Annotated in this window: 37 protein-coding genes (1 of these 37 running past the window's edge); 16 read left to right on the top strand and 21 right to left on the bottom strand. The window is 71.9% G+C overall.

The annotated features are described in order from the left end of the window. From prfB to IA22_RS0100175, 3 genes are all read right to left on the bottom strand, one after another. On the bottom strand, nt 1–92 hold the start of the coding sequence (gene prfB, locus IA22_RS0100185) for a peptide chain release factor 2 (protein WP_014155957.1). The gene continues 1015 nt to the left of window position 1, outside the view; 92 of the gene's 1107 nt are visible here — the first part of the coding sequence; it begins with the start codon at nt 90–92; its stop codon lies beyond the left edge, outside the window. Nucleotides 93–162: 70 nt separating this feature from the next. Further along, on the bottom strand, nt 163–1401 hold the full coding sequence (locus tag IA22_RS0100180) for a serine/threonine-protein kinase (RefSeq protein ID WP_030122363.1): 1239 nt from the start codon (nt 1399–1401) through the stop codon (nt 163–165). Between the two features lie 147 nt (nt 1402–1548). Beyond that, the gene (locus tag IA22_RS0100175; protein ID WP_030122362.1) at nt 1549–3171 is read right to left on the bottom strand and encodes a serine/threonine-protein kinase; all 1623 of its coding nucleotides are present in this window, start codon (nt 3169–3171) and stop codon (nt 1549–1551) included. A 421-nt stretch (nt 3172–3592) separates the two neighbouring features. Here IA22_RS0100175 and IA22_RS0100170 point away from each other — a divergent pair, with 421 nt between their 5' ends. The 5 genes from IA22_RS0100170 to IA22_RS0100150 all read left to right on the top strand — a co-directional run bounded on the left by IA22_RS0100170 (nt 3593) and on the right by IA22_RS0100150 (nt 13291). Continuing rightward, nucleotides 3593–6931: an FHA domain-containing protein gene (locus IA22_RS0100170; RefSeq protein ID WP_030122361.1), complete on the top strand. Its 3339-nt coding sequence runs from the start codon at nt 3593–3595 to the stop codon at nt 6929–6931. Nucleotides 6932–7230: 299 nt separating this feature from the next. Further along, nucleotides 7231–8562, top strand: coding sequence for an ABC transporter substrate-binding protein (locus tag IA22_RS0100165; protein WP_014155953.1), 1332 nt, complete (start codon nt 7231–7233; stop codon nt 8560–8562). Nucleotides 8563–8566: 4 nt separating this feature from the next. After that, complete coding sequence (locus IA22_RS0100160; RefSeq protein ID WP_081889723.1) at nt 8567–9952, top strand: carbohydrate ABC transporter permease; 1386 nt, start codon at nt 8567–8569, stop codon at nt 9950–9952. Continuing rightward, nucleotides 9949–10863, top strand: a complete 915-nt coding sequence (locus IA22_RS0100155; protein WP_014155951.1) for a carbohydrate ABC transporter permease — start codon at nt 9949–9951, stop codon at nt 10861–10863. The genes IA22_RS0100160 and IA22_RS0100155 overlap by 4 nt, the downstream gene beginning before the upstream one ends. 193 nt (nt 10864–11056) lie before the next feature. Further along, nucleotides 11057–13291, top strand: coding sequence for a bifunctional glycosyltransferase/CDP-glycerol:glycerophosphate glycerophosphotransferase (locus tag IA22_RS0100150; RefSeq protein ID WP_030122358.1), 2235 nt, complete (start codon nt 11057–11059; stop codon nt 13289–13291). A gap of 52 nt (nt 13292–13343) precedes the next feature. Here the strand turns inward: IA22_RS0100150 and IA22_RS0100145 are convergent, their stop codons facing one another. The 6 genes from IA22_RS0100145 to IA22_RS0100120 all read right to left on the bottom strand — a co-directional run bounded on the left by IA22_RS0100145 (nt 13344) and on the right by IA22_RS0100120 (nt 24672). After that, nucleotides 13344–14492, bottom strand: a complete 1149-nt coding sequence (locus IA22_RS0100145; RefSeq protein ID WP_030122357.1) for a glycosyltransferase — start codon at nt 14490–14492, stop codon at nt 13344–13346. Beyond that, nucleotides 14489–17335 carry a bifunctional glycosyltransferase/CDP-glycerol:glycerophosphate glycerophosphotransferase gene (locus IA22_RS0100140; protein WP_030122356.1) on the bottom strand — a complete coding sequence of 949 codons (2847 nt, stop codon included), beginning with the start codon at nt 17333–17335 and terminating at the stop codon, nt 14489–14491. The genes IA22_RS0100145 and IA22_RS0100140 overlap by 4 nt, the downstream gene beginning before the upstream one ends. Beyond that, nucleotides 17332–20784: a bifunctional glycosyltransferase/CDP-glycerol:glycerophosphate glycerophosphotransferase gene (locus IA22_RS0100135; RefSeq protein ID WP_030122355.1), complete on the bottom strand. Its 3453-nt coding sequence runs from the start codon at nt 20782–20784 to the stop codon at nt 17332–17334. The genes IA22_RS0100140 and IA22_RS0100135 overlap by 4 nt, the downstream gene beginning before the upstream one ends. A 100-nt stretch (nt 20785–20884) precedes the next feature. After that, nucleotides 20885–21751, bottom strand: a complete 867-nt coding sequence (locus IA22_RS0100130) for a TylF/MycF/NovP-related O-methyltransferase (protein WP_030122354.1) — start codon at nt 21749–21751, stop codon at nt 20885–20887. Between the two features lie 11 nt (nt 21752–21762). Then, nucleotides 21763–22497 (bottom strand): methyltransferase domain-containing protein, encoded by a 735-nt coding sequence (locus IA22_RS0100125; protein WP_030122353.1) that lies wholly within the window; start codon nt 22495–22497, stop codon nt 21763–21765. A 90-nt stretch (nt 22498–22587) separates the two neighbouring features. Next, nucleotides 22588–24672: a bifunctional glycosyltransferase/CDP-glycerol:glycerophosphate glycerophosphotransferase gene (locus IA22_RS0100120; protein WP_030122352.1), complete on the bottom strand. Its 2085-nt coding sequence runs from the start codon at nt 24670–24672 to the stop codon at nt 22588–22590. A gap of 100 nt (nt 24673–24772) precedes the next feature. Between IA22_RS0100120 and IA22_RS0100115 the strand changes: the two genes are divergently transcribed. After that, nucleotides 24773–28198 carry a bifunctional glycosyltransferase/CDP-glycerol:glycerophosphate glycerophosphotransferase gene (locus IA22_RS0100115; RefSeq protein WP_030122351.1) on the top strand — a complete coding sequence of 1142 codons (3426 nt, stop codon included), beginning with the start codon at nt 24773–24775 and terminating at the stop codon, nt 28196–28198. 37 nt (nt 28199–28235) lie between these two features. On the opposite strand, the gene IA22_RS0100110 is transcribed toward IA22_RS0100115, so the two are convergent. After that, a complete protein-coding gene (locus tag IA22_RS0100110; protein ID WP_030122350.1) occupies nt 28236–28841 on the bottom strand; it encodes a TetR/AcrR family transcriptional regulator in 606 nt (201 codons plus the stop codon). A 144-nt stretch (nt 28842–28985) separates the two neighbouring features. Between IA22_RS0100110 and IA22_RS0100105 the strand changes: the two genes are divergently transcribed. Continuing rightward, nucleotides 28986–29927: an ABC transporter permease gene (locus IA22_RS0100105; RefSeq protein WP_014155941.1), complete on the top strand. Its 942-nt coding sequence runs from the start codon at nt 28986–28988 to the stop codon at nt 29925–29927. Then, nucleotides 29920–30714, top strand: coding sequence for an ABC transporter ATP-binding protein (locus IA22_RS0100100; protein WP_014155940.1), 795 nt, complete (start codon nt 29920–29922; stop codon nt 30712–30714). The genes IA22_RS0100105 and IA22_RS0100100 overlap by 8 nt, the downstream gene beginning before the upstream one ends. A gap of 88 nt (nt 30715–30802) precedes the next feature. Here the strand turns inward: IA22_RS0100100 and IA22_RS0100095 are convergent, their stop codons facing one another. The 3 genes from IA22_RS0100095 to IA22_RS0100085 all read right to left on the bottom strand — a co-directional run bounded on the left by IA22_RS0100095 (nt 30803) and on the right by IA22_RS0100085 (nt 37496). Beyond that, nucleotides 30803–35824: an NAD-glutamate dehydrogenase gene (locus IA22_RS0100095; RefSeq protein WP_030122349.1), complete on the bottom strand. Its 5022-nt coding sequence runs from the start codon at nt 35822–35824 to the stop codon at nt 30803–30805. Between the two features lie 436 nt (nt 35825–36260). Further along, a complete protein-coding gene (locus tag IA22_RS0100090; RefSeq protein ID WP_014155938.1) occupies nt 36261–36932 on the bottom strand; it encodes an HAD family hydrolase in 672 nt (223 codons plus the stop codon). A 54-nt stretch (nt 36933–36986) separates the two neighbouring features. Continuing rightward, nucleotides 36987–37496 carry a DUF6912 family protein gene (locus IA22_RS0100085; protein ID WP_015577413.1) on the bottom strand — a complete coding sequence of 170 codons (510 nt, stop codon included), beginning with the start codon at nt 37494–37496 and terminating at the stop codon, nt 36987–36989. Between the two features lie 279 nt (nt 37497–37775). Between IA22_RS0100085 and IA22_RS0100080 the strand changes: the two genes are divergently transcribed. Then, nucleotides 37776–38192 carry an Rv3235 family protein gene (locus tag IA22_RS0100080; RefSeq protein ID WP_030122348.1) on the top strand — a complete coding sequence of 139 codons (417 nt, stop codon included), beginning with the start codon at nt 37776–37778 and terminating at the stop codon, nt 38190–38192. A 234-nt stretch (nt 38193–38426) separates the two neighbouring features. Here the strand turns inward: IA22_RS0100080 and secA are convergent, their stop codons facing one another. Then, a complete protein-coding gene (gene secA, locus IA22_RS0100075) occupies nt 38427–41252 on the bottom strand; it encodes a preprotein translocase subunit SecA (protein ID WP_014155935.1) in 2826 nt (941 codons plus the stop codon). Between the two features lie 240 nt (nt 41253–41492). Between secA and IA22_RS0100070 the strand changes: the two genes are divergently transcribed. Further along, a complete protein-coding gene (locus IA22_RS0100070) occupies nt 41493–42083 on the top strand; it encodes a GNAT family N-acetyltransferase (RefSeq protein WP_030122347.1) in 591 nt (196 codons plus the stop codon). 9 nt (nt 42084–42092) lie between these two features. Then, complete coding sequence (locus IA22_RS0100065; RefSeq protein ID WP_030122346.1) at nt 42093–43268, top strand: winged helix-turn-helix domain-containing protein; 1176 nt, start codon at nt 42093–42095, stop codon at nt 43266–43268. Between the two features lie 37 nt (nt 43269–43305). Here IA22_RS0100065 and IA22_RS0100060 read toward each other — a convergent pair whose 3' ends face one another. The 7 genes from IA22_RS0100060 to mtnA all read right to left on the bottom strand — a co-directional run bounded on the left by IA22_RS0100060 (nt 43306) and on the right by mtnA (nt 51849). Continuing rightward, complete coding sequence (locus tag IA22_RS0100060) at nt 43306–44058, bottom strand: response regulator (RefSeq protein ID WP_014155932.1); 753 nt, start codon at nt 44056–44058, stop codon at nt 43306–43308. A 173-nt stretch (nt 44059–44231) separates the two neighbouring features. After that, a complete protein-coding gene (hpf, locus tag IA22_RS0100055) occupies nt 44232–44921 on the bottom strand; it encodes a ribosome hibernation-promoting factor, HPF/YfiA family (RefSeq protein WP_015577417.1) in 690 nt (229 codons plus the stop codon). A gap of 266 nt (nt 44922–45187) precedes the next feature. Further along, entirely contained in the window at nt 45188–45970 is a 783-nt protein-coding gene (locus tag IA22_RS0100050) for a ComF family protein (protein WP_030638783.1), read from the bottom strand. Nucleotides 45971–46116: 146 nt separating this feature from the next. Then, on the bottom strand, nt 46117–47982 hold the full coding sequence (locus IA22_RS0100045) for an LpqB family beta-propeller domain-containing protein (protein WP_245229533.1): 1866 nt from the start codon (nt 47980–47982) through the stop codon (nt 46117–46119). After that, complete coding sequence (gene mtrB, locus IA22_RS0100040; RefSeq protein ID WP_030122343.1) at nt 47972–50005, bottom strand: MtrAB system histidine kinase MtrB; 2034 nt, start codon at nt 50003–50005, stop codon at nt 47972–47974. The genes IA22_RS0100045 and mtrB overlap by 11 nt, the downstream gene beginning before the upstream one ends. Before the next feature lies 1 nt (nt 50006). Next, nucleotides 50007–50696, bottom strand: coding sequence for a two-component system response regulator MtrA (gene mtrA, locus IA22_RS0100035; protein ID WP_187282414.1), 690 nt, complete (start codon nt 50694–50696; stop codon nt 50007–50009). Nucleotides 50697–50700: 4 nt separating this feature from the next. After that, nucleotides 50701–51849: an S-methyl-5-thioribose-1-phosphate isomerase gene (gene mtnA / locus IA22_RS0100030; protein ID WP_081889721.1), complete on the bottom strand. Its 1149-nt coding sequence runs from the start codon at nt 51847–51849 to the stop codon at nt 50701–50703. A 140-nt stretch (nt 51850–51989) separates the two neighbouring features. Here mtnA and IA22_RS0100025 point away from each other — a divergent pair, with 140 nt between their 5' ends. The 5 genes from IA22_RS0100025 to IA22_RS0100005 are packed head-to-tail and all read left to right on the top strand — an operon-like array spanning nt 51990 to nt 57458. Continuing rightward, on the top strand, nt 51990–53189 hold the full coding sequence (locus tag IA22_RS0100025) for a DUF7847 domain-containing protein (protein ID WP_030122341.1): 1200 nt from the start codon (nt 51990–51992) through the stop codon (nt 53187–53189). Nucleotides 53190–53193: 4 nt separating this feature from the next. Then, on the top strand, nt 53194–53883 hold the full coding sequence (locus IA22_RS0100020) for a DUF4129 domain-containing protein (protein WP_014155926.1): 690 nt from the start codon (nt 53194–53196) through the stop codon (nt 53881–53883). Beyond that, nucleotides 53880–55118 carry a DUF4350 domain-containing protein gene (locus tag IA22_RS0100015; RefSeq protein ID WP_030122340.1) on the top strand — a complete coding sequence of 413 codons (1239 nt, stop codon included), beginning with the start codon at nt 53880–53882 and terminating at the stop codon, nt 55116–55118. The genes IA22_RS0100020 and IA22_RS0100015 overlap by 4 nt, the downstream gene beginning before the upstream one ends. After that, a complete protein-coding gene (locus IA22_RS0100010) occupies nt 55115–56134 on the top strand; it encodes an AAA family ATPase (RefSeq protein ID WP_030122339.1) in 1020 nt (339 codons plus the stop codon). Before IA22_RS0100015 ends, IA22_RS0100010 begins: the two co-directional genes overlap by 4 nt. Nucleotides 56135–56144: 10 nt before the next feature. Beyond that, nucleotides 56145–57458: a DUF58 domain-containing protein gene (locus IA22_RS0100005; RefSeq protein ID WP_030122338.1), complete on the top strand. Its 1314-nt coding sequence runs from the start codon at nt 56145–56147 to the stop codon at nt 57456–57458. The last annotated feature ends 213 nt before the right edge of the window (nt 57459–57671 follow it).

Raw genomic sequence — 57671 nt, 5'->3', positions numbered from 1 at the left:
ACCCTCAGCGCATCCAGGTCCAGGACGGCCTCGATCGACCCCATGGTCGAGGAGAGGGACTTCAGCTCTTCGGAAATATCGACGACTGCCACGGGTCCAGCGTAACGGCTGGACGGGTGAACCTGTCCCTCCCCCGGATCCCCGACCCCTCGGGCCCGCCTCTCAGGGGGCCGTGGGGGCCGAGTTCCGCGTGTCCTCGGGGGCCGAGCCGGGGTCGTCCCCGCTCGTGGCGAACCATCCGCCGACCCCTATGGCGGCACACAGGGCGACAGCCGCCGCACCGAGGGTGATCCTGCGCTTGCGGACCGCCGCCGACCTGTTGCGGGCCGAGCCGGGGCGCGGCCTGCCGGGCGCGCGCGGGGCGCGGGCCGTGCCGAGGGGGCCGCCGGAGAGTTCGTCGGGGGCGGGTACACGCATGCTCGTGTGCGTGTCGCGGTTGGAGTCCGGGGAGGACCCGGGCACCAGCGGGACCGCTCCGCGGCGGCGGGGCTCCTCCCGCGCCGGGGTGTACTGCTGCTCGTCGTAGGCCTGCGGTTCGGCCTCGTTGTCCGGCTCGTCGACGTCGAGCGGGGGTATCCCGGACAGGAGCGGGATCAGTTCCCGCAGCCGGGTCGCGAGCTCGGAGGCGCGCAGCCGGGAGGCCGGCGCCTTGGCCAGGCACTGGACCAGCAGCTGCCAGAGTTCCTCGGGGATGCCCGGGAGCGGGACGACCCTCTCGGTCACATGACGGCGCAGGACGGCGCCGGGGTGGCCGCCGCCGAAGGGGGTGAAACCGGCGAGGAGCTCGTAGAACACGGTCGCGAGGGCGTAGATGTCCACGGCGGCGCGGGGCGGGAGACCTTCGACGATCTCGGGGGCCAGGTAGTCCGGCGTACCGATGATCTTGGTGGCCTTGGTGCGGCGAGGGGTGTCGATGAGCTTGGCGACGCCGAAGTCGGTGAGCAGCGCGGGGTGTGATCCGCCGGGGCCGAGCGGGCCCTCCATGTCGAGCAGGATGTTCTCCGGCTTGACGTCGCGGTGGACCACCCCGGCGCGGTGGGCGGCGGCCAGACCGTCCGCGACGTCGGCGACGATCGCCGCGGCCGCCTCGGGCGCGAGGCGGCGCTCCCGGTCCAGGCGGGTACGCAGGTCGGTGCCCCGCACGAGGTCCATCACGAGCGCCAGGTCGGTGCCGTCCACGACGAGGTCGCGGACGGCGACGACGTGCGGATGGCTGAGCCCGAGCAGCGCGGTGCGTTCCTGTACGAAGCGGCCCACGAGCTCCTGGTCGGACGCGAGGTCCTCGCGGAGCAGCTTGATGGCGACCGGGCCCTCGGGCCCTTCGCCGAGCCACACCGTGCCGGCGCTGCCGCGCCCCAGGATCTGGTGGGCGGTGTACCGGCTGCCGATATTCCGTGCCAAGACTGCTCCCTCAGCGGCTGGCGTTGACCCCCCGGTCGACAAAGTTACGCGGCGAACGGGGGGTCGCGTGCCCGGGATGGCGCCAACCTTCACTTCTGCGGGCGAATTGGGCCCGCAGAAGTCGACAAAGAAACGAGGTGGGGGCTGTTACTGACCGGGCGTACCGCCGGAGTCGCTCCCGCCGAGGTCCTCGAACCACTTGGTGACGTTGTCGATGCCGTCCCCTATGGCGTCCCAGAAGCTCTGCCCCTGGGCGACCCAGTCCTGAAGCGGCGTGAGCTCCCAGATGAGCCAGGCGGCGACGACCAGCAGCACCACCGAGAACAGGCAGCCCTTGAGGCAGCCGAGGCCGGGGATGCGCATCGGGTTGGCGCTGCGCTGCCTCGGCTGTCGCGGGGCGGGCGGCTGGGGCGCGGGCTGCTGCGGGGGCGCGTACTGCTGCCGCTGCTGCTGCTGTGGCTGGTGCGGCTGCTGGTAGCGCTGGGGCTGCTGCTGGGCGCGCTGGGGCAGCCGGCGCTGCTGGGCCTGGGGCGGCTGCTGCGCCTGCGGCGGCTGCTGGCGCTGGGGGCGACGGCGCAGCGGGTCCTGGCTCGGATCGAGGTACTGGACCTGCGTCTGCTCGTTGCGGTCCCTGGCGGCCCGGAGCTGGGACTGCCAGGGGTGCGGCTCGTCGGGCCGCGGGGGGCCGTCGGGGCGCGGCGGTACGGGCGGCAGCATCGCGGTCGGATCGGCCTGGCCGCCTCCGCCGGGAGTCTGCCGCATCACGCTGGTCGGAGCGGCGGGGTCGTACGAACCGGCGTTGCTCGGCAGCACCTGGGTCGCGTCCGCGGCGCCGGGGGTGTCCGGGACGGCGGCGGGCGCCGGGTCGGGGGCGAGCAGGGCGCCCACGCCCTCGGCGGCGGCGATCTGCGCCGAGTTCGCGTGCACCCCGACGCCCTCGCCGACGGTACGCAGCGCGCGGGCGAGGTTCACGGCGCTGGGCCGCTGGTCCGGGTCCTTGCGCAGGCAGCGTTCGATCACCGTCCACAGCGGCTCGGGGACGTTGCCGGGGCGGCGGGGCTCCTCGCTGAGGTGCCGGTGCAGGACCTCCAGCGCGGTGCCCCCGGCGAACGGCGGGCGGCCGGTGACCAGTTCGTAGAGCAGGATGCCGGCGCCGTAGATGTCCACGGCGGAGGTCTGCGGACGGCCTTCGGCCGACTCGGGCGCCACATAGGCGGGCGTGCCGACGAACTCATGGGTCCGGGTCAGGCCCGGGGAGTCCGCGAGGCGCGCGATGCCGAAGTCGGTGAGCATCGGGTGCATCTCGCCGTCGCGCTCGTCGAGCAGCACGTTGGCGGGCTTCAGGTCGCGGTGCACGACACCGTCCGCGTGGCTCGCGGCCAGCGCGTCCGCGATCTGCGCGGTGAGCAGCGCGGCGGCGACCGGGGTGAGCGGGCCGTTCTCGCGGAGGTAGCGGTGCAGGTCGGGGCCGTCGACCAGGTCCATCACCAGGGCGAGGAGATCGCCCTCGACGACGAGGTCGCGGGTGCGCACGATGTTCGCGTGGGTGAGCCGCAGCAGCACCGAGCGCTCACGCAGGAACCGCATGACGACATCCGCGTCGTTGGCGAGCTCCTCCTTGAGCACCTTGATCGCAACGGTCTCGCCGGGCTGCCCGGCGACGGCCGCCTCGGCGCCCGCGGTCTCCCGCTGGCGGGCTCGCCAGACGGTGCCCGTGGCGCCGCGTCCGAGCGGCTCCTCGAGCAGGTACTTGCTGCCTACCGGCCGCACGTCATGCGCTCCCTGCTGGTCGTTGTGCTTGCGGTCCCCCGGGCCCGCCCGGATGTGTTCCGGCCCACTCTAATGCCGCCGTACGGGGCAACGGCCGGTCGCCCTCCGGTCGTGTTGCCGCTGTGTCAGCGGGAAGACGCACACTCGGAAGAGTTGGTTGCCGAACGAGTGTGCAACACGTCCCCGGCAGGACCAAGCAGGCACTTTTGCACGCACACTCGGCGATTCAAGATCACTAAGCGGTCACCCCCGGGCGTGTTGTCAGTGGCAGGTGCGAGGATGCCTGCAGCACAGAACCGTGGGGTACGGAGCCTCACGTTCCGTGACGACCTGAACCGGACGACGCGTCCGTGCCGGGTGGGGGGAATCACAGGGCTTCTCCCCTGCCGGGCACCCCGCGCAGAAGGGACCGCTGACGGCGATGCAGATCCGGCTGACCGTCCTCGCGCCGCCCAGCGGCCAGAACCCGGCGCGCGCCTGCGACGTGCTCGTGACCGCCCCGGCCGGCACGGCCCTCGCCGCCGTCGCCTCCGGCCTGGCCACGGCGGTCTGCGGCCCCGAGGGCTCGCAGGGCGGCGGCGCGACCGTGCTGTACGCCGGGCGCGAGCGGCTCGACCCCCAGCGCTGCGCCCTCGGCGAGCCGCCCCTGACCGACGGCGCGGTGCTCTCGCTCCAGGTGCCCGGGGCCGACGAGGCGGCCGACGACGCCGTTCCCGCGCAGCTTCACGTGATCGCGGGACCGGACGCCGGCGGGGTCCATCTGCTGCACGGCGGACAGATCCGCATCGGCCGCTCCGCCGAGGCGGACGTCCCGCTCGACGACCCGGACGTGTCCCGGCTGCACTGCGCCGTGACCGTCTCGGAGGACGGCCGGGTGTCCGTCGCCGACCTCGGGTCCACCAACGGCACCTCCCTGGACGGCGCGGACGTGCACGACCGTCCGGTGCGACTGGCCCCCGGCGCGCTGCTGCGGCTCGGGGAGTCCACGCTCCGGCTGACGTCCGGCACCCGTACGCCCACGCTGACGACCACACCCGATGGCGAGGGCCACCTCAGAGTGGCTCTCGCCGAGGCGGCCGCCCCCGGGGCGGAGCGCGCGCCCGCCGCGGGGGGTCCGCACGGCACGGGAGGACACGGCCAGGCATACGGCACCGCATCCGCCGCACACCCCACGCACCGGACCTACGACGACGAACCGGCCGGTCACGACACCCCTCAGGGCCACACCTCCCCGCAGGTCACGCACGGCCGCGGCGCGCCGCTGGCCGACCCGGAGCCCCCCAGACGGGGCATAGGCGCCTGGGCGCGGCGGCTCACCGGCGGCAAGGGAGACCCGGCGCACGAGGCGATGCCCGGTGAACCGCCGGCTGCCGGACAGGATCCCGCCTCGGCCACGCACGCCCCCTCCGCTCCACCTCACTCCTCCTCCGCGCCCGCGGGGACCTGGCCGGATCCCGCGACCGTGCTCCTCACGGCGCTCGGCCCCGGCCCCCGCCTGTGGGAGCGCGGCACCACGCACCCCGAGGCCCTGGTCGTCCGGCTGGGGACGACGGAGCGCGCCGATCTGCCCGCCGTCCCGGTCACCGTGGGGCTGCGGGAGGCCGGGTCGCTCGGCCTCGCGGGCCCGCGGGCCCGGCTGTCCGGGCTGGCCCGCTCGACGGTGGCGCAGCTCGCCGCCCTGCACTCCCCGTTCGACCTGGAGATCGTGCTGATCAGCACGGACCGGTCCCGGAGCCTGGAGGAGCGGCGGCGCGAGTGGTCGTGGCTCGGCTGGCTGCCCCATCTGCGCCCGATGCACGGCCAAGACTGCCGCCTGCTCCTCGCGTACGACCGCGAGCAGGCCGCCGCCCGCGCCGCGGAACTGGAGCGGCGCGTGCAGGAGGGCCCGCTGGGGCCCGGCTGGGCGAGCGCCGACCGGTCCACCGTCGCCGACGCGGCCCGCCGGCACACCGGGCCCTACACCGTGGTGATCGTGGACGGCGATCCCGGCTCCGCGGCCCTGCGCGAGACGACGGCCGGGCTGGCCGGTGCCGGCGCGGCCTCCGGGATCCACCTGATCTGCCTGGCCGAGACCCCGGCCGCCTCCCCGACCTCCCCGGTCGCCGCGACCTACGACACCGCGTGCCGGGCCTCGATCGCCTTCCGGGAGTGCGGTGCGGTCGCCATGCTCAGCGGCGACGTGGCGACTGCGCTGCGGCTGCTGCGCACGGCGGGCGGCCAGGCGGCGGGCCACGGCACCGTTGCCGCGGTGGACGCCGTGTCGGTCGCCTGGGCCGAGCGGTTCGGGCGTGCCCTCGCCCCGCTGCGCGACGAGGGCTCGACCGCGCTGCCCGGCCGTCCCACGGCGGCGGCCCTGCCCCCGTCCGCCCGTCTGCTGGACGAGCTGGGCCTCGCCCGAGCCACACCGGCCTCCCTGATGGCCCGTTGGGCATCCACGGCCGAGGAGCAGCCGGGCGCGACGGTCCGCCCGGCCGCGTCCGGCGCGGCGGACCTGGACACCACCGGCTCCGGCCGCACCGTGAGCACCGGGCCCCGGGTGGCCGCCCAGCGCGAGTCCCCCGACTCCGGCCGCACCCCGTTCCGGGGCAGCGGGCCGACCAGCGCGGGCTCCGGCCGCTCCGCCTGGACCGCCGCGCCCTCCGACGGCGGCGCCCCCCGGATCGGCGCGCAGCGCCGTGACAGCGGGGCCGCGGAGACCGTGCCCCCGGGAACGCCCGCCGACGGCGCGGGACGCCCGGTGATCGTGCTGGGCGCCGGCCCCAGGGGGCCGCTCTCGGTCGACCTGGCCGACGAGGGCCCCCATCTGCTGATCGAGGGCCCCGCGGGAAGCGGCCGTACGGAGCTGCTGCGCGCCGTCGCCGCCTCCCTGGCCTCCGCCGCACGGCCCGACCGGCTCGGCATACTCCTCATCGACGGGGCGGGCGGCGAGCACGGGGAGCGCGGCGAGGGGCTGCGCCCCTGCACGGAGCTGCCGCACGCCTACACGCACCTGGTGGCCTCCGACCCCGTCCGCATGAGGGAGTTCGCGCAGGCGCTGGGCGGTGAGCTCAAACGCCGGGCGGAGCTGCTCGGCACCCTGGACTTCACCGAGTGGCACACCCGGTACGAGGAGCCGCAGACGCTCAGCGGACGCCGCCCCGCGAGCGCCGCCGAACAGCGCGGGGATCTCGAATCGCCCGCGAGCGGCACCCTGCGGCTGAGACCCACCGCGGCGCGGCCGGCGGACCCCGGGCCCTCGCCGCTTCCCCGGCTGGTCGTCCTGGCCGACGACTTCGACGCCCTGGTCGCCCCGGCGCTCGGCAGCCCCGGACGCCCGTCCGCCGGGTCCGTGGTCCGTGTGCTGGAGGCGGTGGCCAGGGACGGTGGGCGTCTCGGCGTCCATCTGGTCGCCACGTCCGCCCGCCCGGACCGCACCGAGGACACGGAGCTGGCCCGGGGCGCGCGGCTGCGCATCGTGCTCGACCCGCCCGTCGTCCCCCCGTCCCCGGACGAGGCCGCCCCGGGGCGTGGGCGGTTGGGGCATCCGGACGGCCGGGTGACACCGTTCCAGGGCGGCCGGGTGACCGGCCGCATCCCCCGCACGGCGACCCTCCGCCCCACCGTCGTACCGCTGGAGTGGGAGCGGATGGGCGATCCGCCGGCCCGCCGGCCGGTCCGCGAGCTGGGCAACGGCCCCACCGACCTGGCCCTGCTGGCCAGCGCCCTGGACAGGGCCGCCCGTTCGGTGAACGCGGAGCCGCTCCCGCCGCTGATCCCCTGAGCGCCCGTGACGGTGCGCGCGGCACCGGGCGGCCGGTGTCGCCGGCTGCCGCCTTGGGCATCACCCGAACCCTTCCTGACGTGACGTCACGAGCCGATCACGATGCCGGAGTTGGCGCGACCGGCGGTATTGCGGCCCCGGTGTCGCGGGCATAGGACTGTGCGCACGGACGATGTGAACCGCACGATGTGAGACGTGAACGGCACCGCGGGGTCCCACCGTGGGTGTCGGACCGCTCATGCGCGCGCAGGAGAGACGGGGCAGGGATGCGCAGAACCCTTCGAATGCGTAGGGCCGCAATGGTGTTCACCGCGATCGGGGCGCTGGCCCTCACCGGATGCGGTGACGACGGCGGCAGCAAGGACAAGACCGGCGACGGCGCCGCCACGGGCGGGAGCAGCAAGCCGAGCGTCACTCTGCCGAAGCTCGACGGCGAGAAGATCTCGGTCGCCGCGGTGTGGACCGGGCCCGAGCAGGCCAACTTCACCAAGGTCCTGGACGAGTTCGAGGCGAGGACGGGCGCGACGGTCACCTTCGTCCCGGCGCAGGACCCGATCGTCAACTTCCTCGGTACGAAGATCGCGGGCGGCCAGCCCCCGGACGTCGCGATGATCCCGCAGGTGGGCGCGATCCAGCAGGCCGTGGCCAAGAAGTGGGCCAAGCCGGTGGGCGCGGAGGCGAAGGCGCAGCTGAGCAAGAACTACGCGAAGGTCTGGCAGGACCTCGGCGCGGTCGACGGCACCCAGTACGGCGTCTACTTCAAGGCCGCCAACAAGTCCCTGGTCTGGTACAACGCCAAGGCGTTCGAGAACGCGGGCGCGAGCGAGCCGAAGACCTGGAAGGACTTCATCGCCACGGCCGAGACGGTCTCCGCCTCCGGCGTCACCCCGGTCTCGGTCGGCGGCGCGGACGGCTGGACCCTCACCGACTGGTTCGAGAACATCTACCTCTCCCAGGCCGGACCGGAGAAGTACGACCAGCTGGCCGCGCACGAGATCAAGTGGACGGACCCGTCCGTCAAGGACGCCCTGACCACGCTCGCCGAACTCTTCGGCAAGCCGGCTCTGATCTCCGGTGGCGCCGACGGGGCGCTGCAGACCGAGTTCCCGGTATCGGTCACCCAGACGTTCACCGGTGGCGACCAGCCCAAGGGCGCGATGGTCTTCGAGGGTGACTTCGTCTCCGTCAACATCGCGCAGACCGAGGCGAAGATCGGTACGGACGCCAAGGTGTTCCCGTTCCCCGCGGTCGGCGCGGACTCCCCCGTGGTGACGGGTGGCGACGCGGCCGTGGCGCTCAAGGACGGCAAGGGCGCGCAGGCGCTGCTGACCTGGCTCGCCTCGACCGACGCCGCGAAGATCTGGGCCGAGGCCGGCGGGTTCATCTCGCCCAACAAGGCTCTGGACGCGGCCGCCTACCCGAACGACGTGCAGCGCAAGATCGCCGAGGCGCTGATCGCCGCCGGTGACGACGTCCGGTTCGACATGTCCGACCAGGCCCCGCAGTCGTTCGGCGGGACGCCCGGCAAGGGTGAGTGGAAGACGCTCCAGGACTTCCTGAAGAACCCGAAGGACATCGCGGGGACCCAGGCGAAGCTGGAGTCCGACGCGGCCAAGGCCTGGACGAGCTGACAGGATGACCACAGCGACAGCGGGGGGCGGCGGGAGCGCGCCCCCCGCCGACAAACGTCCTGACACGGGTACGGGCAAGGGCACGGGCGGGCGGTCGCGCGGAGGGGTGACCGGGACGAGGAGAACCGTCGCCGCGGCGTTCCTGCTGCCGGCCCTGGTGCTGCTCGGCGCGCTCGTCGTCTATCCGATCGTGTACTCCGTCTACCGCTCGTTCCTCGACCAGTCCGGTACCGGTTTCGCCGGACTCGACAACTACGAGGCGCTGTTCACCGACGCCACCATCCGGACCGCGGTGAAGAACAACGCGATCTGGGTGGTGTTCGCACCGACGGTCGCCACCGTCCTGGGGCTGATCTTCGCGGTCCTCACCGAACGGATCCGGTGGGGTACGGCGTTCAAGCTGATCGTCTTCATGCCGATGGCCATCTCCATGCTGGCCGCCGGCATCATCTTCCGGCTGGTCTACGAGCAGGCGCCGGAGCGCGGTGTCGCCAACGCCGTGGCGGTCGGGGTGCACGACACGTTCGCCGAGTCCTCCGGCTTCCCGAAGGCGCATCCGCTGCCCGTCCATCCGCTGAAGGCCGGCGGCGGCGGTTCCTTCGTGACGAAGGAGACGGTGCGCGCCGGACAGCCGGTGAGCCTGCCGCTGGTCGGCGTGGTGCCCGCGAAGATGCCGGGCGACGCGGAGCCCGCGAAGGCGGCCACCGCGTCGGGCGACGGCATCACCGGGACGGCCTGGCTGGACTTCACCAAGGGCGGTGGCGGGAAGCCCAACGTGGTCGATCCGAAGGAGCTCGGCCTCAAGGGCCTCACCGTCGAGGCGGTGAAGGACGGCAAGGTCGTCGCCACGGCCACGGCGGGCGCGGACGGTGTGTTCACCCTGCCGGCCTCGGCCGACGGGTCACTGCTCCGGCTGCCGGCGGACAACTTCCGGGAGCCGTACAACGGCGTCGACTGGCTGGGGCCGTCCCTCGTGACACCGGGGATCATCGGCAGTTACGTCTGGATGTGGGCCGGATTCGCCATGGTGCTGATCGCCGCCGGTCTCGCGGGCCTGCCGCGCGAACTCCTCGAGGCGGCGCGTGTGGACGGGGCCAACGAGTGGCAGGTGTTCCGCCGGATCACGGTCCCGATGCTGGCGCCCGTACTCGCGGTGGTGCTGGTCACCCTCATGATCAACGTACTGAAGATCTTCGACCTGGTCTTCATCATCGCGCCGGGTTCCTCCCAGGACGACGCGAACGTCCTGGCCCTCCAGCTGTACCGCACCTCGTTCGGCACGGACGCGGATCTCGGGGTCGGCAGCGCCATCGCCGTACTGCTGTTGCTGCTGGTGATCCCGGTGATGCTCTTCAATGTTCGCCGGATCCGGAAGGAGGGGCGCCGGTGACGACGACCGAGACCTCACAGGCCGAGCAGGTCCGGCGGGCGGGCGGGCCCGCCACGAGCACGCAGTCCCTCGGCGCGCGGATGGCCGCCCGGGCCGGTGGCGGAGTCATGCGGGTCTTCCTCGTCCTGGTGGGTCTGTTCTGGCTCATGCCCACCATCGGACTGCTGCTCTCCTCGCTGCGCGGCCCGGAGGACATCGCGGCGAGCGGCTGGTGGAAGGTGTTCACCGCCCCCTCCGAGCTGACCTTCTCCAACTACCAGCGTCTGCTGGACAATTCGACGATCACGGATTCCCTGCTCAGCACGGTCCTGATCACCGTTCCGGCCACGTTCCTGGTGGTCGTCATCGGCTCGCTCGCCGGTTACGCCTTCGCCTGGATGGAGTTCCCCGGCCGCGACTGGTGGTTCCTGGTGGTCGTGGGGCTGCTGGTGGTCCCGGTGCAGGTCGCACTGATCCCGGTGTCCGAGCTCTTCGGCACCATCGGGATCTTCGAGACGACCTTCGGCGTGATCATGTTCCACACGGCGTTCGGCCTGCCGTTCGCCATCTTCCTGCTCAGGAACTTCTTCGCCGAGATCCCGCGCGAACTGCTGGAGGCCGCACGGCTGGACGGCGCGGGCGAGATCCGCCTGTTCACCCGGGTCGTGATGCCGCTCGGCGGCCCCGCGATCGCCTCACTCGGGATCTTCCAGTTCCTCTGGGTGTGGAACGACATGCTGGTGGCGCTGATCTTCGCGGACTCGGACTCCCCTCCGATCACCGTGGCGCTCCAGCAGCAGGTACGGCAGTTCGGCAACAACATCGACGTGCTGGCGCCCGGCGCCTTCGTGTCCATGGTGATCCCGCTGGCGGTGTTCTTCGCCTTCCAGCGCCAGTTCGTCTCCGGGGTGATGGCCGGAGCGGTCAAGTAGCGGGAGCCGCCACCGGCACGGGGCGGAAACCGCGAGCAGCACATCCGTTCGTCAACATCGGGGCGGTCCGTTCACTCGCGAACGGGCCGCCCTACCTCGCACTTCCCCCGGATGCCACATCCGCCGTAACCATGTCACTCCTTCGGCCGTTTGCGGGCCACCTGCCCGCCCGCGAGCGACCCCTGGATGTGTTGTGCCCCGGTTCAGTGTCATCGTGCCCGCGTACCGGGTCCAGGCGTATCTGCACGCGTGTCTCGACTCCGTGCTGGACCAGTCCTTCAAGGACTACGAGATCATCGTGGTCGACGACTGTTCACCGGACGCCTGCGGCCCGATCGCCGACGAGTACGCCGTACGCGACCCCCGGGTCAGCGCCGTCCACCTGCCGCGCAACTCCGGCCTCGGCCCCGCCCGCAACGCCGGGGTGGCCAGGGCGACCGGGGACTACCTGCTCTTCCTCGACGCCGACGACACCTTCACCCCCGAGGCGCTCCAGGCCATCGCCGACCGTCTGGAGGCCACCGGCGGCCCCGACGTCCTGGTCTACGACTACGCGCGGACCTACTGGTCGGGCGAGAGTGTGCGCAACACCTTCGCCGAGCACCTGTCCGAGGCCGGACCGGCCTCCTTCAGGCTCGCCGACCGGCCCGAACTGCTCAAGGTCCTGATGGTCGTCTGGAACAAGGCGTACCGGCGCGAGTTCATCGAGGCGGGCGGGTTCACCTTCCCGCCGGGCTACTACGAGGACACCCCCTGGACCTACCCGGTGCTGATGGCCGCCGGGTCGATCGCCGTGCTGGACACCGTCTGCGTCGGCTACCGGCAGCGGCGCCGCGGCAACATCCTCTCCACCACGACCCGGCGGCACTTCGACGTCTTCGACCAGTACGACAGGGTCTTCGCCTTCATCGACGCGCGCCCCGAACTCGCCGTCTGGCGACCGGTGATGTTCCGCAGGATGCTCGACCACTTCTCGACCCTCTTCACCTCCAGGGACCGGCTGCCGCGCGGGACCCGGGTCGAGTTCTTCCGGCGGGCCCGCGCGCACTGCCGCCGCTACCGCACGCCGGGCGCCCCCGTGCCCCGGCGGGCACGGCTGCGGCACGCGCTGTTCCGGCTGGGCGCCCACCGCACCTACCGCGCCCTGTGGACCGCTCAGCGGCTGCGCGGCCGGCTCGGGCGCACCGCCGCGTCCGTGAACCGGGCGGTACGCGCGGCGGCGCTCCAGCTGCACTACCGCGTCCAGCTGCTGCTGCCCGTACGGAGCGGGGACGCGGTGTTCGCCGCCTACTGGCACCGGGGCTACACCTGTAGCCCGGCGGCCCTGGAGGCCACGGCCAGGGCCCTCGTGCCCGGCCTGCGCACCTCCTGGATCTGCCGCCCGGAGGACGCCCACACCGTGCCGGACACGACCCGAGTGCTGCATCCGGGAACAGCCGCGTACTGGACGGCCCTGGCGCGTTCCAGGTACCTCGTGAACAACGTCAACTTCGATCGCAGGCTGGTGAAGAGACGGGGTCAGGTCCTCCTGCAGACCCATCACGGCACACCTCTGAAGACCATGGGCACCGACCTCGTGCACCGGCCCGCGGCGGCCGGCGGCATGGACTTCGGGCAGCTGCTGCGCAACGTCGACAAGTGGGACTTCTCTCTCTCGGCCAACCAGCACTCCACGCTGGTGTGGGAGCGCACCTACCCGTCGGGCTACACCACGCTGGAGTACGGCAGCCCGCGCAACGACGTCTTCCACCGCGCGGACCCCGGCAGGACGGCGCGGCTGCGCGAACGCCTGGGCGTCCCGGAGGGGAGCACCGCCCTGCTGTACGCACCGACCCACCGCGACTACCGCCGTGCCCAGCAGCACACCCTGGACCTCGACCGGCTGGTCCGCGTCCTGGGCCCGCGCTTCGTGATCCTGGCCCGCTCCCACTACCTGGACGCGACGTCCCGGGCCACCGCCGGGCACACCCGGCACCCCCGGATCATCGACGTCAGCGCCCACCCGTCCGTCGAGGAGCTCTGTCTCGCCTCCGACGGGCTGATCACGGACTACTCGTCCCTGATGTTCGACTACGTCAACCTGGACCGGCCGGTCGTCCTGCACCTGGAGGACGCGCAGGCCTACGAGGCGTCCCGGGGCACGTACTTCGACCCGGCGGCCTTCCCTCCCGGTGCGGTGGCCCGGGACCAGGAGGAGCTGCACGAGATCTTCGCCACCGACCACTGGCGGGGGCCCCGGTCCGCGCAGCGCCGGGCGGCGTTCCGGGCCCGGTTCTGCCCGTACGACGACGGGCACGCGGCGGAGCGGGTGGTGCGGCGGGTCTTCCTGGACGAGACGTCGGAGATGCCGCCGCCCGCCCAGCCGGCGGGCCGCGGGCCCACCGGGGTACCGCGCCAGGTACCGGTGCGGGAGTACACCAACGGGTGACGCCCGGGCCCCGCGGTCCCGGTGGGCCCGGGGAGCCGCGGCGGCGGCCCGGTCAGCGCTCCAGGAGGGCGAACAGCTCTTCCCAGCGGCCCATGGTCTCCGCCTCGGAGAACCGCTGGACGTTGGCCCGCGCCCGGTCGCCCATCGCGTCCCGCATCCGGGGGTTCCCGGTGAGCCGGAGCAGCCGGTCCGCGAGGGCCCCGATGTCACCGGCCGGCGCGAGCAGGCCGTCCTCACCGTCGCGGATGATCTCCCGTACGCCCGGCGCGCAGTCGAACGCCGCACACGGGACGCCGCTCGCCATGGCCTCCAGCAGCGCGAGCGGGAAGCCCTCGCCGCGTGAGGACTGGACGAACACGGACGAGTCCGCGAGAGCTCCGGGGACGTCGTCCGTACGCCCCCGCCAGTCCACGGAGCCGTCGAGGCCCAGAGCGGTGCACAGGGTCCTCAGCTCCGCCTCGTCCTCCCCGGTGCCGTACACGTCCAGCCGCCAGTCGGGCCGCTGCGGGGCCACGAGCGCCCAGGCGTCCAGGAGCATGTCGATGCCCTTCTGGTCGGTCAGCCGGCCGATGCTCGCCACGGACTTCTCGCGGCGCGGGGACGGCACGTCGGGCAGTCCGGCCAGGGCGTTGGGCATGAAACCGACGTTGTTCATCCCGTCGCCCGCCCACTTGTCGGCGTCCTCGGCCGTCAGGACGAGCCAGTGGTCGAGCGCCGGATAGTGGTTCCTGATCCAGCGGTAGCGGTGGCTCGCCCGGGAGTAGTCGTAGGACTCGTGGCTCATCCCGATGACCCGGAGCCCGGCGGTGTCCGCCTCGCCGACCCATTCCATCGCCCAGACCTGGGTGACGATCACCACCCCGCCGGGCCGGGCCGCCCGGAAGATCTCCGAGAGCCGGTCGACGGCCCGGCGCTTGCGGACGACGCGGCGGGCCTCGGCCCGCCGGGCGGGAATCCGGAAGCGGTCCCGCAGGCCCCTGGGAGCCCAGGGGGTGGGAGGGTGCGCCGGATAGAGGGCCGTCACCGGGTATCCGGGCGGATCGGGCAGGGCCATCTTCCGCTCGGCGGCGTGGACGCCGACGGTGTGCACCCGGTGGCCCGCCTCCTGGAACAGCTGGGCGGTCCGGTGCATCCAGCCCGTCACACCACCGAGCTCGTCGGTGCTGTTGGACACGATGAAGATGTCGCGGCTGCCGCTCATCGGCCGGCCTCCCCGGTAGGGACGGTACGGGAGGGGGCGAGGTGCCGGGCGAACACGGTGTCGACCACCGCGCGGGCCGCGTCCCCCCGGTCGTAGGCGCCGAACTCCTCGGCGAACGCGGTGCGCCGCTCCTGGAAGCCCGTCTCGGCGGTCTTCAGCCGGGCCAGCACGGCGAACAGTTCCTCCTCGGTCGCGGTCACCGGTCCCGGCGCCTTCTCCCGGAGGTCGAAGTAGCTGCCCCGCTCGGCCGCGTAGGCGTCGAGATCAGGGGCGAAGAGGACGATCGGACGGTCCAGGAGGGCGTAGTCGAACATGATCGACGAGTAGTCCGTGACCAGGACGTCGGTGAGCGCGAGGATCTCACTGACGTCGTGGTGGCGCGAGACGTCCACGACGGTCCCCGGCGGGCACGCGGGCAGACTCGCCGCCTCCAGGTAGTGCGCCCGCACCAGCAGTGTGTACGTGTCGCCGAAGCGTTCCGCGAAGCGCGCCGCGTCCAGCAGCAGCCGTTGCCGTTTGCGCGTGCCCGGCCTGCCCCGGAAGGTCGGCGCGTACAGCACGACCTTGCGGTGGTCGGGCAGGCCGAGTTCGGCCGCGAGCGCCGGACGGGGCAGCCGGCCCTCGGCCTCGTCCCGCGCGCGCGCGGCGAGCAGGACGTCGTTGCGGGGGTAACCGGTGCGCAGCAGCGTCCGTTCCGGCAGCCGGTAGGCGCGGGCCAGCGTGCGCTCGTCGTGCTCGGACCGTACGAGGAAGTGGTCGAAGCGGTGCACGGCCTGCTGGAGCCGTTCGCGCTGCGGGGTGTTCTGCAGGCGCACCCGGGTCTCGTCGAAGCCCATGCGCTTGTACGCCGATCCGTGCCAGGTCTGGAGGTAGGTCGTGCCGGACGGCTTGTCGAGGTTCTGCGGGAACCCCTGGTTGTCGACCCAGTACTCCGCCCGGGCCAGGGCCCACAGATAGCGCCAGGACCAGCGGCGCACGAGCCGGACGTCGGTGGGGAAGCCCTCCGTGGAGTCGGCGTGGACCCAGACGGGGCGGAGCCGGAGCCCTCGGGCGCGTACCTCCTCGTGGACGGCGCGGGGGCTGTCGCCGTAGCAGGTGCCCATGTGGCTCTCGAAGACCACCGACCCCCGGCGCTTGGGCAGTCGCAGCAGCCAGGAGCGGTACACCGCGACCTTGAAACCCCTGGCGTGCAACCGGTCCCGGCGCCTGCCCAGGGCACGCAGCGCCAGCCTCACCCTGCGTGCGGGACGGAAGTGGGTGGCGTAGTGGACCAGCCCGCGGGCCGTACGGGCGGGACGGTGACGGGCTTCGAGCCTGAGTGCCAGATGGTCCCGGAGGGTGACGTAGGGCTGCCAGGTGTCCCCGGTCGTCCTCCCGAGCCGCGGCCGGGCGGGCGAACGCTCCCCGGGCCCGACGAGGTCGTGCGCCGCGAAGAGCTCGCTCACCGAGCGGGTCCGGCCGTCCTCCACCACCATCCGCGCGTCCCACACGGTGTCGCGCGGTCCGAAGGGGCGCAGCAGGCGTGTCACGTCGAGACCCGTGGACCAGCTGATCCCGGTGGCGTCGGGCCGCAGCGAGTCGACCGGGGCGTGGAAGGCGCGCGAGCCGTCGCGTACGCGGAACTCCAGACGGGCGGTGAGCCGGCCGTCCGGGGCGGGTCCGGTGTGCGAGGGCAGGACGAGCCGGCCCGCGAGCAGGACCCGGCTGCCGTGCGCCTCGTAGCGGGTGACCCGGTTCATCAGCTTCAGCTCGTCGAACGGCCGGTACTGGTGGCCGAGTTCGGTGACGTCGAGCACGGGGTCGGGGCCGCCCTGCCAGTACACCCGTCCGTCGTCCTGCACGGAGAGGGGCGCGGCCACGACACCCCGCCTGCGCAGCGCGTACGCCGCCGTGAGCACCCCGTCCGCGTCGCCCCGCTCCAGCAGCCGGACGCCGACGCGCTCGACGGCGGGCAGGGTCAGCAGGACCCGCTCGGGGACGACGTCGGGCAGCACCCGGGCCGCCGTCGCCGCGACGCGTTCGCGCGCGGCGACGGGCCGTTCGGGGAACGTCCGCACGAGGGGCACGAGATGGTCCAGCAGGAAGGACCGGTCCCGCTCCTCGCGCAGTTCCGCCAGCCCCTGTGCCGCCAGCACATGGCACACGCGCCGGTGCGCCTCGACGAGCCCGGCGAGGTCCCGGCCGGCGTCGGGCGCGGCCCGCCCGGAGACGATCCGGCGGCGTACGAGTGCGATCCGGCCGACCACGGCCGCCACCAGGGGGCCGAAGAGGACCTCGCTGTGGGTGAGGTCCTCGTCGTAACGCAGCGCGTGGCGTTCCAGGGCCGCCCGGCGTACGCAGAATCCGGTCACCAGGGCGTCGTGCACGGCCAGTTCGGGGGCCTCGGTGAACCGGGCGACGGTGCGGGAACGGGCGAACAGCGGGTGCTGCCAGGAGGGTTCCCGTTCCTTCGACCCCTCTCCGGTGGAACGGCTCCAACGCCCGGCGACGAGGTCGGCACGGGTGCGCGTCCCGGCCTCCCAGAGGTTGCGGCAGGCGTGCCGCTGGAGGCGTTCGCCGGCGTCGAGCACGAGGACGTACGTGCCGAGTGCCGCGTCCAGACCGGCGTTGCGCAGGGAGGCGACACCGTCGGTGCCGGGGTCGAGCACCCGTACCCGGTCCGGGGAGCGCACGGCCGCCGATCCGGCCGCCGTGCGCAGCCCCGCGGGGGCGCCGGCGGGCAGCACGACGAGGGCCTCGACGGCGCGCAGGCTCTGGTCCAGCACGGATTCCAGGGACGCGGCCAGGGCGTCCTCCCCGCCCTCACCCGCGGTGATCACACAGCTGACGTCGGGCGTGCTCATCCCTGTGCCCCCTTCAGCATCAGGTCCACGACCCGGGCGGCGGCGGTCCCGTCGTCGAAGTCGCAGAAGGCCTCACGGAAGCGGGCGTACGCCTCACGGTGGCCGGCGGTCGCGGCGTCCGGGTCGCGCAGTGCCTCGACGACCGCCGCCGAGTCGGTGATCAGCGGGCCGGGCGCCCGGGTCTCGAAGTCGAAGCAGAAACCGCGCAGGGTGTCGCGGTAGTGCTCCAGGTCGTAGGTGTGGAACAGCATCGGCCGGCCCGTCTGGGCGAAGTCGAACATCAGGGACGAGTAGTCCGTGACCAGCACGTCGCTGATCAGCATCAGCTCGGTGACGTCGGGGTGGCGCGACACGTCGCGGACGAAGTCGTTCTCGGGGACGCTCCCGCCGACCAGGTAGTGGCGGCGCACCAGCAGGACGTGGTCCTCGCCGAGCGCCTTCCGTGCCTGCTCCAGGTCCAGCTGGAGGTCGAGTCCGTACCGGCCGCCGTGCTTGGGCCGGTCCTCGCGCCAGGTCGGGGCGTACAGGACGACCCTCCTGCCGTCGGGCACGGCGAGCGACCGCCGGACCGCGTCGGCCGTCTTCGCCCGGTCGGGGGCGTACAGCAGGTCGTTGCGCGGGTAGCCGCATTCGAGCACCTCGCCCGTGTGGCCGAAGGCGCGGCGCAGGACGGGCGTGGAGAAGCTGTTCGGGGACACGAGCACGCTCCACTGGGCGGCCCGCCGCGGCATGGACTCCATGTACGCGGTGTCCGCGAAGGCGGTGCCGGCGAGGTCCCGGCCGATGCGCTTGAGCGGGGTGCCGTGCCAGGTCTGGACGACGTACTGGCCCTCCGCGCGTTCGAACCACTCGGGCAGCTGGGTGTTGGTGACGATCCACCGGCTCCTGGCCAGCGCCTCGTGCCACTCGGCGCTGTGCAGGGCGACGGCGCGCACCCCGGCGGGCACGGCGGCCTGCTGGTCCCGGACCACCCAGAGGTGTTCGACGCCGGTGCCGCGCCGGGCCAGCTCCTCGTGGACGGCGCGGGGCGAGTCGGAGTACTGCCGCCCGTCGAAGCTGGAGTACAGCACGGCGTCGCGGAGCTCCTCCCCGTGTGCGCCCGCCCAGCGCTCACGGAGCAGCCGCTGCCCGTACGCGCCCCGCTCCGCCGGCGGCAGGGCGCTGCCGGACCGCAGGGAGAGCCGGTCGTGGAAGCGCCTCTCCAGGGTGAAGCGGCGTCCTCCCGTCTCCCGCCACCGCGGCAGGCCCGCGTGCAGCTGGTGCACCACGCGCAGCGGGAGATAGCGCTCGGGGTCGGTCTCGCCCACTTTCCGGAGGAAGGGGTACCACCGGCCCTCGGCGAGCGGCAGCGCGCCTCCGGGGCCGTCGACGGCACCGGGCGACAGCGCCGCACGGAACCCGCCGCCCGTGCGTTCCACCGCGAAGGAGCGCTCCTCCTGGTGGCCGCTGTGCCGCAGGACCAGTTCGTCGGTGTGGTACCGCGCCGCCGGGAAGGTCCCTTCGAGGACCAGGCCGGTGTCGTCGTCCCAGGACATGCCGGTGACGACGGGCCGCACGACCCGGTCGGTGAGCACCAGGTCCCCGGACGGATTCGCGGCGGCGTAGACCTCACGGCCGCCGGGCAGCGGGTACCGCGCGGCGTCGGTCTCCGGGCGGGCGGCGACCGGGAGCCCGCGGGTTCCGCCGGTGAGCTGGACGCCCCAGTCGCCGTCGGACCCCCGAAACGTCATCAGCGGCACCTCGGCGACGACGGTCCTGCCGTCCGATCCCTCGTCCGCCGCCAGGGGGAACTCCCGGACCTCCTTCGTCCGCCACTCCTGGATCCGCAGGGCCGTCGGTGTCTCGCCGCCCAGCAGCCGCACCGCGATCCGGATCCCGTCGCCGGCGTCCGTCGGCCCGTGGCCGGCGAGCACGGCTTCGACCCGCTCGGCTCGCAGCTCCAGCTTGTTCCCGGAGAGCAGCGGCACGACCCGGGTGCGCTCGTCGACGTACCGCACGGCGGGCGCGGCGGGGTTGCCGAGCAGCCGCATCGGCCCACGGCGCGGCCGTCCGGCGGCGAGGACGACGGCTTCCAGCTTCCACAGGGTGCGGGTGCCCCGGGCGGTCGCCCCGGTGACGATCCGGCGCGGGTCGACGACCGTCTCGAAACCGGAGCGTTCGTAACCGTGCAGCGAGCGGCCCGATCCGGCCGCCGCGTCGTCCGTCGTCCCTCTCCGCAGCCGGAGCGGGACCAGCCGGCGGCCCGACCTCAGCCAGCCCGTGGCCACCGGCCCGCCCGGGGCGTTGCGCACGTACGCATAGCCCTTGAGGTGCAGCTGCCCGTCCCGCCACACCGCCTCGGTGAGGTGCGCGTGCACGGGGAGGTCCTGGGCGGACAGTGCGGTGACCTTGCCGGGCAGGGGCGCGACGACGCCCGGGTACGCGGCCCGCGGCCGCAGCCACCCCCGGACGTGGAAGGTGTCGCGGTCCGTGGACTCGTGGGCCAGGAGCGCGAGCAGCTCCGCCGTCCTGCGTTCCCGGATCAGCTGCCACTTGACCCGCAGGTGCAGGGGCAGTCCGTCGAGGACCTCGGGGCCGACCGTGTCGGCGAAGGCGTTGGCGTGGGTGAGGAAGGCCTCGTGGAAGTCCTCGTCGCCCTCGGGGAGCGCCTCCATGAACAGCCAGAGGTCTCCCGAGAGCGCGTGCTCGTCGTAGCGCCGCTTCGCCTCGGGCATGTCGCGGTCGGCGAGGAAACGGCTCACCGTGGAGACCGCCGTGACCCGGTCGCGGATGCCCCGGGCCACCGCGCGCCGGGTGGTGATCGAGCCGTCGCGGTCCCTCCAGTGGTAGACCGGCTCCTCCACGACGTCGACGCTCCGCGCCAGGAAGTGGGCCGGCAGGACCACCGCGATGTCCTCGTACAGGACACCCGTCGGGAAGGCGAAGGCGTGCCGGTCCCAGAAGGACCTGCGGAACACCTTGTTGCACGCGATGCGGTCGCCGAGCAGGATCCAGTCCCGGGTGACGTGGGTGGCTCGGCGGGACCTCTCCATCGGCCTGCGGAACATCGGGGACTGTTCGAGCAGCCCGTTCGCCCGGAGCCTGAGGACGTTGCCCGTCGCGAAGTCCGATCCGGAGGCGTCGAGTTCGCCGAGCATCCTGGCGAAGGCGCCCGGCGGCACGACGTCGTCGCTGTCCACGAACGTCAGGAACCCGGCGTCCGGGTGCGCCTGCCCGGCCCCCGCGTTGCGTGCCGCCCCGAGTCCGCCGTTCTTCTGCCGGATCAGCCGGAAGCGCGGGTCACACCGGGAGAACTCCAGTGCCACGTCGGCACTTCCGTCCGTCGAGCCGTCGTCGACCATGACGACCTCCAGATCGGCCATGGTCTGTCCGGCGAGCGACTCCAGGCAGGCTCCGAGGTACTCCTCGACGTTGTAGAGCGGGACGACGACGGTGAGACGGGGTGCCATGACGCTGCGCACGATCCTTCCGGACGGACGAACATACTTCTCCTGGTGGAACGAGCCCCGTGCCAGGGAGGCACGGGGCTCGCGAAGGGTTACCGCCCGCTCAGGGTTTGACGGCGATGCGGCCCTCGTCCATGCGCAGCAGCAGGAGCTGCTCGCCGGTCTCCTCCAGGAACTCGTCCACGGCCTGGCGCGATCCCTGCCAGTAGCCGTAGTCGTCGATCAGCAGGACACCGCCGCTCACCAGGCGGCCGTACAGGTGGTGCAGTTCGTGCTTGGTCGACGCGTACCAGTCGGTGTCCAGCCGGAGGATGGAGATCTGCTCCGGCGCACGCTCCGGGAGGGTGTCCTCGACCTTGCCCCGCACGTAGTGGACGCGGTCCTTCGGGTAGGGGACCCGCTCGAACCCGGCCTGTACGTCCTCCAGGGAGGCCACGGCCCAGATCGGCCGGTCCTTGCCCTGCGCGTCGAGCAGTTCCCGGGCCGGCCTGCCGTCCCGCCGCAGGTCCTCGGCGGTGGGCGGGGTCATGCCCTCGTACGTGTCGAAGAGGTAGAGGTCGCGGTCTGTCTCGCCGAGCGACAGGAGCGTCTTCGCGCAGGCCTGCATGGAACCGCCGCGCCAGACACCGCACTCGACGATGTCCCCCGGGATGCCGTGCCTGACGATGTGCCGGGTCGCGAGGACGAAGGCGTTGAGCCGCTCCGGCGAGGTCATCGTGTACGGCTTCACCGCACGGATGATGTCCTTCGCCTCGTCGTCGTAGTCCGCGGGCAGGGCAGGCGTCTTCGCCACGGCCGGCTTCGTCGCGACGGGCTTCACCACGGGCGGGGCCTGGGTGGCCGCCGGGGCGGACCGGGGAGCGGGCACGGTCGCACGCCTGAGCTGGTATCCGGTGAGTTGCTGAAGGACGCCGTTGACGGCGTTGCGCCAAGCCATGGGGCGGGACACTACGCACGCTTTGCGGCTCATGTCATCTTTCGTCAACCTGTAGTTGATGGGACCGTACGGCTGTCCGGTCGTCCGCACCGCTCCCGTCCGTCCAGCGGCCGCGGCAGCGGGATCCGGTCCACTCCCCCGGCCCGGTTGGCCCACCAGACCGCCGTCTCGCGCACGGCGAGGTCGGCCAGCGTGTTCTTCAGCCGGGTCACCGGCCGCCGGTCCGGCCGCGGGCGGCGGAAGACACCCACCGAGTCGCCCCAGTAGGCGGCCTCGGAGTCGATGGAGGCGTAGTCGTGCCGGATCCCCCTGGCGGGCGGGAAGTCCGTGTACGCCTCGCGGAGTTCGAGCCGTGAGTGGGCGGCCATCGCGCGGAAGCCGTCGGGGTAGTAGCGCCAGCAGTCCTGTGCGTCGTGGGCGTGCCCGCGCGAGGGCGCGGTGATGAAGGCGTGGCCGCCGGGCCTGAGCACGCGGGCGATCTCCATCATGGACACCCAGAAGAAGGGGATGTGCTCGAACGCCTGGCCGGACAGCACCACGTCGGCACTCCGCGACTTCGCGGGGATCCGGTAGGGGCGGGTCATGACCGCGTCCACGTTGGGGCCGTCGAGGACGTCGACCCCGAGGTAGTCGACGTCGTGGCCGGCCAGCAGTCCGCGGTGGGTACGGGTCTGCTTCCCGGAGATCCGTGAGCCGAGGTCCACGACGCGGTGCCTGCGGTCCTTGGGCAGGTACTCCTCGATGCAGAGCTGCATCTGCTCGTAGGCGGACCGGTGCATGAGCTTCTCCCAACGTTGCCTGATGCGCGCGCTGTCGAGCACAACGACGGCGGCGTGCGGAGGGGTCGCCCCGTACGGGTGACCCGCTGTTCAGTCCGGGGCCACGGGGAAGATCCGCCGCACCACCCGCTCCGCCGCGTGCCCGTCGTCGTACGGGCAGAAGCGGTCGCGGAACGCGGCGCGCAGGGCGTCGGCCTCCGGGGACCGCCAGGCGCCGCCGCGCAGCACGCCGACGAGCTCGTCCTCGGTGGTGGCGACCGCGCCCGGGGTGTCGCCGGGGCGGCCGGACAGCAGATCGACGTAGGTGCCCCGGGCGGCGCGGTAGGCCTCCCAGTCGGGTACGTAGGCGATGATCGGGCGGTCCAGACAGGCGTAGTCGAACATCAGGGACGAGTAGTCGGTGATCAGTGCGTCGGCGGCCAGGAAGAGCTCCTCGACGACGGGGTGCGCGGTGACGTCGACGATCCGGTCCCCCGCCGCCCCCGCCGAACGCCCGTAGAAGTAGTGGGCGCGCACCAGCAGCGTGAAGCCGGGGCCCAGTTCACGGGTGAGGCGTTCCAGGTCGAGCCGGGGGACGAAACCCCTGCGGTAGTCGCGGTGGGTGGGCGCGTACAGCAGGACGGTCGCCCCGGGCACGATGCCGAGTTCCGCGCGGATCTTGCCCGTCAGCTCGGGGGAGGCACCGCACAGGACGTCGTTGCGCGGGTAGCCGTAGGGCAGTTGCTCGTAGGCGGAGGGGTAGACCCGGTCCCAGACCTCGGTGCTGTGCGGGTTGGCGGAGAGGCTGAAGTCCCACTGGTCGGCGTGGGCGACGATCCGCTCGAAATCGACACCGCCGGTGAGGGCGGGGTACGGGAGCTGGTCCAGGCCCATGGTCTTCAACGGGGTCCCGTGGTGGGTCTGCAGATAGGTCTGGCCGGGCCGTTTGGTGAAGCCGCCGGGGAAGCTGGAGTTGTTGACGAGGTACGTCGCGGTGGCCATGGCCCGCCAGTAGGCGCGGGAGCCCTCGATGACGTACGGCATGCCGGGCGGCATCCGGTCGCGGTGGCGGGAGGAGACGACCCAGACGCCCCGGATGTGCGGGACCAGCTCGCGGGCCTTGGCGTGGACGGCGGCCGGATTGCAGGCGACGCCCCTGTTCCAGTACGCCCCGTAGACGGCGAGGCGGGGATCCAGCGGCCGGCGCAGGTCGGCGCGGTAGAGCACCCTCAGCACGCGGGCGCGCAGCGACTTCCGGCCCGCGCGCGCGACGGCTCGCGCCCGGGCACGCCCGGCGCGGACCGCCTCCCGGACCCGGTGGGAGAAGTAGCGGCCGGGGAGCCCCGCCGCCCGGAAGAAGGCGGCACGGTCACGCGGGGCGACACGGCCCCGGTCGTCGAGCACGGCCCTCAGGTGGGCGGCGCGCGCGGCCTCGACGCGCGGGTCGTCGCCGGTCTCGGCGGCGAGCCGCTCGTAGGCGCGGATGACCGCGAAGTGCGCGCGGCCCGGTGTCGTGGCCGTCGTGCCCGCGCGGCGCCGGCCGTGCCGTACGCAGATCCGGTCGAGTCCGGCGAGGGTGCCCGCGTCGGACGCCAGGAGGACCGCACGGTGGACGGGCACGACGTCGCCGTACGGGCCCTCGGTGAAGCGGAGCCGGTGGGCCTCCCAGAAGGCGCGGCGGAAGAGCTGGTTGCGGGCGGCCGGGAGGGCGGCGTCGCCCGGCTCGACCGTGCCCCACCAGTCGACCCGGTCGTGGCCCAGGCGCAGCACGTCGGGCGGGTCCTGCGGGAGCCGCGCACCGGCCGGGTCCTGCGGGAGCGGGTCACCGGCCCGGTCCTGCGGGGGCCGCGCGCCGCAGGGGCCGTCCGACAACCGCGCGGAGATCTCCGCCACCGCTCCGGGAAGGAGCACGTCGTCCCCGTCGAGGAAGAGCAGATAGGCGCCACGCGCCGCCGCCGCACCGGCGTTCCTCGCCGCGCCGGTGTCCCAGGGGCCGTCGAGGACCAGCACGCGCACCCGGGGGTCCCGCTCGGCGGTCTCCCGCGCGACGGCGAGCTCCAGCGGGCTGTCGGGCGTGCAGACGGCGATCAGCTCGGGCTCCGCCTCCCCGGCCGGCCCCTGCCCGGTCACGGACTCCAGGGCCGCCCGCAGGTACCCCTGAACGCGGTGGGCGGGCACGACGACACTGAGGAGCATGGCAGCCGAGCGTAACGGGGGCCCCGCCGCCCGCCCTAGCGATCTTCACCCGTTCGGGTCAGCCGCGTGACCCGCGGCGCTCGCCCGGGTTGATCCGTACATGAAGCCACTCCTCAGCGTCGTCGTCCCCGTGCACAACGTCGAGGACTACCTGGCGGAGTGTCTCGACTCGCTGGCCGGGCAGTCCCTCGACGCCATCGAGGTGGTGATGGTCGACGACGGCTCGACCGACGGGAGCCGCCGGATCGCCGAGGAGTTCGCCGCCCGGGACGACCGCTTCCGCTGCGTCCACCAGCCCAACGCGGGGCTCGGCGCCGCCCGGAACACGGGGGTCGCCCGCACCACCCCCGGCGTCCCGTACCTCGCGTTCGCCGACAGCGACGACGTCCTCGTCCGTGACGCGTACGCACGGATGCTGGCGTCCCTGGAGTCGACGGGTTCCGACCTGGTGACGGGCAACGTGTGGCGGCTCACCGGGCAGAAACGGCAACAGGCCTGGCAGTACCGCTGGCTGACCGGCGACCGCCTCCGCACCCACATCACCCGCGACGCCCGGCTCCTCTCGGACCGCGTCGCGTGGAACAAGGTGTTCCGGCGCTCCTTCTGGGACCGGCACGCCTTCTCCTTCCCGGTGGGCAGGCTCTACGAGGACACCCCGGTGATGATCCCCGCGCACTACCTCGCCGGGTCGGTGGACGTGCTGCACGAGCACGTCTACCACTGGCGGGTCAGGGAGGGCTCGATCACCCGGCGGCGCACGGACGTGCGGGGCGTGCGGGACCGGATCGCCGCCTGCGAACAGGTCAGCGCGTTCCTCTCGGACCGCGGCGCCGACCAGCGGCTGCGCTACGACGTCTCGTGCCTGCGCGACGACTTCGTGTACTTCCTGGAAGGTCTGCCGATGGGCGGCCCCGCGTACCGTTCCGCGTTCATGACGGACGCGGGCGCGTTCGTCGACCGGGCGGGCGACGCGGCCCTGGCCGGGCTGCCGGCCCCGGCACGCATCCGCTGGCAGCTGGTGCGGGAGCGCAGGGTCCACGAACTGCTGGCCGTCCTGGAGTTCGAACGGGCCAACGGCGCGGGCACGTTCGCCGTGGCGGGTCCGCCGGGCAGACGGCGGGCCGTGCACCCCCGGGTGGCGGACGGCAGGAGCGTCTCGGCGCGCCTGGGCAAGGGCGATCTCCCGGCCGTGGCACGGCTGGTGGACTCGTCATGGGCCGACGACGGCACCCTGCGGCTGCGCGGGTACGCGTACATCCGCAACCTCCCGGCCGAGTCGGCCCGGCAGTCCCTGAAGGGCGCCCTGGTGCGGGAGGCGGTGGGCGGGCGGATGCGGCCCGTTCCCGTGCGCACGGTCCGGACCGAGCGGGCCACCGCCGACTCCGGGCAGGAGCTGCACCGTTACGACCACGCGGGCTTCGAGATGGTCCTCGACCCCGGACGGCTGGGGCCGGGCCGCTGGCTGGTGGGGGTGGTGGTCGCGGGCCACGGCGTCGTACGGCGGGCCGCCCTGCGCGCGGTGGAGGCGGCCTCGGCGCAGCCCGTGGTGCGGGACCTGGGCGAGGCTCTGCGCGCGGTGCTCGGTTACCGGGACGGCCGGCTGGAGCTGACCGTGACCAGACCGGCCGCGATGGCCACCGGCCACGACCGCGGCCGGGACGTGCTGGAACTGACCGGCCGGCTGTACGCGGACGTCCGGCCGTCCGCACTCGTGCTGGCCCGCGACGGGGCCGAGGACGTCGTCTGCCCGGTGCGGTGCGACGACGGCGATGGCGGTGACTGCGGCCGCGGGGACCGGGACGGCGGCGGGGCCGGTTTCGGCGTGCGGCTCCCGCTCGACGCGCTCGCGGCAGGTTCCGTTCCGGGGCAGGGCCGGTGGCGGGCGGCGCTCGTGGCCGACGGTGTCCGCGTGCCGCTCGCCGCCGGGCCGGACCTGCCGCCCCCCGCCTTCGCCGACGCCGAGGGCAACCTTGTGGTGGACCTGGCGGACGAGCCGTACGTGGACCGCGCCGGGGCCACCGCGGACGGTGGGCTGCGCATCCACGGGGCCGGGACCGGCACGCTCGAACTGCGGCACGCCACCCTCGGCTGGACGGTGCCCGTCCCCGTCTCGCGGCAGAAGTCCGTCGAGCGGCACGCGCCCGCCGGACGGCGGGAGCAGCGCTTCGCGGCCGTGCTCGCCCGGCCGCCCCGCGAAGGTGACTGGGAGGTGTTCCTGGGCGGCCGGCCGGTGAGGGTGGAGACGGCGCTCTCCGCGCTCCTGCCCCTGGGCCCCGCGGGGTCCGGATTCCGCCTCGACCGCCGTCACGGCGACCGGCTGACCGTGCACGGCGCCTCTCCGCTCGGCGACGCGGAGCGGAGCGCGTACCAGCAGGGCCGGCTGCGGACGGCGCACTTCCCCGCGCAGCGCCGGCTCGCGCTCCGGGATGCCGTGCTCCACGTCGGGGACGGTCCCGTGCGCGCGGTGCACACCGAACTCGTGCGCCGGAGCACGGACGCCGAACTGCTCTGGGTCACCGACGGGTCCGCGGGCGCCGCGGCGGCCGTCCCGCCCACCGCCGTCCCCGTCGTGGCGCACAGCACCGCCTGGTACGAGGCGCTGGCGCGGTCCGGCCGGATCGTCGTGTCCGGCCATCTGCCCGCATGGTTCGAGCGCCGCCCGGACCAGTCGGTCGTACAGATCTGGCACGGGGCCCCGCTCGGCCGGTTCGGCCTGGACCTCACCGGCTCCCTGTACGCCGACCACCAGGACCTCGCCACACTGGCCCACCGATCCGCCCAGTGGTCGGTCCTGGTCTCCCCGGGCGCCTTCGCCACCCCGCACCTGTGCCGCGCCCTGGCCTACCGGGGCGAGGTGCTGGAGGCGGGTTCACCGGCCGACGACCTGCTGTTCGCCCCCGGCCGGGACAAGACGGCCGAACGGGTACGCCGGCAGCTGGGCGTCCCCGACGGCCACCGGGTGGTGCTGTACGCGCCGACGTACCGCGACCATCTCGCGCACGCCCCGGCCGACGTCCCCCTCGGCCAGGCGCCGCTGTACCGCTGGGACCCCGCGCTCGACCTGCTCGCGCTGACACGCTCGCTGGACCGGCGCACCACCGTGCTGGTCCGCAGGCATCCGCGGGTGACGGGCAGCGTCCCGGCCCACCCCGCGCTGCGTGACGTGTCCGCGCACCCGGACGCCACCGAGCTCCTGCTGATCGCCGACGTGCTGCTCACCGACTACTCGGGCCTCGTGTTCGGCTTCGCGCACACGGGCCGCCCGATGCTCTTCCACACCTACGACCTGGAGCACTACCGGGACACGGTGCGCGGTTTCTGCCTGGACTTCGAGACCCGGGCTCCGGGACCGCTGCTCGTGACCACCCAGGAGGTGGCCCAGGCCCTGCGGACGACTCCGGCGTCCGCGGCGCTGCACGCGGAGGCCTACGAGAGCTTCCGGCGGGACCACCGCGGTCCGGCCGACGGCGGGGCGGCCCGCCGTGTGGTGGACCGTCTGCTCGACGGGCCCCCCGGCCCCGCGTAGCGCGGCCCCGGCCCCGCGCAGTGCGAGCGCCCGGGCGTCAGGCCTTGAGCGCCCGGACCGCCGACGCCGCGAGGTCGTCCAGGTATCCCTTGGGCAGGTCGCCCCGGACCACGACGAGCCGCCAGTACAGCGGCCCGACGATCAGGTCCAGCGCCCGGTCGGGGTCACTGCCCTCGGGCAGCTCGCCCCGCGCCACCGCGGCCCGTACGACCACGGCGGCCACCCCCTTCTGCTGGTCGAGCAGGGCGGCCTTGATGGCGTCGGAGATCTCCGGGTTGCGGGCCGCCTCGACCAGCAGGTCGGGGATCACCTGGGAGGCCACGGGGTGGCGGAGGGCGTACGCGGCCAGTTCGAGGACGGCGCGCACATCGCCGTGGAGCGAACCCGTCGCAGGTGCGGGCATGCCCTGCGCGGCGACCGCCGCGACCAGGTCCAGGACGAGATGGAGCTTGGACTTCCAGCGGCGGTAGACGGCGGTCTTGCCCACCCCCGCGCGCCGGGCGATGCCCTCGATCGACATCCGCGCGAAGCCCACGGCGGCCAGTTCCTCGAAGACGGCGCCGCGGATCGCGTCGGTGACGTCCTCGCGCAGCACCGCGGCACCTGCCGGGGTGCGGCGCCCGGTTCGCCGTTCGGTGGTCATGGCCCGAATGATAGACCGTAACGACGAAACGGTTGCGTTGCGACGTACAAACGTCCTACTGTCAGCGTTGCGACGATACGGTGCCGTCCCATCGACCCGAATCTCTGCGCACCGACACCCCCGACCCCCCTGTCGAAAGCGATCGTGGTGAGCCAGACAGCAGCCCCGCCGGCCCCGGTGGACACCGCATCAACCGCCCTCCTCCCCGTGTACGAACCCGGCGAGCTGGCCGCGCTCGCGGCCCGGCACGGACTGACCGTGAGCGGGGCACGGCCGACGCTCGGCGCGTACGTCCGGCAGCTCTGGGGGCGCAGGCACTTCATCACGGCCTTCGCCACGGCGAAGCTGACGGCGCAGTACAGCCAGGCGAAGCTCGGCCAGATCTGGCAGATCATGACCCCGCTGCTCAACGCGACGGTCTACTACTTCATCTTCGGCGTCCTGATGAACACCAAGCACGGAGTCCCCGACTACGTGCCCTTCCTCGTCACCGGCGTCTTCATCTGGACCTTCACCGCCAGCTCGATCACCGCCGGCACCCGGGCCATCAGCGGCAACACCGGCCTCGTCCGGGCCCTGCACTTCCCCCGGGCGTCCCTGCCGATCGCCCTGGCCATCCAGCAGCTCCAGCAGCTGCTGTTCTCCCTGGGCGCGCTGACGCTGATCCTGCTGGTGTTCGGCCAGTACCCGCAGCCCTCCTGGCTGCTGGCGATCCCCGCGCTCACGCTCCAGGCCCTGTTCAACACCGGTCTCTCGATGGTGATGGCCCGGCTGGCGGCCAAGACCCCGGACATCGCGCAGCTGACCCCCTTCATCCTGCGCACCTGGATGTACGCGTCCGGCGTCATGTGGAGCCTGGACACCCTGCTCTCGGGGGACCGCGTCCCGCGGCTCGTCCTGCTGGCCCTGGAGTGCAACCCGGCGGCCGTCTACATCGACCTGATGCGCTACGCCCTGATCGACAGCTTCTCCGGCACGCAGCTGCCCCCGCACGTGTGGGCCGTCGCCACCGGCTGGGCGCTGGTCTGCGGCGTCGGCGGGTTCGTGTACTTCTGGAAGGCAGAGGAGAGGTACGGACGTGGCTGACACCGCCGACACCCGGGTACCCACCGTCGTCGTCGACGACGTCCACATCACCTACACCGTGAACGGCGCGCGCACCGGAAGGGGCAGCGCCACCTCCGCCCTGAACAGGATCGTGTCGCGCCGCCAGCCCCGGGGCGCCCGCCAGGTGCACGCGGTGAAGGGCGTCAGCTTCGCCGCGTACAAGGGCGAGGCCATCGGCCTGATCGGCTCCAACGGATCCGGGAAGTCGACGCTGCTCAAGGCGATCGCGGGACTGCTTCCCCCGTCGCAGGGCCGTGTCCACACCCAGGGCCAGCCCTCGCTGCTCGGCGTGAACGCCGCCCTGATGAGCGACCTGACCGGGGAGCGCAACGTCGTGCTCGGCGGCCTGGCCATGGGCATGACGCGCGAGCAGATCCGCGAGCGCTACCAGGACATCGTGGACTTCTCGGGGATCAACGAGAAGGGCGACTTCATCACCCTGCCCATGCGGACCTACTCCTCCGGCATGGGGGCCAGGCTGCGCTTCTCCATCGCCGCCGCCAAGAGCCATGACGTCCTGCTGATCGACGAGGCGCTGTCCACCGGCGACGCGAAGTTCCAGCGGCGCAGCAAGGACCGGATCATGCAGCTCCGCGAGGAGGCCGGCACGGTGTTCCTGGTCAGCCACAGCAACCGGTCGATCACCGAGACCTGCGACCGGGCGATCTGGCTGGAGGCGGGCACCCTGCGGATGGACGGGCCGGCCAAGGACGTCGTCGCCGCGTACGAGGAGTTCACCGGGCCCGCGAAGCCCCGTAAGAAATGACGCGATGACGTCATGAAGCCGTCCGCCGGACGGGCCGATGGCCCGTCCGGCGGACGGCTTTCGTCGCGGCCCGTGCGGCCGCGCCGGGTCAGGCGTGCGTACGCAGCAGGGTGCGCATCGTCCGCATGGCCACCGACAGGTTGGCCAGGTCGAAGGACTCCGAGCTCCGGATCTCCTCCAGGGTGGCGCGCGAACGCGCCAGGATCGCCGCGTTCTTCTCCTCCCAGGCCGTGAACCGCTGCTCCGGCGACGAGGTCCCGTCGCCGACGGACAGGACGTCCGACGTGAGCGCGGCGTGCGCGGCGTACAGGTCCTCACGGATGGAGGCACGGGCCATGGACTGCCAGCGGTCGGCCCGCGGCAGCTCGATGATCCGGTCCATCAGCTGGGTGATGCCCAGCCGGTCCGCGAGGTCGTAGTACACCTCGGCGACGGCCAGCGGGTCCTTGTCCGTACGGTCCGCGATGGCCACGATGTCCAGCGCCGGGAACGCCGAGGAGAATCCGGCCACCCGCACCGCCAGCTCGTCCGGCACACCCACCGAGGTGAGCTCGTCGAGGATCGACCGGTACCAGTCGGCGTCCGCGCCCTTGAGCAGCTTGGGCAGCTCGTTCCAGACGCGCTCGACGCCCTCGCGGAAGAACACGATGGTCTCCGCGATCCCGACCGGCTGCGGCCGGTTGCCGAGGAGCCAGCGCGAACCGCGCTCGACGAGCCGGCGCGAGTGCAGCCGGATCCGGGTCTGCACATCGGCCGCCACCGTGTTGTCGAGCGCCTCGACGGCATCCCACACGGCGGACAGCCCGAAGATCTCACGGGCGGCGTACTGGGCCCGCACGATCTCCTCGAGCGACGCCCCGGTCTCCTCGCGCAGCCGGTGCAGGAACGTCGAACCGGCGCTGTTCACCGTGTCGTTGACCAGCACCGTGGTGATGATCTCGCGGCGCAGCGCGTGCCCGTCGACCGCCTCCGGGAAGCGCTCGCCGAGCTGCTTCGGGAAGTAGGCGTGGACCAGCTTCTGCAGGTGCGGGTCGTCCGGCAGGACGGTGGAGACCAGCTCCTCGGCCGCCGTGATCTTCGTGTAGGCGATCAGCACGGCCAGTTCCGGCTGGCTGAGGCCCTTGCCGTGGTTCAGCAGCTCACGGATCTGGCGGTCGTTCGGCAGGAACTCCAGGGCGCGGTCCAGGTGTCCGTCACGGCCGAGCCTGCGCATGAAGCGCTGGTGGGCGTGGAGGAGCGACGGCGCCTGGGCGCAGGCGTTGGCGAGCGCGGTGTTCTGCGCGTAGTTGTTGCGCAGCACGAGCTGTCCGACCTCGTCGGTCATCTCCGCGAGCACCTTGTTGCGCTGCTTGACGGTCATGTCGCCGTCGCGGACGAGACCGTTGAGCAGGATCTTGATGTTCACCTCGTGGTCGGAGGTGTCCACACCGGCGCTGTTGTCGATCGCGTCGGTGTTGATCCGGCCGCCGGCCCGCGCGAACTCGATCCGGCCGAGCTGCGTGGCCCCGAGGTTGCCGCCCTCCCCGACGACACGGGCGCGCAGGTCCGCGCCGTCGACGCGGATCGCGTCGTTGGCCTTGTCGCCGACGTCGGCGTTCGACTCGGTCGTCGCCTTGATGTAGGTGCCGATGCCGCCGTTCCACACGAGATCGACCGACGCCTTGAGGATGTTCTGCATCAGCTCGGCGGGGGTCATCTTCGTGACCTTCGCGTCGATGCCGAGCGCCGCGCGGATCTGCGCGTTGACCGGGATCGACTTGGCGGAACGCGGGTGGACGCCACCGCCCGCGGACAGCAGGTCCTTGTCGTAGTCCGCCCAGGAGCTGCGCGGCAGGTCGAACAGCCGGCGCCGCTCGGCGTACGAGGTGGCCGCGTCCGGGTTCGGGTCGATGAAGATGTGCCGGTGGTCGAAGGCGGCGACCAGCCGGATGTGCTCGGAGAGCAGCATCCCGTTGCCGAAGACGTCACCGGACATGTCACCGACGCCGACGACGGTGAAGTCCTCGGTCTGGGTGTCGTGGCCCAGCTCGCGGAAGTGCCGCTTGACGGACTCCCAGGCGCCGCGGGCGGTGATACCCATGCCCTTGTGGTCGTATCCGGCGGAGCCGCCGGAGGCGAAGGCGTCACCGAGCCAGAACCCGTAGGCGACGGCGACGTCGTTGGCGATGTCGGAGAAGCTCGCGGTCCCCTTGTCGGCGGCGACGACGAGGTAGGTGTCGTCCTCGTCGTGACGGACGACCTCCGCGGGGTGGACGACCTCGCCGGCCACCATGTTGTCGGTGATGTCGAGCAGCGCCGAGATGAAGATCTTGTAGCAGGCGATGCCCTCGGCGAACCAGGCGTCACGGTCCACCGCCGGATCCGGCAGCTGCTTGGCGACGAACCCGCCCTTGGCACCCACCGGCACGATCACGGTGTTCTTGACCATCTGCGCCTTGACCAGGCCGAGGATCTCCGTACGGAAGTCCTCCCGGCGGTCCGACCAGCGCAGCCCGCCCCGGGCGACCTTGCCGAAGCGCAGGTGGACGCCCTCGACACGCGGCGAGTAGACCCAGATCTCGTACGCCGGGCGGGGTGCCGGGAGGTCCGGAATGGCCTGCGGGTCGAACTTCATCGAGACGTAGTTGTGCGGCTCGTGGTCGTCGGCCAGCTGGAAGTAGTTGGTCCGCAGCGTGGCCTTGATGACCGTGAGGAAGGACCGCAGGATCCTGTCCTCGTCCAGCGAGGCGACCTGGTCCAGGGCCCCGTCCAGCTCCTCCAGCAGCCCGTCCGTCAGCTCCGTGCCCGCCTTCTGGCGGGTCGGGGACATCCGGGCCTCGAAGAGGGAGACCAGCAGCCGGGTGGTGTGGACGTTGGTGCGGAGGGTGTCCTCCATGTAGTCCTGGCTGAAGGTCGAACCCGCCTGGCGCAGGTACTTCGCGTAGGCGCGCAGCACCATGGCCTGGCGCCAGTCGAGCCCGGCGCCCAGGACGAGCGAGTTGAAGCCGTCGTTCTCGGCCTCGCCGGTCCAGATGGCCGCGAACGCCTCCTGGAAGCGGTGGCGGGCGTCGTCGCCGAGGTGGTCGCCGTTGCCCGTGGCCTTCGGCAGGCGCAGCCCGAAGTCGTAGATCCATGCGTGCGTGCGGTCCGCGCAGCGCAGTTCGTACGGGCGCTCGTCGACGACCTCGACACCGAGCCGCTGGAGCGCGGGCAGGACCGCGGAGAGCGAGACCTGCTCCCCGGTCCGGTAGATCTTGAAGCGGCGTTCGTCGGGGCCGGCGCCGACCGGCTCGTACAGGCTGAGCGCGAAGTCCTTGCGTTCGCTCTTGAGCTCCTCGAGGTGGACCAGGTCGGCCACGGCGGCGCGCGGCGAGTGGTCGGCCTTGTAGCCCTCGGGGAAGGACTGCCCGTAACGGCGCAGCAGCTCGGCGGCGCGCTCCTCGCCGCACTCGGCGTTCAGCGCCTCCTGGAAGCCGTCGGCCCAGGAGCGGGCGGCCTCGACGAGGCGCGCCTCGATGCGGTCGGCGTCCGCGTCGGTGAGGTGCGGGAGCTCGGTGCCCGGCGGGACGCGGACGACGAAGTGCAGCCGGGAGAGGATCGACTCCGTGTTCCAGGCCGTGAAGTCGACGCTGGTGCCGCCCAGTTCCTCCTTGAGGATGTCGATCAGGCGGAGCCTGACCCCGGTGGTGTAGCGGTCCCGCGGCAGGTAGACGAGGGCGGAGTAGTAGCGCCCGTACTCGTCCTGGCGCAGGTAGAGCCGCAGCCGGCGGCGCTCCTGGAGGTACAGCACGGAGGTCACGATGGAACGGAGCTGGTCGACGGGCGTCTGGAAGAGCTCGTCGCGCGGGTACGTCTCCAGGATCTGGAGCAGGTCCCGGCCGTCGTGGCTGTTGGGCGTGAAGCCCGCGCCCTCCAGCACCTCGGCGACCTTCCGGCGCACGACGGGCACCCTGCGCACCGACTCGGTGTACGCGGCGGAGGAGAAGAGGCCGAGGAAGCGCCGCTCACCGATGACGTTGCCGTCGGCGTCGAACTTCTTCACCCCGACGTAGTCCAGGTAGCTGGGGCGGTGCACGGTCGCCCTGCTGTTCGCCTTGGTCAGGACGAGGAGCTTGTGCTCCCTTGCCTTGGCCCGGGCGTCCGCGGGCAGCCGGTCGAAGGACGGGCTCACCGGGTGCGCCTCGTCCTCGCTGTGATGCGGGTCGGAGCGCAGGATGCCGAGCCCGGAGCCGGGGACGGCCGCCAGGGCGTCGGAGTCGCGGAGCTCGTACTCGCGGAACCCGAGGAAGGTGAAGTGGTCGGCGGCCAGCCAGCGCAGCAGCTCGCGGGCCTCCTCGACCTCCTCGTCGGCGAGCTCGTCGAGGGGCTCGGCGGGGAGGTCGTCGGCGATCCGCAGGGCGGTGTCGCGCATCTTGTCCCAGTCCTCGACGGTCTCCCGTACGTCGGACAGGACACGCAGGAGGTCGGCGGTGATCTGCTTCAGGTCCGCGCGGTCGGTCTCGCGGTCGATCTCGACGTGGATCCACGACTCGACGAGCGCGTCGTGCGGCAGCTCCTGGCCGGGGTCCTTGCGGCCTCCGGAGCGCTTGGCGCCGGCGCCCCTGGCACGGTCGTCCGCGAGCACCTCGATCAGCTTGCCCGCGACGTCACGGCGCACGACGACCTGCGGGTGGATCACGAGGTGGATGCCACGGCCCTGCCGGGACAGCTCGTTGGTGACGGAGTCGACCAGGAACGGCATGTCGTCGGTCACGACCTCGACGACGGAGTGGCTGCTCGTCCAGCCGTTCTCGTCGACGGTCGGGGTGTGCACCCGGACGTTCGCGGTGCCCTGCGGGCGGTTCTCGGCGAGACGGTAGTGGGAGCAGGCAGCCCCGAAGACGTCGACCGGGTCGCGGTCGCTGACGTCCTCCGGAGCGGTGTGCAGGTAGTACCGCTGGAGATAGGCGAGCAGCGTCTCCTGGCCCGGCCGCTCGTCCTGGCCGGCTTCCGCTTCGGTTCCGGCCGCCCCGGCGAGGTGCACCCGGAGGCCGCCTCCCGGGCCACCGACACCACCGCCCGGACTGTTGTCAGCTACCCGGGCCGCCCGTGCGAGCAGCTCGGCCTTGGCTTCGTCCAGCTTGGTCTGCATGTCCTCTGGCTCCTGTCGCGCGCCGTTGCGTGACGTAGGTGAGAAAGACGGCGTACCGCCACGACGCGGGGTTTCCGGTCAGGTTCGACGCTATGCCGCCCGGGAAGATGCCCGGGACCGTATCGGCCATGTTCGGCAGACGGCCCGGGACGCGGGGATCGCGCATGGCCCGGGTGCGGTGGCACTCCGGGCGCAGGCCGGGGGCTTCGCTGCCCCCGAGGGATATCGCGCTGATCACGGGACCAGGCTATCCCTCCCGCACCCACAACCGTCATGAGCTGCATATGTACAAAAGAACACCTCGAACTTTGACACTCTGGACATCGCACGGGATCGCCTCTGCACGTAAGGGCACGCACACGGACCGGCGCCTCCGGCGCTCCGACGGGGACGGGTCTTCGGCGCGTTCCGGCCGTGGTGTCGCCCGGCCGAGGCCTCAGTCCGCCATCAGCTCGGCCAGCGCCACGGCCTCGGCCAGGGTGTCCACGACGGGCACACCGGCCGCCTCCAGGCTGCTGCGGCTGTGCGATCCGCCCGTGTAGAGCACGGCGCGCGCACCTACGTGGGCCGCGGCCACGGCGTCGTCGACCGCGTCGCCGATGACCACCGCGGATTCGGGGGCTATGTCTCCGAGCACCTCGAAGTGGCGCTCCATGTGCAGCGCCTTGCTGCCGCCCGAGGGTCCGGTCCGGCCGTCGACGCGCACGAAGTGGCCTTCGATGCCGTACCCCCGGACCACGGGGATCAGGTGCTCGTGCCCGTACATGCTCAGCAGCGACTGGCTGCGGCCGCCGCGCAGCCACCGGACCAGCAGCTCCTCGACGCCCTCGGTCAGCCCGCAGGCGGCCCGCTGCTCGGTGTAGTGGCGGTGGAAGAGGTCATCCATGCGCTCCCACTCGGCGGGCGTGGGGAGCCTGCCCAGGAGCCGCTCGTAGAACTTGGGTATCGGCACGCAGTACGTCGCGCGGTACTGCTCCAGCGTGAGCGGCGCCAGGTCGACCTCCGCGAAGGCGGCGTTCGTCGCCCCCAGGACCGCGTGGATGTCGTCGAGGAGTGTGCCGTTCCAGTCCCAGACCAGATGTGTGCGGTGCTTCCCGGGTGTCGCCATACGGAAAAAATACTCGCCCCCTACGACAGCGGCCCCGGCGCCGCCACCGGGACCTCAGGCGATGAGGCCGGGGATCTCCTGGATCCCGAACCACAGCAGCTCGTGGTCCTCCGCCCCGTCCACGGTGGAACGGGCGTCGTCGTCGCCCCGGTCGGCGGCCGCGCCGAGAGCCGCTGCCGCGGCGGCGACGTCCTCCTCCGCCCCGTCGGCGTCCACGTGCACGGCGGCGGCCTTCGACAGCGCCACCGCGTCCGCGACGCGCACCTCGCCGAGCGACGAGGCGTCCTGGACGCGGTCCGGGTCGGCGGTGACCGCCCCGTCCGGCACGTCTAGGGCGACCACGACCCGGCGCCGGGTCTCGTCCGGCCGGCCGGCGATCAGCCGCAGCGAGGCGGAAGCGGCCCGGGTGAGCGCCGCGTACTCCAGTTCCTCGATGTCGTCGGAGACGTACCACTCGCGCAGACCGGGCGTCACGGCGTAGGCGGTGAGCGGCCCCGGACCGATCTCGCCCGCCCCGTGCACCGCGGCGAGACCGGAGAGGGTGAGGGGGACGTACACACGCATGGATGACCGCTTCCGTAGTCGATGACGCCCTCAGGATACGTGCGACGTCCCCCTTCGGGGTTGCCGATCCGGCCCCCGCCGTCCACGGCGCGAGGCCCGTCACCCTCACCGTTCCCTTGCGGCACCGGGCCTGCCACCCGGATAGGTGATCCCGCCGGACGCCCGGCCGGCCCCCGACGCCGGTTGCGGGGCCGGCGACCGGCCCCGTAGAAGATGCCCAGCAGAAGTTACCGCCCGGTATCGCCCGGGCTCCGGACAGCAGCCACGGGGGCTATGAGCATGAGCACGGACAGGACGAGGCCGGCCGGACGACACGACCGCAGCAGGCCGGGCACGGTGCCGCAGCAACGGCCCCGGCGGCCGCTCCGCCCGCACCAGTGGTTCGCGGAACGCCTGCTCGCCGTCCTCAGCGGCCAGCGCCCGGTGCACTGGATGCTCGGCCACACGATCGGCGAGGCGTACGACCAGCTCGCCGAGCTCGCGCCCGACACCCCGCTCCGCGCGGGCGGCAGGCGGCCGGTGGTGCGAGCCTGCCGCGGCACCCAGCCGGCCACCGGCGTCGTCGAGGCCTTCGCCAGCATCGCCACCGGTGAGCAGGTCCGCGCCATGGCCTTCCGCCTGGAACAGGGCCCTGACCTGCGCTGGCGCTGCGCGGCGATCGACCTCGGCGGCGAACGTCTCCCGGCGCTCCGATGACGTGACGGGCCCGCCCCCGCGAGGACCGCCTGGCGGCACCTGCCGGGGCCTCCAGAACCTCCCTGCCGCCTCTCTGCGGCCTTCCCAAGGTGCTGGAGAACGCGCTGGGGCCGAAGGGGCACGGAAAGGCCGCAGACGCTCTCCCACGGCTTCGCAGGAGGTCCCGGGAAACGCTCCGGCCCGGACACCGATCGGTGTCCGGGCCGGAGCGTCGTCACATCGGACGGGCGAGCGCTACTTCTTGCGGCGCCGGCCACCCGTGCTCTTCTGCGCCTTGCGGCGCTCCGCACGCGTCATCCCGTCCGCCTCGGACCGCGCACCGTCACCGTTGGAGAAGTCGCCCTCGACGACGCCGCCCTCCCCGTCCACGGTGGGAGCGGAGAAGTGCAGCCGGTCCGGACGCTGCGGCGCGTCCAGGCCCTTGGCCCGGATCTCCGGCCGCCCGCCCGCGGCCGCCGCCACCGGCGCGTCCTGCTTCTCGAGCGAGGGGCGCTCCGCGCCCTCCTCCACAGGAACCTCCTCGACCTGCTGCTCGACCTGGACCTCCAGGTTGAACAGGTAGCCGACGGACTCCTCCTTGATGCCCTCCATCATGGCGTTGAACATGTCGAAGCCCTCGCGCTGGTACTCGACCAGCGGGTCCTTCTGCGCCATGGCCCGCAGGCCGATGCCCTCCTGGAGGTAGTCCATCTCGTAGAGGTGCTCACGCCACTTGCGGTCCAGGACCGACAGGACCACACGCCGCTCCAGTTCGCGCATGATGTCCGAGCCGAGCGTCTTCTCCCGCTCCGCGTACTGCTCGTGGATGTCGTCCTTGACGGACTCCGCGATGAAGTCGGCGGTCACGCCGGCCAGGTCGCCCGCGGCCTCCTCGAGCTCCTCGACCGTGACCTTCACCGGGTAGAGCTGCTTGAAGGCGCCCCACAGCCGGTCGAGGTCCCACTCCTCGGCGAAGCCCTCGGCCGTCTCCTGGCGGATGTAGTCGTCGATCGTGTCGTCCATGAAGTGGCGGATCTGGTCCTGCAGATCCTCACCTTCCAGGACACGGCGACGCTCTCCGTAGATCACCTCACGCTGCCGGTTGAGCACCTCGTCGTACTTCAGGACGTTCTTACGCGTCTCGAAGTTCTGCTGCTCCACCTGCGACTGCGCGGAGGCGATCGCGCGGGTCACCATCTTGTTCTCGATCGGCACGTCGTCGGGGACGTTGGCCATCGACATGACGCGCTCGACCATCTGCGCCTTGAACAGCCGCATCAGGTCGTCGCCCAGCGACAGGTAGAAGCGGGACTCGCCCGGGTCGCCCTGACGGCCGGAACGGCCGCGCAGCTGGTTGTCGATACGCCGCGACTCGTGCCGCTCCGTGCCGAGCACGTACAGCCCGCCGAGCTCCTTGACCTCTTCGAACTCCGCCTTCACGGCCTGCTCGGCCTTCTCCAGCGCGGCGGGCAGGGCGGCCGCCCACTGCTCGACGTGCTCCACCGGGTCGAGACCGCGCTGACGCAGCTCCGCCTCGGCGAGGTCGTCCGGGTTGCCGCCGAGCTTGATGTCGGTGCCTCGGCCGGCCATGTTCGTGGCGACCGTGACCGCGCCCTTGCGGCCGGCCTGGGCGACGATCGTCGCCTCACGGTCGTGCTGCTTGGCGTTGAGGACCTCGTGCTGGACACCGCGCTTGGAGAGCTGCTGCGAGAGGTACTCCGACTTCTCGACGGAGGTCGTGCCGACCAGGATCGGCTGTCCCTTCTCGTGCTTCTCGGCGATGTCGTCGACGACCGCGGCGAACTTCGCGACCTCGGTGCGGTAGATCAGGTCCGACTGGTCGGCGCGGACCATGGGCCGGTTCGTCGGGATCGGGACGACGCCGAGCTTGTAGATCTGGTGGAACTCGGCGGCCTCGGTCATCGCCGTACCGGTCATGCCGGAGAGCTTGCTGTACAGGCGGAAGAAGTTCTGCAGGGTGATCGTGGCGAGCGTCTGGTTCTCGTCCTTGATGTCCACCCCTTCCTTCGCCTCGATGGCCTGGTGCATGCCCTCGTTGTAACGGCGGCCGGCGAGGATACGGCCGGTGTGCTCGTCGACGATCATGACTTCGCCGTCGATGACGACGTAGTCCTTGTCCTTCTTGAAGAGTTCCTTGGCCTTGATCGCGTTGTTCAGGTAACCGACGAGCGGGGTGTTGACCGACTCGTAGAGGTTGTCGATCCCGAGCCAGTCCTCGACCTTGGAGACACCGGGCTCGTGGATGGCCACGGTCCGCTTCTTCTCGTCGACCTCGTAGTCGCCGGTCTCCTCGATGCCCTTCAGCGGGTTGCCCGCCTCACCCCTGGTGAGACGCGTGACCAGCTTCGCGAAGTCGCCGTACCACTTCGTGGCCTGGTCGGCCGGGCCGGAGATGATCAGCGGGGTACGGGCCTCGTCGACGAGGATCGAGTCGACCTCGTCGACCACGGCGAAGTTGTGGCCGCGCTGGACGAGCTCGTCCTGGGACCACGCCATGTTGTCGCGGAGGTAGTCGAACCCGAACTCGTTGTTCGTGCCGTACGTGATGTCGCAGGCGTACTGCTCACGGCGCTGGGCCGGAGTCATGTTGGCGACGATGCAGCCGACCTCGAGACCGAGGAACTTGTGCACCCGGCCCATCATCTCGGAGTCACGCTCGGCCAGGTAGTCGTTGACCGTGATCAGGTGCACGCCCTTGCCGGAGAGCGCGTTGAGATACGCGGGCAGGGTACCGACGAGGGTCTTGCCCTCACCGGTCTTCATCTCGGCCACATAGCCGAGGTGCAGGGCGGCACCGCCCATCATCTGGACGTCGTAGTGGCGCTGTCCGAGGACGCGCTTCGCGGCCTCACGGACCGTGGCGAACGCTTCGGGAAGCAGGTCGTCCAGGCTCTCGCCGTCCGCGTACCGTTCCTTGTACTCGTCGGTGAGCGCCCGCAGCTCGGCGTCGGAGAGGTTGACGAAGTCCTCTTCGATGGAGCTGACCTGGTCCGCGATGCGGTGCAGTTTGCGCAGGATCTTGCCTTCGCCTGCACGCATGAGCTTGTTGAAGACGGACACTGAGGCTGGTCTCCTTGCCGGTCGGGCCTGGCACTGGGTCGTGTTATGGACTCTGGCGCGGGCACGGCAGGTAGGCCCCACCGCAACGGCCATCGTAAGCGAGGACCACGCCGCGCCGGGAGGGCTGCTGCCGCGTTACCCTCACCGCGCCCTCACAGGACAACGGCCGGAAGGCGCGGAAGGTGCCGGGAAGCCCCGAAAGTGCTCGCGTCCCGGGCCCGGCATCCCCAGAATCGCCGCATGGAACCGATCACCCTCACCACCGGACGCCTGCTGATGCGTCCCTTCGTCCCGCAGGACGCCGAAGCCGTATACACGGGCTGCCAGGACCCCGACGTCCAGCGCTGGACCGTCATCCCCTCCCCGTACTCCCGCGCCGACGCGGAGCTGTGGACGCAGAAGCTGGCGCCCGCGGGCTGGCAGGAGGACACCGCGTACAACTTCGCGGTGGTACGCCGGGACGGCGGGCCGCTCCTCGGCGCGCTCGGCGTCCACCGCTGCACGGCGCCGGGCACCTTCGAAGTGGGTTTCTGGACGGCGAAGGAGCACCGCTGCGCCGGCTACACGACGGAGGCGGTGCTCGCCGCGGCACGCTGGGCCTTCACCGCGCTCCGGGCGGACCGCCTCGAATGGCGGGCGGAGATCGGCAACACCCCGTCCAGGGCGGTGGCCCTGCGTGCCGGCTTCCGCATGGAGGGTGAGCAGCGGTCGGCCCTGTTGAACAAAGGGATACGGCGTGACACCTGGACCGGCTCACTGCTCCCTGCCGATCTGGGGCTGCCCGGCACCTGTCCCTACCGGCCGGCCCCGGGTGTCAGTGGCGCGCTCTAGGGTCGACGCATGACGTCCCTGCCGCCGCCCGTCCTGGAACTCTCCGCCGACCAGGCACGCCGTATCGCTCTGCGCGCCCAGGGCCTCATGGGCGCTCCCGACCGCCGGGGCGGGGTCCATGGCGTGCTGCGCCGCCTCGGAGCCGTCCAGCTCGACACCATCTCGGTCCTCGCCAGGTCGCACGAGCTCGTGCCGTACGCCCGTCTCGGAGCGCTCGGCCGCCGCACGGTCGACGACGCCTACTGGTCGGGGGGCCGCTCCTTCGAGTACTGGTCGCACGCCGCGTGCATCCTGCCGGTCGAGGAGTGGCCGCACTTCGCGTTCCGCCGCCGCGCCTACCGGTCCCGGCCGCACTGGAACCACGACCTGCCCGACGGGGCCTACGAGACGGTGATCGAGCAGCTGCGCACGGAGGGCCCGCTGACGGCGACCGAGCTCGGCGGTGCGAAGAACGGCGGCGAGTGGTGGGACTGGTCCGCCTCCAAGGTCGCCGTCGAACGGGCCCTGATGTACGGCGAGGTGGTGTGCACCGAGCGGCGTGGCTGGAAGCGGGTCTACGACTTGGCCGAGCGCGCGATCCCGGACGCCGTGCTCCACGACGACCTGGACGACGCGGAGTGCCTGCGCCGGCTGGTCGCCCTGGCGGGGCGGTCGCTGGGCGTCGGCACCCGGGCGGACATCGCCGACTACCACCGGCTCAAGGCCGAGCAGTTCGACGCCGTCGTGGCGGACTCCGGACTGGTTCCGGTGTCGGTGCGCGGCTGGGCGAAGCCCGCCTGGGCGCACCCCGAGGCCCTGGCCTCGGAACCGCGCGGACGCCACCGCACGACACTGCTGTCACCGTTCGACTCGCTGATCTGGGAACGGGCGCGCACCGAGCGGATCTTCGGCTTCACCCATCGCCTGGAGGCGTACGTCCCCCGGCCCAAGCGGATTCACGGCTACTTCGCCATGCCGCTGCTGGCGGGAGGTCTGCTGCGGGGCAGGGTCGACCCGGCGAGGGAGGGATCCACCCTGGTCGCCCGCCAGGTGTCCCTGGACGGCGCGAAGTCCGTGCCGTACATGGCGCAGGCCCTCGCCGAGGCCGCGTCGTGGGTCGGCTGCACTGATGTGCGGCTGGAGCGCGTCGACGCACCGGAACTGCGGGAGCCGCTCACGGCGGAGATCGCCCGCGTCCTCCCGTAGGCGCCGGGCGGGCGCGCCGCGTCATCGCGTCGCCGCGCTACCTGATCTCGAGGATCTTCTCCCGCATGGCATAGACCACCGCTTCCATCCGGGAATGCAGCTGAAGCTTCTCCAGGATGTTGCGCACGTGGTTCTTCACCGTGTTCTCGGAGATGAACAGTTCCTTGGCGATATCGCGGTTGTTCATGCCCGTGGCCACGAGTTTGAGCACTTCGAGCTCACGTTCGGTGAGCCGCGGCGCGGGTACGAGCCGGCGTTCGTCGGTGCGCTGGATCATCGACTTGAACTCGGTGAGCAGTTTGGAGGCCATCGACGGGCTGATCTGGGACTGCCCGTCCGCGACGGCGCGAATGGCCGTGGCCACCTCGTCCGTCGAGATCTCCTTGAGCAGATAACCGGTGGCGCCCGCCTTGATCGCCTCGTAGAGGTCAGCCTCCTCGTCGCTGATCGTCAGCATGATGATCTTCGCGCTGGGGGCCACCTCCTTGATGGAGGTACAGGCCTCGATGCCGCCGCGCTTGGGCATCCGGACGTCCATCAGCACGATGTCGGGCAGCAGGTCGGCGGCCTTGTCGACCGCCTCCGCCCCGTCGCCCGCCTCTCCGACGACCTGGATGTCCTCCTCCTGCGCGAGGACGATCTCCAGGCCTCTGCGGAAGAGGGCGTGATCGTCCACCACGAGCACCCTGATGGGCTCCTTGTGGGGGCTGCCGTCGTCCGCGACGGATTCCGCGGCGGCAACGCCGCCGACGTCGTTCGTCCCGCGCACGGGCCCGAAGGTGTCCGCCATCGTTCCTCCCCCTGAAGCCACTGCCTGAGGTCACAGGCTGCCCGCCAACAGCGGTGCGCAGCGCACCGATTGGCTTGGGAGGCCCATGATTTCATGCCTGGCCGCCGAAGCGGTGCCCCCGAGGTCGCACAGACGCTCCAGGGGCACCGCGTACCGGCTGTGACGGGTGGGTGTCAGCCGCCGAGCGCGCCGCCCGCGCCGCCCGCCTCGTCGGAGGCCAGCGGGTCGGTCCTCAGGTGGATGACGCCGTAGTCGTAGGCGTGCCGCCGGTAGACGACACTGGGCTCCTTGGTCTCGGAGTCCACGAACAGATAGAAGTCGTGCCCGACCAACTCCATCTCGTAGAGCGCCTGGTCGAGTGTCATCGGCGCTGCGACGTGCGTCTTCTCGCGCACCACGAGCGGCCCTTCGCCCTGGACCTCGAGCGAACCGATCCTGGTGGTGGGCACGGACGGCGTGGTCTCCTCGGGGATGAGCTCGCCGTCCCCGTTGAAGGAGGCGGCCCCCGGCACCACCTCCGCGACCTCGGACGCCGACAGCCGGCCGTTACCGCGCCTGCTGTAGCGCTTGTCGTGCTCCTTGCGCAGCCTCGCATCCAGCTTGTCGGTGGCCAGGTCCAGCGCTGCGTAAGGGTCGCCTGCCGCCGCTTCCGCCCGGATGACCGGCCCGCGCGAGCGGAGCGTGATCTCCACCCTTGCCGCACGGTCCGCCTGACGGGGATTCGGCTCCTTGGACACCTCTACGTCGAGGCTGATCACCTTGCCGTCGAACTTCTGGATCTTGTCCAGCTTCAGCTTCTCGGCCACGTGCTTGCGGAACCGCTCGGGCACCTCGGTCTTGCGGCCCTTGACGACGATGTCCACGCAGAACTCCGTTCCCGGATCGCTCCGCTTCGACGGCGGAGCATCTCCCTTTTGCACCAGACCCCGGTGATCGCCGGAGCCGCGGATTCGGTGGCTTTCACCTCCTCCTCCCCCGTCGGCGAGGACTCCACCCCACCGAATTGCAGGCTTCCGGCCTGCCGGTGGGTTACCTGCCCGCAACCTGGTGGTGCATTCGTCGAAGTGCGGAATTCACCGCCCCTCACAACCGAACATAGCCTGCCCACCGCCGTATCGGCACCCGCTACTCACGCGTACCTCCGGCCGGGGCCCTTTACCCACTCACCACCTGCAACGATGGAAGTCATCTGTCCGTTCCGGTTTATTTCGAAAGCACTCGGAGAAGCCGCGACGACGGCGGCCCGCAGCCTCTCCGCCGAGGCACCGCCGACGTCTCCCGCGGCGCGGACGGCGCGTGCCGCCTCCGCCAGTGTCGAGCCCGTCGTCAGCAGGTCGTCCACCAGTACGACCCGGCCCCCGGCGAGCAGCCTCCGGGCGCCGTCCGCCACCACGAGCGCGCCCGCCAGGTTCGCCTGCCGGGCCCTGGCCCCCAGCCCCGCCTGGTCAGCCACCGCACGCCGCTGCCGCAACGCCGTGAGCAACCGGGCCCGTGTGCCCCCGCGCCGCAGACCTGCCGCGGCCGAGGCCGCGATCCTGCGCGCCGGGTCATGCCCTCGCCGTGCCGTGGCCCGCCGCGCCGAGGGCACGGGGACCAGGAGCAGCGGGCCCTCGTCGCCCTCATCACCCGCTCCGGCCCGCACAGCGGCCGCCAGCGCCCCGCCGAGCGCTCCCGCCAGCCCGAGTGCCCCGCGCTCCTTGTGGGCCAGCAGCATCGCGCGTACGGCGTTCTCGTACGGCGCCGCAGCGTGGACGACAGGAAGCCCCGGGGGCTCGGGCGTCGGTCTCGCACGGCTCGGTCCGACTGTCAGCGCGGCGGCGCACGCCTCGCACAGCTCTGTCCGTGGCCTGCCGCAGCCCTCACAGGCCACAGGCAGCACCAGCCCGACGATCTCCCGCCATCGACTCCGCACGGTTCCACTGTGCCCGGGCGGCGGAAACCCGGCCATCCCTGTGGACAACCCCTGTGGACAACCCTGTGAGGAGCCGGGAACACCCACCGCGGGACACGCGCCCCGGTCCACCGGTGGGGCTTCGGGGTCGCGGGCCGCCGGCCGGCTCAGCCCGGGTAGACCAGCGAGGAGCCTCTCTTGAGAACCGTCTGCCAGTTGTCGCCCGGCGACAGCTTCACGATCCCGTCGCTCTCGGTGTCCGCCATCAGCGGGAGCTGGTCGTCGTCCGCGGCCGCGACGGCGGTCACCTGGTTCACCCCCGGCAGGACCCCGGAGGACGAGGTGGAACCGTCCGCCTGCACGTAACGCACCTGCTGTACACCGCCCTCCTCCTTCCCGACCACCACGAGACGGCTGCGGCCCGCCCAGGAGACGGCGGTCACGTCGGTCAGCTGGGGTGCGGCCTGGCGCAGGTCCTCCACCGACACCTGCTCGTCCTCGCCGGAACCATGGCGCTCGACGCGGCCGATGTGCAGGGTCGTGTGCCCGTCCCTCGACACCCGCAGAGCGATCCGGACCCCGTCCGCCGACAGCCGGAGGGACTCGATCCGCCCACCGTTCAGGCCCGGGACCGAGACCTCCTGCGGTTCTCCGGCACCGTCCACCAGACGCAGCAGCCTGGGATCCGACGGATCGCGGTCGGCGACCCACAGGTCACCCCCGCCGTCCCAGCTCGGTGCCGACAGCCGGTCCTCCGTCCGCTTCGCGTTACTGGTCACCACAGGGGCGGCCGGCTCGCTCTCCTCGACGAGGGAGGACACGTAGAGGTGCTGCTGATCCGCCGAGACCGCGGCGGCCTGCTGTTCGTCGCGGGCCACGCCCACGGCGCCCATGACCACCGTCCCGCTGCCCAGCGGACCGGTCACCGGCTCGGGGTCACCGCCGCCCTTGCTGCTGCCGGGGATCCGCTGCACGCGCCCCTCGTCGTCGACGAAGTACTGGCTGTCGGGGCTCGGGGAGCCACGGTCCGAGGCGAACTCCTCGGCCTCGTCGGCCCCCAGCGAACACAGCGGACCGCGCGCGCCCTGCAGTTCCACCTGCCCCGCCCGGGCGGACGTCAGGTCCCGCAGGGTGAAGAACACCTGCGCGGCCATCATCCGGCAGGCGTTCCGGCCGACCTTGTCGGCCTTCTTGTTGAGCGGCACCTTCAGCACGTTCTGGTCGTCCGGCGCCAACGAGGTGACCCCGGCCCTCAGCGCCGTGCCCTCGGGGAACCGGGAGTCGACCACCGGCGTCAGCCAGTTCGAAGGACCCTCCAGCAGCGACCGCACGGTCTGTGTGGCCGTGTCCATCCGCGTGACGGGATCCGTGCGGTTCCGCACGTAGACGGGGTCCGCGACCAGTGCGGACTCGTCGTCCGGACGCCCGCCGGCGAAGTAGTACTTGTTCACCGACCGGTAGAGGCGCTTGAAGTCGGACTGCCCGAGCACCAAGCCGTCGGGCACGATGTCGATGCGCCACTCCTGCTTGCCGTCGGCCCCCTTCTCACGGACCAGATGAAGCATCTGGTCGTACTCCGACGGTGCGAGGGGCCGGTAGGAACTCTGCGCGTCGACCGCCGCCACCTGTTCGCCGGTCAGCGTGTACGTGGTCTCGGTGGTCCTGCGTTCCTTGTCGTGGATCGTGGGCCCGTTGCGGTTGGGTGCCTTCGCGAGCACCGTGGTGCCCTCGCCGGGCTGCCAGGTGCGGGCCGCTTCCGCCGTCAGGTACTTGCGGGTGGTCCGGAAGTCGGGGTCGTCGCTGGTCATCGACTCCAGGAAGCCGTCGACGACCTCGATGGGCGAGGCGCCCTCCCGCGGCGCGACGGCGTACACCTGCACCTGTGAATCGCCCGGCTGCGAGGCGTCGACCGCCTTGACGTCACCGGTGACCGGCATCGCTCCGCACCCGGCCAGAACCACGGCGCCGCAGCCCAGCAGCGCGGACAACCGCACCGCCCGGCCGCGGCCGCCCCGTCGGCGGTCAGTGTCCACGTGTGGAGTCCTCCTGCTCCGGATCCTGTGTCCCGGGGTCGATGCCCGTGTCCGCGCGGTCCGCGGCCGGACGCGACACCACGCGCGCCCCGTTGCCCGGCAGTGCCGCCGGATGGACCGACACCGGCGTCCGCGCCGCCGCCGTACCGTGCGCCGGCACACCCAGGTGGGAGCGCGGCGTGGAACCCGTCTGGTTCGGTACGGACATCAGCCGGTGCTCGTCCGACGCCGGTACCGCCTGCTCACGCTCACGGTCCTCGCGGTTACGCCGGGAATCCTCCGGCTCCAGCGGTATCGGCGAACCGCGCAGCGGCTCGTCCGCCGTACGCGGCAAGGTCAGCCGGAACTGCGATCCTCCACCGGGCTCGCCCCAGGCCTGCAGCCAGCCGCCGTGGAGGCGGGCGTCCTCGACCGCGATCGAGAGCCCCAGGCCGGTGCCGCCGGTGGTGCGGGCACGGGCCGGGTCCGCCCGCCAGAAGCGGTTGAAGACCCGGGTCGCCTCGCCCGGCTTGAGTCCCACGCCGTAGTCCCGGACCGCCACGGCCACGGCTCCCTGCGCGACGCCCATGTGCACGACGACGTCCCGGCCCTCGCCGTGCTCGACGGCGTTGACGACGAGATTGCGCAGGACCCGCTCGACACGGCGCGCGTCGGCCTCCGCGACCACGGGCTGTTCGTCCCCCACGACGCGGATCCGGGTTCCCTTGCGCTCGGCCAGCGGCTCGGCGCCACCGATCACCCGTCGGACGACCGTACGCAGATCTATCGGCTCGGCTTCCAGCGCCGCGGCCCCAGCGTCGAACCTGCTGATCTCCAGCAGATCGGAGAGGAGCGACTCGAAGCGGTCGAGCTGGTCGCCCAGCAGCTCCGCGGAACGCGCCGTGACCGGGTCGAAGTCGACACGTGCCTCGTGGATGACGTCGGCGGCCATCCGCACGGTCGTCAGGGGGGTGCGCAGCTCGTGGCTGACGTCGGAGACGAAGCGACGCTGCATGCGGGAGAGCTCCTCCAGCTGCTGGATCTTCAGCTGAAGGTTCTGCGCCATCTTGTTGAAGGCCTCACCGAGACGGGCGATGTCGTCCTCGCCGGTGACCTTCATCCGCTCCTGGAGCCGGCCGGCGGAGAGCCTCTCGGCGATCCCCGCCGCCATCCGCACGGGCGTGACGACCTGACGCACCACGAACCAGGCGATGGCGCCGAGCAGCACGACCACGAACAGGCCGGCCGTGGCCAGCGTCGTCGTGACCAGGGTCAGCGACTTCTCCTCCTGCGTGAGCGGGAAGAGGTAGTAGAGCTCGTACGGGTTGTGGTCGACGTCGTAGAGCCTCTTGCCGACGACGAGCCCGGGCTCCGGGTCCTTGCCGTACGAGTACCGGATGAGTGAGTACGTCTGGAAGGCGCCGGCGCCCTTCCCTACGTCGTCCCGCAGCCTCTGCGGGATGCTCGACGCCTCCACGCTGCCCGAGCCGCGTGGGGCGCGGCTGGTCGTGTCGTGGCCGACGGAGTCCGCACTGAGCGCCACCACGTTGAACGCGTTCGTACCACCACTGGCGAGCTGATCGACGAGCTCCGTGCGCCAGGAGGTGTTGGCCGTCATGCCGTCGGCGCTCTCCTCGCTCTGGTCCCCCGGGACCAGTGGCGCGTTCGCGTTCGTCTGCGCGGCGGCGAACCCGCCGGCCGCCTGCGTCTGCGCGGCCTTGCCCTTCGCCTCGAGCAGGCCGTTACGGACCTGCCCGATCACGACGAAGCCGAGGAGGAGCACCACGGCGATCGACATCAGCAGTGTTCCCGCCACGACGCGCAGCTGGAGATTGCGCCGCCACAACCGGACGGCCGGCAGCAGCGGCCCGCTGATCCACCGCATCAACAACCGCGGCACGGGCCCGCCGGACGTCCGGTCGCGGAACAACCGGCGGCCCAGCGGGACCTTGCCGAAACGGGGAGTGCTCCGTGCCGGACCGGCAGCCCGCTCCGTACGGGCCCCGGGCACCCCGGGTGGCGGAGCAGCGCTGCCCAGGGTCATGTCAGCTCGGTCCGGCCTTGTAACCGACACCGCGGACGGTCACGACGATCTCCGGCCGCTCCGGGTCCTTCTCGACCTTCGAGCGAAGACGCTGCACGTGCACGTTGACCAGACGGGTGTCGGCGGCGTGGCGATAGCCCCACACCTGCTCGAGCAGCACCTCACGGGTGAAGACCTGCCACGGCTTGCGGGCGAGGGCGACCAGCAGGTCGAACTCCAGCGGGGTGAGGGCGATGGACTGCCCCTCCCGCTTCACCGAGTGACCGGCCACGTCGATGACGAGGTCCCCGATCGTCAGCTGCTCGGGCGCGGGCTCCTCCGACCTCCGCAGACGTGCCCTGATCCGGGCGACCAACTCCTTCGGCTTGAACGGCTTGACGATGTAGTCGTCGGCCCCGGATTCCAGGCCCACCACCACATCGACCGTGTCGCTCTTGGCAGTGAGCATGACGATCGGCACACCTGACTCGGCCCTGATCAGCCGGCAGACCTCGATGCCGTCCCGTCCGGGCAGCATGAGGTCCAGCAGCACCAGGTCGGGCTTGGCCTCTCGAAATGCGGCCAGTGCCTTGTCGCCGTCCGCTACGAACGACGGTTCGAAACCTTCTCCCCGCAGCACGATGCCGAGCATCTCGGCCAGTGCGGTGTCGTCGTCGACGACAAGGACGCGTCCCTTCATAAACGACATCATCCCATTAGCTAATCGTTACCTGCGATGACCTGGCACACAGCTCTGCCAGTCCGACCCCCGTGACCGGGGAAATGACACCCTCCTCCGTGATGATCGCCGTGACCAGTTCGGGCGGCGTGATGTCGAATGCGGGGTTGTACGCCTTGGCCCCCGGGGGTGCGACGGCCATGCCCCCGCCCCCACCTCCGGTCGGCACACCCGGTTTCGGTGTGATCTCGGTCACCTCGGTCGCGGAGCGCTGCTCCACGACGATCGATGTACCGTCCATCGTCTCCAGATCCACCGTCGTCGTCGGTGCCACGACGAGGAACGGCACATGGTGGTACTTCGCGAGCACCGCCAACGGATAGCTGCCCACCTTGTTGGCCACCGAGCCGTCCGCAGCGATGCGGTCCGCCCCGATGAGTACGGCATCCACCTCCCCCGCCGCAAACAGCGAACCCGCCGCGTTGTCCGTGAGCAGGCTGTACGGCATCCCGTTGCGACCAGCCTCGTACGCCGTCAGCCGCGCGCCCTGGAGCAGCGGCCGCGTCTCGTCCACCCACAGCTGCCGCAGACTGCCCTCCCGGTGAGCGCGCAGCGCCACCGCGAAGGCGGTCCCCGCACCGCCGGACACGAGCGCTCCGGTGTTGCAGTGGGTCAACAACCGGTGCCCGCCTCCTCCCGGCAGCAGTTCCGCCAGCAGGTCCAGACCGTACTGCGCCATGCGTCCGCTGGCCGCCGCGTCCTCCTCGTGCAGCGCCCGCGCCTCGGCGAGGGCCACGGCGGCGGCGACCTCCTGGCCGGCCCCGCTCTCCACAGCCGCCCGGTACTCCCGTGCCACCCGACGCGCCCCGTACCCGAGGTTCACCGCGGTGGGCCGCGCCCGCTCCAGCAGGTCGGCGGCCTGAGCCACGTCCTCACCCCGCACGGCGGCCAGCGCCACCCCGTACCCCCCGGCGATGCCCAGCAGAGGAGCCCCCCGCACCGCGAGCGTCCGGATCGCCCGCACCAGTGAGGGCACATCGGCACACACCAGTTCCGTCTCCTCGGCGGGCAGCCGCGTCTGGTCGAGGAGGACCACCGCGGGACCATCCGGAGACTCGTCCCAGCGGAGTACGGAGAGGGCCGGAGGGTCGACAACCACCGGCGTTTGCGCGTCCTGATCAGCCATCCGCCCAGTCTGCCCGCTGAACCGCCCGCGCACGACGGCAAGAAGGAGATACGGCCCCAGGTCCGCACGGCGGCGCCGCGTGGCACGATGGCTGGCAACCTGCCGCCCCGATGAGCGGGCAGGACTGTGAAGGAGCGACGATGAACGACTCTCCGGGCTGGGCCTCGCCCGGATCCGCCCCCTCCGACGGCCAGGAGACGGGAATCCCCAAACCCTCCTCGCCCGTTGACGGAAGCGGTCAGTGGTCTCCCGCACAGCCGCCTCCGGGGCAGTGGTCCCCACCGAGCGCCCCCGGCAACGGGCCGGGCACACCGCCACCGGCCCCACGCTGGGGCGGCATGCCCCAGGGCCCGGGCTGGGGCGGACCGCCCATGGCCGCGAAGCCGGGCGTGATCCCGCTGCGCCCCCTGGGCGTCGGCGAGATCCTCGACGGCGCCGTGTCCACCATGCGCACCCACTGGCGCACGGTCCTCGGCATCAGCCTCACCGTCTCCGTGATCGCCGAGATCGCGATCATCCTCCTGCAGCGCTACGTCCTGCCGGAACAGAAGTCCATCGACCCGAACGCGACGGGCGCGGAGGCGATCCGCCAGGCCACCGAGTCGGCACAGTCGCAACTGGTCAACAGCGCCCCGAGCACGCTCATCGCGATGATCGCCACCCTCTTCACCACCTCGGTCCTCACCGTCGTGATCAGCCGCTCCGTGCTGGGCCGTGGCGTGACGCTCTCCGAAGCCTGGTCCGAGGCCCGGCCCCGCCTCCTTCCACTGCTCGGACTCACCCTTCTGCTCAGCCTGATGAGCGCCGGGATCATGGTGGTGGGCCTGCTTCCGGGCCTCGCCCTGGGCGGTGGGGCGGGCGGGATCGTCCTGACCTTCCTCGGCTTCCTCGCCTCCTGCATCGTCGTGCTCTGGCTGATGATCCGCTTCACGCTGGCAGCGCCGGCACTGATGCTGGAACGGCAGCCCGTGATCGCTGCGCTCCGCCGCTCCGCCAAGCTGGTCAAGAACAATTGGTGGCGGACATTCGGCATCCTCGCGCTCACCTACCTGCTGGTCATCGTTCTGGCCTTGATCATCACCATCCCGTTCGGCATCCTGGCGATGACGCTGGACAGCAACGGCCTGAGCGAGCTCCTCAACAGCAACTCGACGGACTTCGGCTGGCCCTTCCTGATCGTCACGGGCATCGGTGAAGTGATCGTCTCGACGCTCGTCTATCCCTTCACCGCAGGCGTGATGGCAATGCTCTACATCGACCAGCGCATCCGCCGCGAGGCGCTCGACCTGGAGCTCGCCCGGGCAGCAGGCGTGCCCGGCTACGAGACCCCCAGGAGCTGATGCGGTGACGGGGGCGGGGGGTGCCGCGGCAATGCGGCTCATCGGGGCGGGCGAGGAGATACCCGTGGACACCTCACGTGTACCCGCACGTGAAGCGGCACGGGACGAACTGTCCGACCCGATGTACCACGAACATGATCCGAACCTTCTCGAACGCGGCCTCGACCGCTTCTGGGACTGGATCGGCGATCTCTTCGCCGGCGCCGCCGGGGCCGCGCCCGGCGGCCCACTCGGCCTGGTCGTGGTCGTCCTCGCCGTCGTGGGCCTGGCCGCCGCACTGTGGTGGCGGCTGGGCACACCTCGACGCACCGCCCGCTCCCCGGAGACGCTCTTCGGCAGCACCGCCCGTGGCGCGGCAGACCACCGCGCTGCGGCCTCCGCGCACGCCGAGGCCCAGCGCTGGACCGAAGCAGTCCAGGAACGGATGCGCGCCCTCGTGCGCGCCCTGGAGGACCGGGCCGTGCTCGACCCACGCCCCGGCCGCACCGCGGACGAGGCAGCTGCCGAGGCCGGCCGGCTGATGCCGGCGCACGCCGCCCGGCTCCGCGAAGCGGCCCGCGCCTTCGACGACGTCGCGTACGGCGGCCGATCCGCCGACGAGGCGACGTATCTGGCCCTCTGCACGCTCGACGTGGACCTTGAGGCGACGAAGCCGCTCCTGGCCACGGGCACAGCCCAGGGGGGCACCGGTTGACCGCCACCGCGGCCGTTTCCACCACCTCGGAATCCCGTACTCCCCAGCAGGTCTGGCAGCGTGTCCGAGGAGTGCTGCTCGCCGTCCTCATCCTCGTCGTCGCGGGCGTCGCCTTCGCCGCCGTACGCTCCGGTGACCAGCACGGCCGACTCGATCCCCGGTCCGCAGACCCGTACGGCAGCCGGGCCCTCGCCGAACTCCTCAAGGAGCGCGGCGTATCCGTCGACGTCGTCACCACCCTGGACGAGGCCGCCGACGCCACAGGCCCCGACACGACCCTGCTCGTCACCGGTCCCAACACGCTGACCGCCCACCAGCAGCGCCGCTTCCACGACGCGACCGCCGGATCGGGGGGCCGTACCGTGCTCGTCTCTCCCGGCGGCTCCTCCGTAGACCGCCTCGCCCCCGGCGTACACCCGGAGAAACGCGGCCCCGTGACGGCACGCGCCCCACGCTGCGAACTGTCTGCGGCCCGCAGTGCGGGAGTCGCCGACATGGGCGGGATCCACTACGCGACGGACGCACCGGGTGCCACCGCCTGCTACCCGGACGACGAACTCGCCTCGCTGCTCGTCCTGCCGGGACGGGGAGCCGGCGACACGGTGCTGCTCGGCTCCCCCGGCATTCTCCACAACGATCGTCTCGACCAGCAGGGCAATGCCTCGCTGGCTCTGCAACTCCTCGGCTCGCGGCCACATCTCCTCTGGTACCTCCCCTCGCTCGATGATCCTTCCGCGGCCGAAGGCCGGAACGGCGGCGCGGACAGCAGGGACAGCGCCGCCGGCGACGAAGCAGGGGGAGAGAACGGCCTCATCAGCCTCATCCCCCCGGGCTGGCTCTGGGGCACCCTCCAACTCGCCCTGGCCGCCGCTCTCGCCGCCATCTGGCGCGGCCGCCGCTTCGGGCCTCTGGTCACCGAACAGCTGCCGGTTGCCATCAGGGCCTCCGAATCCACCGAAGGGCGGGCCCGCCTCTACCGGAGTGCCGACGCCCGCGACCGCGCCGCCGCCGCCCTGCGGGCCGACACACGTCACCGCATCGCCCCTCTCCTCGGCATGTCCGCACAGGACGCCGACTCCCCCGCGGTACTCCTTCCCGCCGTCGCCGCACGACTCGGCACACCGGGCAGTGACCCCTACGCCCTTCTCTTCGGCCCGGCTCCAGCCGACGACGCCGCTCTTGTCCTTCTGACCGATCAACTCGACGCCCTCGAAAGAGAGGTACGTATCTCATGAGCGCCCCGACACCGGAGACCGCCGAGCTCGCGGCAGCCACGGACACCCACGTGGCCGTGACGAACGCCGACAGCGCTCGCGCATCCCTGGAAACTCTGCGTTCCGAGATCGCGAAGGCCGTGGTCGGACAGGATCCGGCAGTCACCGGACTGGTCGTCGCGCTCCTGTGCCGGGGCCATGTGCTTCTGGAAGGCGTACCCGGAGTCGCCAAAACCCTCCTGGTCCGCGCACTCGCCGCGTCACTCGAACTGGACACCAAACGTGTGCAGTTCACCCCGGATCTGATGCCGAGTGATGTCACGGGCTCACTCGTCTACGACGCCCGCACCGCCGAGTTCTCCTTCCAGCCCGGACCGGTGTTCACCAACCTTCTGCTCGCCGACGAGATCAACCGCACCCCTCCCAAGACTCAGTCCTCCCTGCTGGAGGCCATGGAGGAGCGCCAGGTCACCATCGACGGGTCACCTCGGCCCCTGCCCGACCCCTTCCTGGTCGCGGCCACCCAGAACCCCGTCGAATACGAGGGCACTTACCCGCTGCCCGAAGCCCAACTGGACCGCTTCCTGCTCAAGCTGACCGTCCCCCTCCCCTCGCGCGTGGACGAGATCAACGTGCTCACTCGCCACGCGGAGGGATTCAACCCTCGGGATCTGAAAGCCGCGGGCATTCGACCCGTGGCAGGACCGGCCGACCTCGAAGCTGCGCGAAAGGCGGTCGCCACGACGTCGGTGTCCCCCGAGATCGCCGCCTATGTAGTGGATATCTGCCGTGCCACGCGTGAATCCCCCTCACTCACCCTGGGCGCCTCCCCCCGAGGCGCCACCGCCTTGCTTTCCACCGCGCGGGCTTGGGCCTGGCTCACGGGCCGGGACTATGTCACCCCGGACGACGTGAAGGCCCTCGCCCTTCCCACACTCCGTCATCGCATACAGCTGCGACCTGAAGCGGAGATGGAAGGAGTCACTGCGGACTCCGTCATCACCGCTGTGCTCGCCCACGTCCCCGTCCCCCGGTGAGGCGGTGACCATGGCCCTCACCGGACGGGCCGCCTTGGTGGCGGCGCTGGGATCACTCCCCGTAGGCATACTGGCCCCGAGCTGGGCGGGCGTGCTCGCGGTCAATGTCCCCCTGTCACTGGCAATTCTGTGCGACTACGCGCTGGCCGCGCCAGTGCGCAGCCTCCAGTTCACCCGATCCGGTGATACATCCGTTCGACTCGGCGACACCGCATCAGTGCAACTCACCGTGACCAATCCGTCCGGGCGCCGGCTCCGTGCCCATCTCCGCGACGCGTGGCCGCCCAGCAGCTGGACTTCGGAGAACGAACAGACCTCGTCCCGGCACCGGTTCGTCCTGGACGCCGGGGAACGCCGACGCCTCACCACCTTCCTCCGCCCGTCCCGGCGGGGAGACCGGCAGGCCGACCGCGTCACGGTCCGATCGCTCGGCCCCCTCGGTCTCGCGGCCCGTCAGGGGTATCACCGTGTGCCCTGGACGGTCCGGGTCCTGCCGCCCTTCACCAGCCGTAAACACCTGCCGTCACGGCTCGCCCGGCTTCGTGAACTGGACGGCCGGACCAGCGTGCTCACCCGTGGGGAAGGCACGGAGTTCGACAGCCTTCGCGCCTACGTACCGGGGGACGACACCCGCTCCATCGACTGGAGGGCCACCGCACGCCAGTCCGGGGTCGCTGTCCGCACCTGGCGCCCCGAACGGGACCGCCACATCCTTGTCGTACTGGACACAGGGCGCACGTCGGCGGGTCGGGTGGGCGACGTGCCGCGCCTCGACGCCGCCATGGACGCCACCTTGCTCCTCACGGCCCTTGCCACCCGCGCCGGGGACCGCGTGCACCTGATCGCCTACGACCGGCGTGTCCGAGCCCAGGTGCAGGGCAGGACGGCAGCAGGAGACGTCCTCTCGACACTCGTCGGCACTCTGGCAACCTTGGAGCCCGAGCTCGTGGAAACCGACGCACGGGGTCTCGCCACAGCGGCAATGACGAACGCTCCTGGTGGTTCCCTGATCGTCCTGCTCACCGGGCTGGACGCCGCGCCCGTCGAAGACGGTCTCCTACCGGTTCTGCCACAGCTCACCCGGCGCCACACGGTCCTCGTCGCGGCTGTCGCGGACCCTCACGTCGAGGGAATGGCCCAGGCGCGGGGCACAGTGGACGCGGTGTACGAGGCCGCGGCCGGCACTCAGACGCAGGCCCAGCGCCGCCGCACAGCCGACCAGCTCCGACGTCATGGCGTCACGGTCGTCGACGCTTCACCCGAGACCCTCGCACCGGCACTGGCAGACGCCTACCTCGCTCTTAAGGCGGCCGGCCGACTGTAGGGAGTGCATGCGAGGGCCGTGAATAACGGCCCTCGCACCTTGGCGCCTCCCAGTTCACGGAGGCCCGCACAGGCCGCCTTCTTCGCGACGATGACGCCCCACTGCCGGGAAAGTGCCCGGAACGCAGAAAAGCCCCGTGCCACAAGGGCACGGGGCTTTCCCGGAATAATTGTTCGGCGGCGTCCTACTCTCCCACAGGGTCCCCCCTGCAGT

It is taken from the genome of Kitasatospora papulosa (genome assembly GCF_000717245.1).
Taxonomy (GTDB): domain Bacteria; phylum Actinomycetota; class Actinomycetes; order Streptomycetales; family Streptomycetaceae; genus Streptomyces; species Streptomyces papulosus.
Note: the sequence above shows the minus strand (reverse complement) of the source record. Positions and strands in the feature narration are given on the sequence as shown.

Coding starts and splice junctions, on each gene's coding strand:
- mtrB (WP_030122343.1), bottom strand. CDS start 50,005: ATGACCCTGGGCAGCGCTGCTCCGCCACCCGGGGTGCCCGGGGCCCGT.
- IA22_RS0100145 (WP_030122357.1), bottom strand. CDS start 14,492: ATGAGCGGCAGCCGCGACATCTTCATCGTGTCCAACAGCACCGACGAG.
- IA22_RS0100170 (WP_030122361.1), top strand. CDS start 3,593: ATGCAGATCCGGCTGACCGTCCTCGCGCCGCCCAGCGGCCAGAACCCG.
- IA22_RS0100160 (WP_081889723.1), top strand. CDS start 8,567: ATGACCACAGCGACAGCGGGGGGCGGCGGGAGCGCGCCCCCCGCCGAC.
- IA22_RS0100095 (WP_030122349.1), bottom strand. CDS start 35,824: ATGCAGACCAAGCTGGACGAAGCCAAGGCCGAGCTGCTCGCACGGGCG.
- IA22_RS0100010 (WP_030122339.1), top strand. CDS start 55,115: ATGAGCGCCCCGACACCGGAGACCGCCGAGCTCGCGGCAGCCACGGAC.
- IA22_RS0100090 (WP_014155938.1), bottom strand. CDS start 36,932: ATGGCGACACCCGGGAAGCACCGCACACATCTGGTCTGGGACTGGAAC.
- IA22_RS0100165 (WP_014155953.1), top strand. CDS start 7,231: ATGGTGTTCACCGCGATCGGGGCGCTGGCCCTCACCGGATGCGGTGAC.
- IA22_RS0100120 (WP_030122352.1), bottom strand. CDS start 24,672: ATGCTCCTCAGTGTCGTCGTGCCCGCCCACCGCGTTCAGGGGTACCTG.
- IA22_RS0100115 (WP_030122351.1), top strand. CDS start 24,773: ATGAAGCCACTCCTCAGCGTCGTCGTCCCCGTGCACAACGTCGAGGAC.
- mtrA (WP_187282414.1), bottom strand. CDS start 50,696: ATGATGTCGTTTATGAAGGGACGCGTCCTTGTCGTCGACGACGACACC.
- IA22_RS0100025 (WP_030122341.1), top strand. CDS start 51,990: ATGAACGACTCTCCGGGCTGGGCCTCGCCCGGATCCGCCCCCTCCGAC.
- mtnA (WP_081889721.1), bottom strand. CDS start 51,849: ATGGCTGATCAGGACGCGCAAACGCCGGTGGTTGTCGACCCTCCGGCC.
- IA22_RS0100135 (WP_030122355.1), bottom strand. CDS start 20,784: ATGGCACCCCGTCTCACCGTCGTCGTCCCGCTCTACAACGTCGAGGAG.
- IA22_RS0100070 (WP_030122347.1), top strand. CDS start 41,493: ATGGAACCGATCACCCTCACCACCGGACGCCTGCTGATGCGTCCCTTC.
- IA22_RS0100005 (WP_030122338.1), top strand. CDS start 56,145: ATGGCCCTCACCGGACGGGCCGCCTTGGTGGCGGCGCTGGGATCACTC.
- IA22_RS0100125 (WP_030122353.1), bottom strand. CDS start 22,497: ATGCACCGGTCCGCCTACGAGCAGATGCAGCTCTGCATCGAGGAGTAC.
- IA22_RS0100140 (WP_030122356.1), bottom strand. CDS start 17,335: ATGAGCACGCCCGACGTCAGCTGTGTGATCACCGCGGGTGAGGGCGGG.
- IA22_RS0100080 (WP_030122348.1), top strand. CDS start 37,776: ATGAGCACGGACAGGACGAGGCCGGCCGGACGACACGACCGCAGCAGG.
- IA22_RS0100130 (WP_030122354.1), bottom strand. CDS start 21,751: ATGAGCCGCAAAGCGTGCGTAGTGTCCCGCCCCATGGCTTGGCGCAAC.
- IA22_RS0100110 (WP_030122350.1), bottom strand. CDS start 28,841: ATGACCACCGAACGGCGAACCGGGCGCCGCACCCCGGCAGGTGCCGCG.
- IA22_RS0100085 (WP_015577413.1), bottom strand. CDS start 37,496: ATGCGTGTGTACGTCCCCCTCACCCTCTCCGGTCTCGCCGCGGTGCAC.
- IA22_RS0100060 (WP_014155932.1), bottom strand. CDS start 44,058: ATGGCGGACACCTTCGGGCCCGTGCGCGGGACGAACGACGTCGGCGGC.
- IA22_RS0100065 (WP_030122346.1), top strand. CDS start 42,093: ATGACGTCCCTGCCGCCGCCCGTCCTGGAACTCTCCGCCGACCAGGCA.